Here is a 57,671-nt window from a genome sequence, read left to right on the forward strand (position 1 = left end):
TAATTTCTCATCCTGTGAATAAAAGGAGGCGCTATAAGGGCGAAAACTCTCTTTCTCGACCAGATAGACAATTTTGGGATAGGTTGCCGCGGGAGTTTTTCGCTCAAGGGAGAGTCGATAACAGAGGCTCTTTCCACAGGCCGCTTCGCCAGTGAGTTGAGCGTTATAGGCGTAATCGAAATTGGTAACAATGACATCGCTATTCGCGATCTGTCCGACTAAGCGCTGCTCAGGCGAAACAGGCATTGGACGACGTAACTCCGGGGAGTAGAACCATAAGTCATACCAATCCGAGAGCATAATTTTGCCTTTATCTCTGGCAGGATAGATAAAGCGCACAAGGGATCTTGCATCCGCAGGCTGGCCATTTTCGGGCTTCATAAAGCGCATCGAAACATCGAAAATCTGTGTATTGACCGCCTCACCAGTTTTTTCTTTATATTCACGAACTGTGACGGTATAGCGAAACGGTTGATTCGGAGAGCGTATTTCATCAGCGCGGCGGATAATATCCTGCGCTGGCGTCGCATTGCAGACCGCAGGAATCATCGCCAGCACGATACAATATCGAGAAAAAACATTCATAAGCTGTCCTGTTTTATGAAAATTTAAAAGCATCGGCCAGATTCAGTTTTGCTGCGCGTAATGAAGGACGCAGCGAAGCGAAAGCCGAGGTAATAATCGGTAAGAAAAAAGTAAACCAGACCGTATCTATATCCGTGGTTTTAATAAATGCGGTGTAACCCTGTGACTGTCCCGGCGAGGGCGGCATCGCAATGCCTTTAATATTAATAAGCCAGGCAAGAGCGAAACCTATTGCCAGACTGCCTGCCGCACCGATAATGCCAATAAAGATCCCTTCCAGAATAAATAGCTGTGTGACATGCCATGGCCGAAGTCCGATAGCGCGCAGGGTGGTAATTTCGCGGGTACGCTCAATGATATTCATGGTGAGCGAGTTACCGATCATGAAAATAACGATCACCGCGACAAGAAGTTTAATAAAGAAGTAAATTCCGGAGAGAAGATCTTCAACCTGCTGGTAAAAGGGCGAGACACTATTCCACTCTTTTACGATTAACGGTAAGTGATGTTGGGCAATAAAGTGTCGAAGTTTAGCCGCAAAGCCTGAGACGTTTTCCGTATTAAGCAGAATCAACACTTTGCTGACGCCCTCAGTTCCCATCAGACGCTGCGCTGTCGTTAACGGCATCTTCATTGCCGTATCATCGTAGTCTTTAATGCCGGAGGTAAAAATTCCGCGTACCTTTAACGAGATAGCGCCCTGACCTCCCTGGGCATTCACCACCATAATATCTAGCCAGTTTCCATACTCAGCGTTAAGGGTTTTGGCCAGCCCGCTTCCTGTGGTCACTTCCTCCGTTTTTACGCGTGATAAGTCGCTTCCAACAATCAGCTTATCGAATGAGCCAAGCTTCAATGCAGCTAAGGGTTCTACGCCGAGACCGGAGAAATAAGTGGTGGTTTCGTTTTCATAGTGTGAGGCCACGCCAGTAAACTCAAGCTGACCTGAAATCGTTGAAATATCAGACGATAAATCCGGCTGTGCAAGAATGGCCTGCTTCAACGCCGCATAATCTTCAATTAAGCTCTGATTTTTCTTTGCACTCTCAAAATAGGCCGGATTATAAATTTGCACATGGCCAATATTGGTGCGAATGGTTTGCTCTTTCAAAATCCAGAAGGAGTATTGAATAAAACCGCCATACAGAAAAATGGCGACACCGCCAAGCATTATTGCGGCCAGGGTGGATAAAGTGCGCCGCCGATGGCGAAAAATATTTAATAAAGCAAACTGCGCATCTCGGAATCGAAATAATAAACAGAAAAGAATAAAAAGCAGTATAGCGCTCATCGCCAGATTAACGAATAACATGGTGTATTCCCTTACTTCTCTTTTAATAGCGGCATAACTATCTGCGTCATCTCTTGCAGATCCCACTCTGGTGCGGTGCCAGGCGGCAGAAGAGTATATTTCTCCGCACGCGTTCCCGTTTGACTTAATTCGTTTAACTGTAGCCCGGCGTCGTGCGACAGTCCGCAATCAATGAGCGCGCGGTAGCGCATATAACGAATGGGGATGAGCATACTCTCATCGAACAAACCCGTTGCGTTTATCAGCCGTTCGGTATCATGCAGAGCGATGACGCACCGACCGCTTTTTGCAGGTAAGTAAGCATCGATACGCGCACGTAAATAGTGTAATCGCAGATTATCGTCGTTTGACTCCACCGCCTCATCAAGATAGAAAAAACCGGTTTTTGCATACTCTGCGGCGTGGATAAAGTCATTTATCGCCACATAATGTTTTGCCTGTTGTAACAGGCCGTAGGCATAAAAGATCAGCGAGGCGACATGATGTTCACGGCGATACTCATTCCATAATGCGGAGGTGGTTTCGATCAGCGCGTTTTGCTGCTCTGGAAAACCCTGCGCTATTATTTTCTCAACTTCAGAAGCTGGCGCGGCAAATGCCACATTGACCACCAGCGATAAACCAGTGATTACACTCCTAAGTCGATACCGTTTACCGGGCCGAATCATAAGTTAATTCTCCATCCGTGATTTCAATAACCCGCTTTGCCCGATCCTTGAGCTGGGTGGAATGCGTGGAAACGATAAAGGTGGTTTGTGTTTGCTGATTAATTTTTAACAGCAAATCCATGATCGCCTCGCCGGTGGCTAAATCCAGATTGCCCGTCGGTTCATCGGCGACAACAACGCCAGGCTGATGCGCAAGCGCGCGGGCAATCGCCACACGTTGCTGCTGACCACCGGATAATTGGCCCGGTTTTCGCCGCGCAAGCTGCGCGAGGCCGACGCTATCGAGCGCATATAAGGCACGCGTTTTCGCCTCCTTTTTATTGCAATAGCCGTTGAGAACCAGCGGATAAAAAATATTATCCAGCACGTTCAGCACCGGGATCAGATTGAAGAACTGGAAGATAAAGCCGAGATGTTGACCACGAATCGCGGCCATCTCCTTTTCGGGAAGAGCATTGAGCAGATGATTTAAAAAAATAACTTGTCCGGCGCTCGGCTGATCAATTCCGGAAAGGATATTAAGCAGCGTACTTTTGCCGCTGCCGGAGGGACCGCACAGCGCGATAAACTCCCCTTTCGCAATCTCAAGGTTCACGCCTTTTAATGCGCTAACCTGGCTTTCACCTGTGCCGAACTGTTTTGAGATATCGCTGAGAACAATGGCTGGTAGAGCGTTTACGCTGTTTTTCATGCGCTTTCCTTTTCCATGTTGATCCAGCTGTCGAACCAGGCGCTACCACCGAAACTGTCTTTTACGATAGTGCGTATTTTTGTCCCGCGAGGAACGTTCTGTTGCAGGTACTGCCAGCTCAAAGCGGGGGTTAAACAGCCGCTGGAACCAAAAATGGCGCTGAGATCGAGTATGTTTACCGCCTGTTCAGCCTTCATGGATTTTGCAGCCGGTCCGGTCTGCGCAAACAGGACGATATCGCTCGCATTCTCATAGAGTTCACGCTGAGTTTGCGCGCCATCCTGCCAGCTATGGTAATTTCCGCAGCGAACATTGATGCCACCTGCACGGCGGCTAAAAATAAAGCAGCCGGCACGTTCAACGCTTAAGTGAATACCGCTTACTTGCTGCGCCCTTCTGTTCCCGGCCTCGCCCGCTAATGCCGCTTCGGAGAAGAGCAGCAGCGGTATCGCGCGCCAGGCGGCGCACACCACCACAAAATCAAATGTATTCCAGCAAAGATAATCCTGAGCGCTGCGCATCGCGGCGATAAGTGATAATTTCTCGCCGCGCATTTTGCAGCTGACATCTTTGATGGCGAATTTCTTCAGGAGATTTTTCGGCAAAGTATCGATAGTTGAGGTGTGCAATGCGCTGCTGATATTTTCAAAAATGGCACTCTCGCCCCACGCATCAACGTAGATAAATGCGGTGCGCGATTTTAATAACAGCATCCGTTCTTTTGCGCCCAGGCTCTGTAATGCCCTTTCCGCTGCCTGCTCAAGCGCCTCGATATAGTGGATATAGTCCGGTTTACGCACCATCTCTCCCGCATAGACCGCTTTGCTGGTTCCGAAGCGCTTAAAGCCCCAGCCACGTTTAGCCGTTGCTTTCAGCGCCTGGTTATAGAGATGCGATTCCCAGACATTTAGCCATCCGGGGGAGTAAATATAAAAATCATCTTCCGGCTCAGTCATCGCAAAGGCATTAAGATACATTGCATCGTTCATCGACTGTTCTCCTCTTTCGCGAAGAGAGAGACGACGACGCCGATAATTGAGCCATCTACGCCGAGACCGGTTTTTAACAGGTGTAGCTTTTGATGGGGCATGACCGGCTGATTAACCAATAAGTGATGAGATAATTCATCACTTATTTCATCGTTCGCCACTGCCGGAATTAACTCTCCCTTTCGCAACGCCTCCGCACCAATAATGAGATCGATAATGCCGGAGCCGGTCGCGGTATAACCCATCATGCCTTTATAGGCCAGTACCGGTATCTTCTGCTCGCCCACCAGCATTGAAATCGCTTTTGCTTCCGATTTGTCGCTGGTTGAAGAGCCATTGCCGTGCGGAATAATGGCGCAGAGCTGTTCTGGCGTCACCGCGGCTTCACTCAGTACGCTGCGCATCACTTTTAAGAGATTAGCGCTGAGCCAGCCGGTATCGTGGCTACGCCCAGCACTGGTCTGGATGTAATTTGATTTCAGGCGGACAGCGTTGTTCCTCTCCTGAATGCCACGATATCCATGGCGCTCCAGTAACATCACCGAAAAACCTTCTGCAAATAAGACAGCCTGGCTGTTTTTACCAAACGGCTGTACCACCTTGCTTGCCAACATCGATTGATTTTCGAGGAACCAGATATCCTGAGTGTTAATTTTTGAACAATTAATAATACAAACCAGATCAAGGCCGCCGCGCTCAATTGCCTGGCAACCCAAATGGATGGCCGTCAACGCGGAATTACTGGTGCAATGCATCGCAGCAGGCAGGATTTGCAGGCGGTATTTTTCCGCCAGTTTAAAAGCCAGATAATCCTGGGACATATTTCTGACATGCAGATTTTTTATCGAGGCAGAGAGTGCAACATCTTCAATATCATTTTTGTCGTAAAAGGATTTGTAATCCATCGCATCGATGCGCGGTCCGAGACCGGTCAGATAGACCCGCACAGACTCCCCTGCCAACGCGGCAGAGGTCAAACCTGCCTGCGCCATTGCCTCTTCGATTAAGCGGTAGATCAGGTCAAGATCAGACTCCTTTGTCGCATTAAGCCTGGCCACGCTGACATTACGCTTAAACCCACATTTGATAGCTTCCTCTTCGCTGGCAAACCAGGGCGCGGTGTTAACGCACATACCCTGCCGCAGATTGCTCATCAACTGCTCAGGATGATTTGCATAAGGCAATGAAAAGCTGTAGCCGGAAATCAAAGCTGCATTTCCCACGGCGCTATCCTTTTATAACCATCGCGTAGTAGTTGCCGCCCTCTGTTGCGCCAACCAGCAGCGCATGGCGAACAACAAGCTTGAGCGGTTGGCGCACAAAATTCATTCGCTTATCAAAGAAGGAATCGGTGCCAGCAATCGCCGGTACAGTTTGCGTTTTCATACACTCGGTAAGCACCAGCAGGTTCAACAGACCGGCCGCCGATGCGACAAAACCGAAGTAAGCGTTGTAGTTAACAACCGGCACCTGCGGGTGCGACTGATGGAAAACCGCGTGTAAGGCGTCGATCTCAACCTGCGAATGCGCTGGCCCGCCATGGCTGCTGCCGCACACCAGATCGATCTCGTGGGCACCCAACCCGGCATCGGCAAGCGCACGTTGAATAGCCAGCACCATGGCAGCCGATTTATCGCCTGATTGGGTAGGATCAAACCAGCTGTTATCACAGGATTTGCCGTAGCCAATGATTTCGGCCAGAACCTCAACTCCGCGCTCGCGAGCAGCCTGCGGATCCTCAAGCAACAGCATGCAGGCGCCTTCGCCCGGTACATACCCTTTTGCCTTATCGCTATAAATTTGATAATCGGCCGCGTCGGCGATCATGGCGATTTTCTGCGTAACGGCATCCATATAGAGCGACATGGAGGGAAAATACTCATCTGCGCCGCCGACAATGACCTGCGGCTGCAGATTTTGCCGCACAAGTTCGTAACCATAGGTCAGTGCGCCGAGCGCGGCGTTTTCACCGGTTGCAAGCGTCGTGGTATAGCCTTTGATCCCTTCAGAGATGCCGCAAAAAGTGGCAATAGCGTTCATTAGCGAGCCGGGAAATTCCGAAGTGCGAACTTTGCGCGGATCGGGTTTCAGGCTTTGCAAATATTTATAAGTTGTCTCCTGCGGACCGCGTGACATGCCCATCACCATGCCAAGGTTTTCACCGTCGCGCTTAATTTTGCGCTTAGCGCTGTTTAACGCCTCTGAGAGCGCGACCAGTGCAAATGTTCCCCCGCGAGTGGCTTTACGTGAATCAAAGCGGCGCAGATATTTACGTGGTTCCAGATTTTTCACCTGGAAGGTTTTAAAATACGTCTCCTCTTCCGGTAGCCTTCCCGCCCGCACGGCGTGCTCACTGCCTAAGATGTCGCTCAGCTGGTTGGTTTTCTCCAGAACGGCTAACAGCTCACGCGCCTCGGTGAGGGTATCCTGCGGGAACTTCACTCCGCCCAGGGTTCCGGTAGCGCTGCGCTGCCAGATGTTATGCAGAATGTCGCCTACCGTATGACCAATAGCCGTTACGGCGCCAGCGCCGGTTATTGCAACGCGTTTCGGGGAATAGTGTGTTACAGGTACGGTTCCGGGTCGGGTGCTGATAACCATGCAGCAGTTATTACCGCCAAAGGCATAGTTGTTTTTCAAAAAGAGATTAACTTGTTTCTCTCTGAACTCATTTGCCACGTAATCCAGATCGCAATTGGGACGCGGGACAGAGAAGTTGAGCGTAGGCAAAACGATATTGTCAGGTAGCGTGACCAGACAGGCGATTAACTCAACGATGCCGGCTGCGCCGATGTTGTGACCAAAATAGGACTTTGTTGAGCTGACAAGCAAATCCTTGCGGTGGGCGAAGACTTTATTCATCGCCATGGTCTCTATCCGGTCGTTGGCTTCCGTTCCGGTGCCGTGCGCATTGACGTAGTCAATCTGGTCAGGGGTGACGCCCGCGTTCTCCATCGCCTTGAGCATCACCTGCACAGCCCCATTAGCACGCGGATCGGGTCCGGTCTCGTGGTAAGCGTCGCAGGATGTAGCGTAGGAGAGGATTTCGCCATAGATAGTGGCCCCGCGTGCTATGGCATGCTCATACTCCTCCAGTACCAGCGCCCCAGCACCTTCACCGATTGACATGCCGGGCTGGCCAGAGAAAGGGGTACAGGCATCGGGATGCATAACATTAAGGGCGTAGAAACCGGCGAAAGTCGGCAAATAGATCGGTTCCGTTCCCACGGCAAGCATGGTTTTGCTTTTGCCGTTTTGCAGATAGTCGTACGCCATGCCTATGGCATTTGGGCTGGCCGTACAGGCGGTCGCTACCAGTTCCACCCCGCCTTTCAGACCAAGCAGCGTTGATACACTTGAACAGCATGAGGCGAATCCGCCGGCATAAACAGCCTTACGCAGGGAAAAGTCTTCGATGTGCTGTTCAAAGAGTGGCAGAAAGGCTTCGGTACCCGCAGAGGAGACGCCAACAATTAACCCCGTCTCTTCCAGTACAGGCGAGTTTGTGAGGAGCCCCGCCTGGTTTAACGCATCCTTACCCACTTTATAGGCCCAGAGCGCAGCGTTATCCAATGACTGCACAATCTCATCTGCCAACTCAGGGAACTGAATGTCATGCAGTACCTCCGCGGCACGGGCATTTTCGAACCATTTAGCAAAACGTTGGCTATCCGTTACGCCACATCTCTTATTAAGAAGTGCGGATTTAAAATCCTGAAGATTTTCAGCCAGAGACGAGAGTATGCCCATCCCGGTTATAACGACTCTTTTTCTACTCTTCATTATTCTTCCCTGCAGCGGTAATGATAAACAGACCGCCCGGATTGAGGCGGATAACAACGCCAGTCGGCGCATTTGCGTAAGCTGGCGTTATGGATGATTACGCGTGTCGTGCCTTCATGGCGTCGATATAACTGTGCTCCGTCGGGCTGACTAACAAACTCAAGTTATAAAGGAAGGGAAGATTTTGTGTTTTTGCCGGGATCTTCGCGGACGCGGTTTCGATAGTGAAGCCTGAAATATCTGACCAGGCGTAATCATGATCGAGCAGCGCGAGGGCAATTGGTGCACCCAGCGCAGGAGACCAGACAGATTTAATGATGACGCCAACCTGCCGATCATCGACCAATACTTTGTCATTGGAAGCAATAACTGCGCTATCAGTCAGCGGAGAAATACCGATAATTTTACGTTTTGCAGGCGCGAGGGAGCGTTCAATAGCTGCGTCTTTACCGATAAATCCCTCTTTGTCGTATTGCACTGCCCATTGCATTTGCAGCTCAACCGGGTGACGGCTGAAATCGGCATAGATACTTTCATCCCAGCACATATTCTCGATGCGCACTGTGCGTTGGTAATCAAGACCGCCGGTTTTTAATTGATATTTTTCACCTTTCTCAACAAGCATTGACCATGTATCAACGAGCGTTGGCTGTGGGCCAATTAACAGATAAGCAAACTCCCCGTGTTTGCCGCAGCGAAAGAGGATAAGTTCTCCGTCCTGATTAATATATTCATGATAGGGTAAGCCGATAATATCGAAGCCATAAACTTCCGCGAGTAACTCCCAGGAGTAAGGGCCCTCAACCATAAGCGCCCCCCACGCCTCCTCCGTCATCGACTTAACAGCAGGTAGCTCAGCGATCTCCAGCTCTTCTGGATGCTGAAGAAGGTTATTGAGGGCATTGATTATATCGGACGCGGAAATGTTTTCTGACAAGATATAGTAACCGTCTGGCGTACATAAAATATAGGCATCACCTCTAATGGTGCCATCCTCATTAAGCACCAATGAATAAAGCCCCTGCTCATCGCGGATAATGGAAACATCAGCCGAAGCAAGATGATTGACTAGAGCCCATGCATCATCCCCCATAACGCTTACTATAGACATGTGAGAGTAATCGACCAGCAGGGCATTCTCTCTTACCGCTTTATATTCGATAGCAGGTTCGTGATAAGTAGCTGGAAGTAGATAATTATTGAAAATACCCATTTTAGCCTTGCCGGCCAGATGCAAGTCATGCAGCGATTTCATAGAAGTCCTTATTAAAATAGTTAAGCGAAATTAAGCCTGACGTTTCGTTATCACAAAAGAAGCAAGGCTGTTAATGCTGCGCATATAAGAAGGGTTATCGCTTTCACTTACTTCAATATCAAAAACCTTATCCAGCATTACGATAATTTCGGTGGCGTCAACGGAATCTAATTTCAGCCCATTGCCAAATAAGGGGGTATCGTCGTCAATTTGTGACGGCTCGCGAGAGATGTTTAAACGCTGGACGATCTCTGTTTTGATGGTAAACAGAACCTCTTTACGCTCTTCAATTTTACTCTGCATTATTGTCATGCTGTTCATCCCTGTTATTTAGTTTCACGAAAATTGATGATGGTTCCATCGCTTATCTTTTTCTTACCGACATTTGCCGTAACGGAGTAGTGTTTGAAACCAGCAGGGTCAGTAAAAGCAGGTCTGCTTATCACCTCGATGGTATCTCCCGGATAAGCAATATCCTTAAATTTCAAGTTCTGAGATGCCAGAACGCCACGGACTTGCGCCCGGCGCTCGCGGATAATTGCGATTAATTCCGGCCTGTGAATAACATTATGAATATCGCGTAAAGTGGTTAGCGACATACCAAAACGTTCGGCCCAGGCGTCGCAAATATCACTGATGAAAGAGAAATACTCACTCGCCTGACCAAATATCTCCGCAACAATCACACCCGGCATAATAGGATTTTCGGGAAAATGCCCGGTAAGATAAGGGTCGTTATAGGTAACATGTTTGATTACCCGGATATAACCATTTTCACCATATTTATACTCTTCTATACGATCGACCATTATAAGAGGCTGGCGCCAGGCGCCCATCTCAAGAAAGAGCTTTGGGGGAATAGCGTATTTTGACATAAATCACCGCATAACCAGCCCACCATCAATAACGATGGTCTGCCCGACGATATAGCTGGATGCTGAGGAAGATAACCAAACGATAGTATTCGCGACTTCATTACAGTCTCCTAGCCGCTTGAGGGGAATAGAGTTGGTTACATCACGAACGACGGTCCTTGAAACTTTTTTAACCATCTTTGAGGCAATCATACCCGGCGCCACGGCGTTGACACGGATTCCACGTGGAGCAAGTTCAGCAGCCAGAGTCCGGGTAAAACCGAGTAAAGCCCCCTTAGAAGCGCTGTAATTTGCTTGCCCAACACTGGAAATAATTCCAGCGATTGAGGCTACATTAATAATCGTCGCGCCTTCCGCGCTCCGTAAGAGTTTTAACACCTCTTTCGTAAGATGAAAGGTGCTTAACATGTTGGTTTCAATCACGGTATTGAAATCCTCGAAACTCATTGCGGAGAAAAGATTATCTTTAACGATACCCGCATTGTTGACGAGAACGTCGAGCCGCTCGATAGCGGAACTAAGATGGATAACCAGATCACTCACACTCGCGGGATTAGCAAGATCGCACTGCAAAGTTGTTAAATGGTGGCCATTGCCATGACGCTCGCTTAATAAACGAAGAGGTTCGGCATTGCTTTTGAATATTGCATAGACGTTACAGCCCTGATCCAGATATTTCTCACATATCGCTAATCCGATATCACCGCTTGCGCCAGAAACAAGCACGTTTTTCGTATTCAAATCCTTATATGTATACATTCTATTCCTTTATCCTTGCTCAGGAGATAATTGTCACTGCAATAGCGTGTGTTCGACAGTGGGATATGCTCAGAGAGATATGTTCGATCTCTCTCTCTTTGATTATCTGAGCTATCCGACCGGAAAGAGAAAAATAGGGACATCCGAAACAGTCATGCTGGACCTCCATATCCTGAAAAGTTATCCCTTCACGGAACCCCAAACCTAACGCTTTCACAAGAGACTCTTTTGCAGCCCAAAAACCTGATGCTCTCTCATAATCCAGACACTCAGCGATAAATTTATCTCTCTCCGAAAGAGTAAAGACACGATGGAGAAAACCATCCCCCCCATTATTTATTGCTCGTGTAATCTTGCTTACTTCAACAATGTCCGTACCAAGGTAAAAGCGCTTTTTAGCCATAGTTATTAAAGCTGATAACTGATGTTAAATTTCGCCGTAAAATCATCGACGATCATCTTTGAGGGAGAGAGCAAAGGAAGCGACAAAGATAGTTCATATCCTAAAGACTGGACATTCCCTTTGACTCCTCCCGTAACCCCCACGAGTTTGTCGCCACCATACATTTGCCGCGTAGACTTGCTCCCACCTACTTGCCCATAATCAGCCCCGAAGAAAGGGGTGACCCCGTTAAAGCCAGTGTTAACATTAAGAGTATTTTGTATGTAGAAACCATTTATTGCATCAACACCAGAACTGTTTTCAAACCCTCGAACACTCCAGCGATTACCAATATTAAACTGATCCTGAATCGTTAGTGCTGCGGGGCTGTATTGCGCACCGATGGACATCTCATACCAGGCAGGCAGAGATGACAACTCCAGTGCCTTTAAATATTTCACATTTAAATTAAAGATATGACTGGCGCCGTCCACGTCGCCAGATGACATATCTGGCGTTTCTTTTCCGGCTAGCCATTTAGCAAACCGCTGCCAACTTATTGTTGAATCTAATGAAGCACCATCAAACCCCTGAATATAATTGAAGGCCAGTTTTACGTTGCTCATATCGCGTTTCTGCATTGCCAGTTTGACACCGCCAAACTCATAAGCGGCTTTTCTCTTGAAAATTTCCATGCTTGCAGAAAATTTCTTTGACACATCGCGAAAAAGTAGGCGTGAAGTTTTAAAACTGTAATATTTATTCCTACCAATATAATCATAATCCCAGCCAGCAATGGGTATATTTTGATTTGAGACGCTGGTGCTATAGATAAATTCATAGTCCCAAAAACCATATGGGAAGGAGTACAGGGCGGTTATATTTTTGTAGCCTCCAGTTGTACTACTCGCTCCGGAAAGATAACCCACATCGCTTATTCCAGCGATATTGAAGAGATAAAATGCACCACTCGTAATATTTTGCCCAGTGCTTTTATCGCCCCAATTACTATAGTTTGCTTTTGCACTCCATCTTTTTGTACGGTGGGTATTTATAATGATATAGCTATAACCGTTTTGATTTCCGGGTGCGACATTTATCTTAACATCAACTGCGGGCGTTCTTTGCAAATTCTCAAGCCCTTGCTCTATATCCCTTAGATTAAGAATATCGCCCTCTTTAAAAGGCAGACTGTGAGTGTTAACGTCACCACTTTCAATTAAAATGCGCTCTATCCGACCCGGCGTTACCGTTATAACAAGCATGCCTGTAGTTAAATCTTGACTGGGAATGTCAATACGCGTTGTTACAAAGCCGGCATTAATAAAGTAGTCTTGAATAATTTTAGCCAGACTGCGAATGCCATTGACACCGAGACACTCCCCAGTGAATTTATTTTTAATATCTTTAATATTTTTATCGTTTATAAAATCATTACTAAGAGTAAACCGGGTTATGGGATAGCATACTTTCTCCTCAGGAATCTTGATATTATCAATAATCAACTCCCTTTTATCAGAGAAAACATCTTTCTTCTCAATTTTGTTCTCACGCAATAGATTTGCGTCGTTGCGCTGCTGTTCCCTCGCAAACTGGTCAAGATTGTCGGCTGCGGTTACATGAAAGCAAAAAAAACAAATAAGAAAATGAATTTTATAGAGTTGCACTATTAGGGTCACTCGGATTGAATTAAAAGCAGCAGCGGCGCTGCTGCTTTTATAATGTTTTTAAATCATAAACCAACGATAGTGCCTGTGCCGGTTAACTGTGCGGTGTTAAGTACAAGTCCCCTTTCACCACCTAAAACAGCATTAGCACCAGAGTTGTGGATTAATTTCGAAGTAATTACTGCGTTGCCTTCAGTATAGATATTTTTGTAATTATAAATCGTACGACCAGCGTTGACATCGAGATAATCCCAGGCAACCACATTACCATAGTTAGTCACATCGAGTGCCGATTTGATGAATGCTGAACTACCAACCAGGTTGCCCTTACTGCTATTAACAACATTACCCTCTGATTCAACATAAAGCACCGTACCTGCAGCAATATCCTTTTCATTAGTAAGAGTGCCAGTTGTATCAACTTCCAGTGTATTATCAGCCGAAATAGTATTGTAGTTATGCAATGCCCCCGCAACGCGTACTACTGAGTTCTGCTTACTACTAATCCACCCATAATTGTTAAAATCGCTGCCGACAACTAGCGAGAGATGACGGTCAGCTGAAATTATTCCAGTTGCGTCATTGTTTTCAATTGTTCCTGAACTGTAATTTGACAGAGAGTCAACATCAATATTTAGATCGCCAGCACTATGGAGAGTGGCATAATTGTTAACTAAACGTTTGGCCTTAATATTTGCATCACCTCCACTGACTAGCAAGCCGCGATAATTATCGAGCGTCTCTGCAACATTCAAAGTTAACGGGCCATGCTCAGCAATAATGCGACTGTGCGTATTATTAATAGACTTAGCGTTGATTGTTACACCATTAGTCCCAATCAGCCCGCCAATTTGACCAGGTATTCCGAAGTAATTACCATACCACGATCCAAAATCTTCGCCATAGGTGTTATTAACACTGGTTTTAGCATCAATCTTGAGTAGATTATTTGCCACCATCAATCCATGATAGTTATCAACATCTGCTTCTGTTTGGATTGAAATATCTTTGCCAAGAATCACCCCACCTACGTTCTTGACATTTTTAGCTTTAATATCAACATTACCAAACTGTGAACTTACTAAACCAATATGGTTGTTAAAATACCCTGTTAAATCTATGTTAACTCCACGATCCCCCATAATCTGACCGACATAAAGACTATTATCCATTGTGGAACCGATGACCGAAACGGTGTCTTTCGACAGAAGCCTTCCACTAGAGTTGTCGATATTGCCAATCGCAGAAAGTGACACGGCTTTATCAGCGGCTATCTTCCCATTACGATTGTTGATCGTACTACTACTTTCCAGAGAGATCGTACCTGATGAACTGATTCCACCAGTCGAATTATTAATCGTGCCAGCTTTTAACTTAATTCCATCGTCACCTGCAATCAATCCTAAGGAATCGTTACTGGTAGCATCAGCAGTGATATTATCTTTATTGATAAAATACTTCGCCGTCTCAATCTGAATGCCACCTGCTTGCGACCTAATAAGGCCTTTGGTGTTATCAATATTTCCGGAACTGATCATATCAATTTTTCCGGTAGATTGAACTTCACCTCCTACATTAGTTATCTCTGAAGTTTCAAAAGCAACATAACCTCCCCTGATCTGCCCAGTCCGGTTATCTAACTTACCTGTTTTCAGGGCGACAACAGCGGCTTCCAGACCTGCAGAACTACCTTTACCACTATTAATTAACGTTTTGCCATTAGTATTGACGCCTAAAATCCCGCCAGAAGCAATTTTCCCGTTTTTGTTATTAAACTCGCCGCTATCTATATAGATATCGGACTCTGAAGCGATACTACCAGCGCTAGTGTTATTTATTGAATTCTTTGTGGTATTAATAAATATTTGACCCTTACCGGATATATCTCCACCGATATTTTCCAGCGCACCATTAGTTGTGATATTGGTAGAGCCAACTGATTGAACCTCACCGCCAGTGTTAATAAATTTACCATTTACATTAATATGGATATCATCAGCTCCACCGGCAATAACCCCCATATTTCTGACGCCAACTCCACTTTCAGTACTGATTAAATTAATATGATTTGCGTACATCCCGCCAAGATCAGACACATCAACCGCGTATGTATTTCTGATACCGCTGGCTGTTACATGTCCTAAGACCTCAGCATTTTTATTGACATAATTATTACCTGCGATGACAGTAAGTTCATCCGTCACGATTTGCCCTTGTACTGCAACGGAGCGAGCAAGAATTTCTGTTGGCGAAGAGCTCATCAACCCTTTGACAGTAATAACACCACCTCCAACTGAATAACCTCTTAACACGCCGTTCTGAATGTCTGGTTTACCGGTCGTGATGGTGGCTTTACTGGCATTGATAAAACCACTGCCCAGGCTAGTGGAGATACCATTCGGGTTGGCAATGACCAGATGAGCTTTGTCTCCTGCAACCTCCATCAGGCCTTCAAGCATGCTGGTTTTATTCGAAGTGACTTCGTTAAGGATAACTTTGGCGCTACCAGAGGTAAGATTGCTGTTACCCGCTATGACTCCCCCAATTACGGTATTTGTGCCAGAAGAGCTGTTATTGAAAATAACCCCGTTCTTGCCAACATTGAAATCATCATAAACGTTGTGAGAGAGGCCATTATCATTGGGATTGGCAATATTGATTACGGGTACGCCATTTGAACTGGCAATGGTGCCATTTTTGATATTTAGATCGCCTGCTTGAGCAAGAACCGGTAGAGAGAGCAGAATAGAAGCCGCTACTGGATTGAACCTCATCAAACTCCCTGTTTTTCTTTTACCTTTCATTTATTTCCTACCTGTAATTTATGCAACTTATTAAGGTGAGTTTAGCCGCTTACAAAATCGACTTTTGAAGTACTTTATGTAGGCATCTAAACTCGTTATGCAGGTTGAAACCACGCTAACATTGGAGCTCCGCTATTTGTCTTAACCCTAATTTCGGCATACAGATTGGCAATACACTTACCAAAAACACATACCCTAAACTTAGTTAATATCAAACATGCTTTTATTTCACACCCTTCTAACCATGAAGAGCCAATAGGAATTTTTTAATTATTGCTAAAGAGCGCATTAAAACAAGTGAATTATCCTTAAAAAAAAGCCAAGTGATTACCACGTAAAATTAAGATGAATTCCCATTTTGCCCGCCAATTCAAGCTGTTATAAAAACAACTTATAACACCCATGAATTTAAGATTATTTCATATAATTACTGCCAATATCCAACATATTAAAATAACATCTACTTTTAAAACTTACATAGGTCGCATCAGCTAACACTTGCCTTTCTTCATCCAATACTCCCATCAAAGAATCAATGGGAGCACGAAAGTTTCCCTTACCAGCGATGCGAAAATATTCATATTATTAAGTGAGAAAAACAATTAAACATAAATCTTAGACAAAAATCGAATCACATCTCTCTTAAATAAAGAAATTACCATTTAAGCAATGCGTATGTTCTTATTAAAAGCGCATAAGAAACCTTATTAATACAACATAAATACGTTACTGACATGTTATCACAGGGCGGGAAACCGCGTTTTTCCATGTAAAAAGAGATCAATAATTTAACACATATTATTTATTAGCGAATTAACACTTTATTGCTATCCAAACATTTTACGTCAAGGTTATTATTTTAGTCGGAAGCAGTGGCTTTGCGTGAGATCGCGATTCATTCGAGTGAGATTATGTTCGCTATCGAACGTGAATTCGCAATATTGACTTGTTATTAGCACACTTAATCAAGTTATATCCTTTAGCTTCTCTCAATCGGATTAGCGAGTAATGAGGTCCGAGTTGAATAAAAGCCTTGTTAATACAAGGAACCTTCAAGGTTAAAACCATCAAGAATAAGGTGCATTTATGAAACGTAAAATTTTAGCGCTTGCATTATTGTCTTCTTTTAGCATGGGTGCAGTTCAGGCAGCAGATACTACAGCACAAGCTGTGGCGACATGGTCCGCAACAGCAAAAAAAGATACCACTAGTAAATTAGTGGTTACTCCTCTGGGAAGTCTTTCATTTCAGTACGCTGAGGGCGTTAAAGGGTTCAATACTCAAAAAGGTCTTTTTGACGTTGCAGTTGAAGGAGATTCAAGCGCAACGGCATTTAAACTAACCTCACGATTAGTAAGTAACACGCTAACACAGCTTGATGGATCAGGGTCAACGCTGAATGTTGGAGTTAATTACTTTGGTAATGCGGTCGACAAAACGTCAGATACAGTTCTTGTTGACACCCTTACAGGCAAAAGTGGTGGTCTGAGCAATATTGCTTCTAATTATAATCAAGCAGGTCGTTTTGCTGGTCAGGATGCATTTACATTCTCGATCGCAAGTGCAACTACTGATGGCACAACACCTGCAACAGATTTAAGTGTATTGCCAGAAGGTATTTGGAGTGGCGATGTTAGCGTCCAGTTTGATGCAACATGGACTAGCTAACTTTCATTAATTAAGGAGCGAGGGACCGCTCCTTTTTTTTAGGACAAGAAATTATGAATAAAAAAATTATTTTTGCGTTAAATTTTTCTTTAACTGTCATGATGCCCGCATATGCATTAGATATTGGAGATATATCTTCTTTTATGTATAGCGATAGTGCCGTTATCAGTAAGGAGATAAAGAACTCTACAAATACAGGTCGTCTTATCAATATCAGAGTTGAAAGAATAACAAACCCTCTAGAAGGCGGTAGAATCATTCCGATGGAGAGTAAAAACGAACTTCTTTTGACGCCAGGAAGTTTATTGCTACCCGCTAATAGTAATGAGACCATTCGTTTTTTTTACAAAGGACCGACTGACGAAAAGGAACGTTACTACCGAATTCTTTGGTCCGATCAATCATTAAGCGAAGGTAAAAGGAGCAACGCAAAGCGCCATGCTATGGCCACAGCATCAGCGCTTATTAGTTCAATATTGGTTGTTGCTCCTCGTAAAGCTAAGTATGAATACAAATATTCCTCAGGAAAAATCACCAACCCTGGAAATGCGACATTACGTATTATCGCCTATGGCCCATGTTTGAAACCGACTGATGGTGAGTCTTGCAAAGAAAATTACTATCTTATGCCTGGTAAGTCGCGAACATTCACTCGAGTCAATGTTGCAGATAAGAATGGCCGTGTAGCTTTCTGGCAAGAGAATCATTTCGTTTCAGTTAAATAGTTTTGGGAGATGTTGTCTGTGCGCATTGTCGAGAATAAAACCCTCCAAGCTTGCGTTACTTATACCGCCATTTTCTTTGCTGGCATGAGTGAAGTTTACTCCTCTCCTCTTCAGAGTTTACATGTCGCCGGCATCATGGTTCCTGATGCTTTTAGGAAAGCATTACAAGATGGTATGAGTATCCCTTTATTCATCCATCTAAATGGAGTTTCTGGTACGCAAGATGATCAGCGTATCGGCACAGCTTCCATTTGGCTCGATGATAATATGGTAAAAGTACGCTTAATTGAGCTTGAAGATCAGAATGGCAATGCGTCTTTGAATGATCACACACGGTCAAAAATTAATAGTCTAAAAGATATTCCGTTTAATGAAGAGTCTAAAATACCCATTACTGATAATGCCTGGTTATACCTAAACTTCCAACAACTTACATTGCAAGTGATCGTCACTCAGCAAGCACTTAAAACCCTTTTCCGCCCTAAAATCGAAGATATAGGTGAATCAAGTGCAGATGATCTTAGTAGTACAATTGGTTATAACTTTGGCATCTATAACAATAAAATGAAGGGGGGAGATAGTAGTACTTCAAATTACCTTTCATTTGATTCAGTTACAGCCCTAAAAGAGCACCATTTAATGATGAATGGCACTGTGTATGGCCTGGGATCGAACTCCCAACAGGCTCAGATCTACCGTGCCATGTACGAACGTGACTTTTCAGGCTTCAGGCTCGCCGGTGGCATGCTAGACTCCTGGAACTTACAATCTCTTGGGTCGGTCACTGCGCTTCCTTCTGGAAAAATTTATGGTTTCTCCTGGGGCAACCACGCGCAGTCAACGGTCTTCAATGATTCGCACTCCGTTATCCCCGTCATTGTTTTCCTGCCCTCTGCTGGCGAAGTTCACCTTTCTCGGGATGGTAAACTTCTCAGCGTACAGAACTTCAGCATGGGCAGTCATGAAGTTGACACCAGCGGACTCCCCTATGGCATTTACGATATCAAAGTCGATGTGATCGTTAATGGGCAACATATAAGCCAAAATATTCAGCGAGTTAACAAACTTTTTGCGCGGGGTAAATCAGCGGGAATGCCATTCCGTTGGCAATTTTGGGGAGGTAATATACATATGGATCGATGGGAGAGTGGCGAAAGGGAAATCCAGAAAGCTAAAAACAGTCTCCTTGTCGGATTGTCCACTTCCGGCGGGCTTAATGCGTTAGCCTGGATGGCTTCAGCATATAACTATGACTCTGTCACTGTCGGAGAACTTCAGCTGTCATGGCCTATTACCGAAGCCTTACAAATCAGCATGCAAAATATGTTAGCTACCGATGGATCATGGAGTTCCATTAGTAGTCTAAATGCAACTTTGCCCGGAAAGTTTAGTTCTGTCTGGTTAAGCCAGGAAAAAACGTCTATAGGCAATACTCTTCGGCGTAGCGATGCTACCAATATTGCAATTGGCGCATCATTAAATCTTAATACGCTTTGGGCCCGGCTAGGTTCCTTCAGCGTAAGCTATAACAAAGATCGCCAACATAACAGTCATTATTATACGGCTGATTATACGCAGACCCTCTACAACGGACAGTTCGGTTCCTTAGGTTTACGAGCAGGATTACAACGTTATCAGCACAGTAATAGTCGGCAAACAACCCGTATGCAAAAATATGTTGCTTTTGATTTTCTGCTCCCGCTTGGAAGCGCTTTTCGAGCCGGCATAACGCAGCAGAATGGCTATGCTATGGCAAACATATCAGCTCAGAAGCAGTTCGACGAGGGTGACACTATCCAAGCTATCGGTGCCGATATTTCCAGAGGCATTTCTGGTAAAAATAGTAATAATAAAAACTTAAGCGCCACGGCATGGACAAAATATGAGAATCGCTTTTCAACCGGGACATTAAGTGTCAATAGCGGCCTTGATGGATACTTAAGCACAAACTTTACGGCTAATGGTAGTCTCGGCTGGCAAGGAAGTGAGATAGGTATGAGCGGCAGCACAGAGGGTAACGCTGGCGTTATATTACGTACTGACATTGAACATGATGGCCAACTCACTGCAAGAGTCAATGGTCGCCTTTTCCCATTATTAGGAAAACGTAACTATCTTCCTCTGGATCCTTACTCGCGTTATGAAATTGAGATTCTTAATAGTAAAAAATCTATCGATAGCTATAACATCGCAAACGGCAGAAAAGGGCAATTTACACTCTATCCGGGCAACGTTGTAACCATGGTGCCCGAAATTAAACAGATGGTAACCGTTTCGGGCCGGATACGCGCTGAGGACGGAACATTACTTGCCAATGCTCACATCAATAACCATATTGGAAGAACACGCACGGATAGCAATGGCGAGTTCGTGATGGATATTGATAAGAAATTTCCTACCGTTGATTTCAATTACGATGATAATAAACTTTGCGAAGCAAATTTGGATATAAGTAATGCGCGTGGGGCTGTTTGGGTAGGTGATATTATTTGCCAGGGATTAAAAACGTTCGCCAGCACTATGGTTGATGGAGAGATAAATGAAGGTTAATTTATATTGGCTCCTAGCTTTTTTTTCGCTCCTCTTAACAGTTAATATTGTTGAAGCTGCCATGAACAAAACCGTCTTCTCTGATGCTCCTACTCGTGAATATGTTTTCGTAGAAAATAATAACAACGATAATTTTTTCGTTACTCCTACTGGTGCCCTCGATCCACGGATGACAGGCTCCAACCGTTGGACGGGCCTAAAATACAATGGTTCCGGAACCATTTACCAGCAGAGCCTTGGCTATATTGACAACGGCTATAATACGCTTTTATTGAGCAACCGTCGTTTCGATATGTGGCTTGAAAACGCGCCGACATCACATTTAATTACTGGGTTACGCTGCATTAATTGGTATAAAGGCTGCGATATGGCGACAAGCTTGATTCTGCCAGAAGCTACAGATGCAGCAGGATTTTATGGTGTCTCTGTCCCATCAGGTGGTGCTAAATGGATGCATGGAATGATGAGCGACCAATTCTATCATTATCTTAATAATGCCTCCGTAGGGAGTAACTTCACCATGACCATTAATACTTGTACGACTGCAGAAAGTTACAGCGCTCATTTTGGTCAACGCTGTCGCAATATGACCTCAGGTAACTGGTACGTTCGTAAAGTTTCTTATACAAAAGGTGCTCATCTCAAGTTTGAAAATACTAACGGAATTACGGAAGTTTTCATTAATAGCGATGGAGTGCCGACGCTCGGCGAAGGAAACTCAAGCTGTTACCCACTGGTTATCGGAAAAATCTCTGGTCTTGCCTGTAAAATGCTTACCTATTCCCTGCGTGATAATGGGATGAGTAACTCAACAATAAAAGTTTTTCCATCAATAAACAAACCGGCTCTTGAATCAGTGATAAATGCTGAAGATATGCAATTTAGTCTCGATAGCAACACCTGGAAAACAGTAAGCAAAACGAGTCATTACTTTACTTTTAATGAACTAAAAGGAAAAAGAAGTGTTTATATTTTTCTTTCACAAAATTTTTTCAAGCAAATGGTTAAGTTAGGAATCAGCGACAGCAATACAAACGACCTTTTTAATTTCAGAATGCATAATGCCCTTGCGCCTGAATCCGGTTGGTATGAATTTTCTACATCCAGCCAGCTTATTATTAAACCAAGGGATTTTAGTGTGAGCATAATTTCTAAAGATTATGTCCAAAATCCCTCTCGCACCGGAAAAATCGGTAGAAATAATCCTTCACTGGATTTTGATTATATCGTAACGACAAATGGCAAGACCTCGGCTGATGAAGTGCTAATCAGCGTAACAGGACCAACACAAAAAATTTACGGGCGCTCATGGTGTATATTTAAATCTTTAGATAACTTAACCCAGGTTCCTTTTCCAGCATCATTAACTTATAAAACCAGAAATGGGGTTAATAAAACCTACGACGTCGGCTGCGATGGGCTATGGCGTGATATGACAGATGCCTTTTGGTTAACAACACCCTGGTTTAGCTCAAATGGGGATATGGGATTGATGAACAAATCAAACGTCCGCTTCTCCATTCCTATGAACGATGAGCACTCTTTGTATACACTAAATCACTCAACATGGTTCGGGGATGTTAGCGCATCGGGGGAAATTAGAATTAAGGCGACCTGGCGGAATGTTAATTAAAAGAGTTATAAATTACGCTTGCTTACTTTTTTTGCTTGCTCCTTTTTTTGCGAATGCTATATATGTTGGCAATCAAACCTTTTCGATTGATGCTGAAAGCAATATGCTCGCAAAACTGGTGATAAATAATAATAAATCCGCTCGTCTCTATCGTATAACTATCAGGGCAATCGACAGCCCAGGTATATCCGAAGTTTATTCTCAACCTTCTGACGGGGAGCTATTGTTCGCACCTCGACAAATGATGCTGCAGTCAGGAGAGAGCGATTTTTTCAAGTTTTATTACCATGGCCCTGCAGATGATAAAGAACGTTACTACCGTGTTGCATTCGAAGAGATCCCGCCTCAAAACAGAGCATCAAAGAACGCTAATGACAGCATTATAAGTATGGTCCCGGTCATAGTGATGGACACCATTCTTGTAGTGAGGCCTCGTAAGATAAATTTCAAATGGTCTCTGGACCACTCCAAAGGAGAGGTTGCTAATAATGGAAATACATGGTTTAAGGCGCTATTAAAACCCGGGTGCGGAGCAAACGAAGATAACAGTACGACATGGTATCTTCGGCCTGGTGAATCACTTCACAGTGGCCATGTTAAAAAAGCAGGTGAGATATTCATACTTTATAACGATGCTTTTATAAAAATACATGATGAATGCACCTGACTCATTACTGATCTTTATATTTCATGTGGTCGTTATCTATACAACCATACCGATATAATCGGATTACTGGTAAGTTTAACTACTAATTCACTTCAACATTAGTCACGTTAAACTCTTATATAAGAAAATTGATGATTTGAGATCTTAAAGCCGCCTAATCAATATTCATTTAAGTCATAAAAAAATCATGGAAATTGCGCTCCCATCATGTTGAAATTACCGGATGGAGTAATGGCTGTCTTAAATATGGAATGTTGATAAGGAACTCAGCTCTCGCTGCGTTGATAGGCATATGCACTGGATTATAAACGAGTATATTGAATTCAGGCCCGTTTTAAAGAAATTGACCTCCCTTAAAAACCCTGAAGTAAGTGTGATTTTAACCACACCAGCAAGTCGGTGTCTTCTGTTATTACTTGAAGCCTCTCCCGATATCGTCTTACAGCAAGATTTTTTCAAGAAAGTATGGGAAGAGGAAGGTATGTTGGTTCCCGCTAATACTCTCTATCAGAACATTTCTATTGTCCGCCGCGGGTTGCGTGCAGTGGGCGATACGGATCAAAAACTCATCGCCACCATCCCCCGTAAAGGCTTTCAAATTGATGATGGCGTCAGGATCCTTAAACAAGAGGATATTGTAAAAGCGGATAACACGATTGAGCTTCCTGCTATTGACATCCCCAGCTCAGACCTGCCTGAAAAGAGCGCAGTTCCAGAGGATGAGGATTCCTCACCCGAGCCGGTATTAACACCGGCTTCCCAACCATTATCTGGAGAAGATGAGAATAGAATTAAGAAGTTACTTTTGCCTCTCCTGCTCATTCTTATCTCTTTTATCACTGGCTTTATTGTCACGAGCTTCATTTGGTACAGACAAGTTGAACCCGCCTTCTTCAACACTTATACGCTTACAGAAACTGACAACGGTTGTCATCTTCACACCAGGAATGACATTCATGATAACAATAATCCCTATTCAAAATATAAATCCTTAATTCTGAATACGGGCTTAAGTTGTAAAAGTTATCCCTGGGTCTACTTCCCTCTTTCCGTTACCTCCCCTACTTTGACTGCGTTAGCTTGTAAAAATAAATATACAACGGAATCTTCGCCAGGATGTATCTCTCTTCATATTACCGGAATCAACCGAGATGACTAAAAAGAGGGTTATTTTACTAATAATTTGTCTGTTAGCAGGTCTCGGATTCGGCTATTTGTTCCTCATGGTAACGACACACTTTCGCGCTGCGGAAACCTGCACGGCGGTTGTTGTTGTGTTTAACAAGGACGCGCAAGCTAATTTGACACTGGACTTTATGTACAACAGACGGACCCTGAGCGGTATCGTCTCTGTTAGCGGGCGTTACCGTGATCCCAACCATACGGAGGGTACAATAAGGAGGGATGTCGCTTATACGTGGGTTGAGAACAAAAATACTTTTCACCTTTTATCAACCAATATTAATAAGGTCGATAATGTTGAAAGTTTACCTGAGGATGTCATCGCTACTGTCCTGCCGGCATTCTACGTTTACCCTAACAGACGGGTGAATTATGCAATTCAACCGCAAGGTAGTAGCAGCTTTCTGTTCAGTGTTGGTAAACGCCCATTGTTTGTCTGTACCAGGTGATCAACGTACATGAAAGGCAGCAGAGACGTAAGTTGGCTATTTGATAGTTTTTAGCGGCGTATAAAAGGGGGGTTACTTGCTAAGCAAAAAAAACAAGGGGTTACCTTTCGGTAACCCCTTATCAGATATGGCGGAAGCGCAGAGATTCGAACTCTGGAACCCTTTCGGGTCGCCGGTTTTCAAGACCGGTGCCTTCAACCGCTCGGCCACACTTCCGGTGTGAGGCGCACTATAAACATCCCTGCCCCTCATGTAAAGCGTGACAATGTTCGTTTGCGTGAAAAACAACCAAAAACAGGTTAATCGCTTTAAACATCAACACAGTGCTCAATAAAGAAGCGGATAAGGACAGCGTTTTAATGTTTTTTGATGTACATATCTTGCGTGAGATAGTAACCAAGCGGATCGGGATTGAAACCGCCCACCCATGGTTTCACCAAATGCGTACGTACATAGTGATAAACAGGGATTGCCGGTACATCACGCGCCAGAAGATCTTCTGCTTGCTGATAATATTTTCCTCGCTCAGCAACATCTTTCGCCTTCGCTGCATTATCCAGCGCCTCGTCATAGGCTGAATTGCTGTACTTACTGGTATTCTCACTACTTCCGGTACGGAAGTTGTTCAGGAAGGTCGCCGCATCATCGTAATCCGCAATCCATGCATAGCGCACTGCGTCAAAATTGCCGGTATGCATCGTATCCAGCATTGTTTTCCACTCCTGATTCTGCAGCTTTGCCTCTACACCAAGATTTTTTTTCCACATTGAACTCGCAGCAATGGCAATCCGTTGATGCGTCTCCATCGTGTTGTAGAGAAGGTTAAAACTTAGAGGGTGCGCTTCATTGAAGCCCGCCTCGTTTAACAATTTCTTCGCCTCTGCAAGGCGTTTTTCACGCGGCCATGTGGAATAATCAGGCGGAGATAACTTCACTCCGCCGATTTCTGGCTGGCTGATGACCCATGCCGGCCTTTGCCCCTGCGCCATCACTTTGTCAGCAATAATATCTTTATCTAACCCCATATTGAGCGCGCGGCGCAGGCGTGGATCGTTGAAGGGGGGTTTAGTGGTATTGAACTCGTAATAGTAGGTCGCCAGTTGAGGCTCAACGCTGACCTGCTCGCCAAATGTTTTACGTAGCTGGGCAAACTGATTTACAGGAATTGTGTAAGTAATATCAATTTCCCCGGCCTTAAAGCGGTTTACATCTGCAGTTTCCGCGCTAATAGGTAGATAGGTGACTTTATTGATCACTGTCGCCTTATTGTTCCAGTAGCGCGTGTTACGTTCCGCCACGATGCGCTCGTTGACCACCCAATCAGTCACTTTATACGCTCCGCTGGTGACGATATGTTCCGGTTTTGTCCATTTATCACCGAAGCGGTTAACCAGCACTGGATCGATTGGAACCATTGAGGGGTGAGCCAACATAGATAAAAAAGAGGCTGTCGGTTGAGTCAGGGTAACCTCAAGAGTCGAGTCATCCACTGCTTTTACACCCAGCGAATCAATTGGTTTTTTACCTTGTGCGATATCTTCTGCATTGAGGATATGCATATTGCCCGGATAGCTGGCGTAAGGAGAGGCCGTTTTCGGATCAACAAGACGCTGCCAACTCCAGACCACATCTTTAGCTGTAATTGCCGTACCATCCGACCAGGTGATCCCCGGGCGTAAATGAAACGTCCAGACAGTATTATTTTTGTTTTCCCATTTTTCCGCTAAAAGCGGCTCAATAGAACCATCCTTTTTGACTGCCAGCAACCCATCGAACATATCGCGAATAATATTGAACTCGATGTCACTCTCAACTTTATGCGGGTCCAACGATGCCGGCTCGCTGCCGTTGTTACGCACTAATTCCTGTTTTGCCGCCAGTTCAACCCCCGCGGGTACGCTTGCCGCATAAGCCTGGGTCGTTGCACACATCATCCCGACTGCCAATAAAACGTGAGTTATGTTGTTTAGTGTTTGTGGTTTCATATCCATTCGCCTTTGAAATTTGTTATATACCGACGCCTTTACACTCTTAACGTGCTAAAGATTAGACGGCAAAACATTTCGAGCGATATAAGAGATAAATATGGCTCTGCATCACATTTGTTCCCAGAATCTTCTAACCAAATTTTTTATCGATAAAACAGGCATCGGCAGCCGCTGCGATGAGTAAAGATGGGTAAAACGTCTTTTACGGCAAGCAAGACTTTCCTAGACTCCACTTTTAATTACATCTGTCATAAGAGAGTGGCTTATGGATCGTCTAATTACTTCTTCGCGTGACCGCAGCTCCCTGCTGAGCACGCACAAAGTTCTTCGTAATACCTATTTTCTGCTCAGTCTGACACTGGCTTTTTCTGCGATCACAGCAACTGCAAGTACCATACTGATGCTCCCTTCGCCGGGGCTTATCCTTACGCTGGTTGGGATGTATGGTTTGATGTTCTTAACCTACAAACTGGCGAATAAGCCGAGCGGTATTATTGCTGCGTTTGCTTTTACCGGCTTCCTTGGGTACATCCTTGGCCCAATGCTGAACGCGTATTTGTCTGCCGGGATGGGTGACGTCATTGCGCTGGCGCTCGGCGGTACCGCACTGGTCTTTTTTTGCTGCTCAGCCTATGTGCTGACTACCCGTAAGGATATGTCCTTCCTGGGCGGTATGCTGATGGCCGGCATCGTGGTTGTGCTAATCGGTATGGTTGCGAATATTTTCCTTCAGCTTCCTGCCCTGCACCTGGCAATCAGCGCAGTATTTATTCTGATCTCTACCGGCGCGATTTTGTATGAAACCAGCAATATCATTCATGGTGGCGAAACGAACTATATCCGTGCGACCGTGAGTCTCTATGTATCGCTCTACAACATCTTTGTCAGCCTGCTGAGCATTCTGGGCTTCGCCAGCAGAGACTAAAACCAACCCCTTCTCCATCAGGCCCCGCTTATGCGGGGCTTTGTTTTTTGTTACACTCCCGCCGTCATAAACAGCCGTTGTGGAAACTATGTTGATCTTTGAAGGTAAAGAAATCGAAACAGATAGCGAAGGTTATTTAAAAGAAACTTCGCTGTGGAGCGAGGCTCTGGCAGAGGCGATTGCAGAGAAAGAGAGCATTTCTCTCTCCCCTGAACATTGGGAAGTGGTGCGTTTCGTGCGCGGCTTTTATCTGGAGTTCAATACTTCACCTGCTATTCGCATGCTGGTAAAGGCAATGGCCAATAAATATGGCGAAGAGAAAGGCAACAGCCGCTATCTCTATCGCCTCTTTCCAAAAGGCCCGGCTAAACAGGCCACGAAAATTGCAGGCCTGCCTAAACCGGTTAAGTGCATCTAGTAGCGGATCCCAAAATCGCTCCACGCTTTGTCGGGTTGATGAGGCTCGGTCAAAACCTTATCGACCCGCGCGCTACGCGGCCCACCCGCTTTTAACCACTCAATCAGTTTGTTGACATTCTCCGCCTCACCGCAGGCAACCACCTCAACACTGCCATCATCCAGATTTCGCGCATATCCGACTAATCCCAGACGCTGCGCTTCGTGTTGTGTGGTGTAGCGAAATCCAACACCTTGTACGCTGCCGTGTACCCAGGCGATTGTGCAAACTTGAGCCATATCTTATCTCCATCAATGCGGGCGCGTTGCATTTACCCGGCGAACCCGTGACAATAGCGCCCATTTTCTTCAGCCGACAGAATAGCCAAATATGAGTGTACGTTTAGTGTTAGCCAAAGGACGCGAGAAGTCATTATTGCGTCGTCATCCCTGGGTGTTTTCCGGCGCCGTAGCGCGAATGGAAGGCAAAGCCAGCCTCGGAGAAACCGTGGATATCGTCGATCATCAGGGTAAATGGCTGGCCCGCGGAGCGCTCTCTCCCGCTTCACAAATCCGCGCGCGCGTCTGGACCTTTGATAAAGACGAAAGCGTTGATATCGACTTCTTTACCCGCCGTTTACAGCAAGCGCAGCAGTGGCGTAACTGGCTCGCCGGGCGTGATGGTCTGGACAGCTATCGTCTGATTGCGGGCGAATCTGACGGCTTACCCGGTGTAACTATTGACCGTTTCGGCAATTTTTTGGTGCTGCAACTTCTGAGCGCCGGAGCGGAATATCAGCGTCCGGCACTCCTTTCTGCACTACAAACGCTCTATCCGGAATGCGCTATTTACGATCGCAGTGATGTCGCGGTGCGAAAAAAAGAGGGACTGGAGTTAACACAAGGTCCGGTGTCAGGCGAGCTTCCTCCGCCGCTGTTACCTATCGAAGAGAACGGCATGAAGCTGTTTGTTGATATTCAGGGCGGCCATAAGACAGGTTATTACCTCGACCAACGCGACAGCCGCCTGGCGACACGTCGCTATGTGGCTGACAAACGCGTACTTAACTGCTTCTCTTACACCGGCGGCTTTGCCGTCTCCGCACTGATGGGCGGCTGTCGCGAGGTCGTTAGCGTCGATACCTCACAGGAAGCGCTGGACGTTGCGAAGCAGAACGTTACCCTGAATAAGCTTGATCTGAGCAAAGCGGAGTTTGTACGCGATGATGTGTTCAAACTGCTGCGTAAATATCGCGATCAGGGCGAAACCTTCGATGTGATTGTGATGGATCCGCCGAAATTCGTTGAAAACAAAAGCCAGCTAATGGGTGCCTGCCGCGGCTACAAAGATATCAACATGCTGGCTATTCAGTTGCTCAATCCCGGCGGCGTGCTGCTGACCTTCTCCTGCTCAGGTTTGATGACCACCGATCTATTTCAGAAAATCATCGCTGATGCCGCCTTAGATGCCGGGCGTGATATACAATTTATAGACCAGTTCCGTCAGGCCGCCGATCACCCGGTGATCGCAACCTACCCGGAAGGGCTTTATCTGAAAGGGTTTGCCTGTCGCGTCATGTAAGTTGAAATCTGGAGCCGCGTCCCCATATTTGGGGTTATCAAAGGTTCCCGGGAGGTGACAATGATAGCCAGCAAATTCGGTATCGGTCAGCAGGTTCGCCACTCACTGCTGGGGTATCTTGGCGTAGTGGTCGATATCGACCCAGAGTACTCGCTTGATGAGCCGTCAGCAGACGAGCTGGCAGTCAATGACGAGTTACGCATACTGCCCTGGTACCATGTAGTGATGGAGGATGACGACGGTCAACCCGTTCACACTTATCTGGCCGAAGCGCAGCTCACCAGCGAAATAACGGATGAGCACCCCGAACAGCCCTCAATGGATGAGCTGGCGCGGACCATTCGGCGCCAGCTGCAGGCTCCAAGATTGCGAAACTGATCGTACCCCGCAACCAGCGGGGTATTTTTTATTTCGCCAAACCCAGGCGCGGAATTTCAATCGCCGGGCAGCGATCCATCACTACGTTCAACCCCGCTTCCTGCGCCAGCACAGCAGCCTGTTCGTTAATCACGCCCAATTGCATCCATAACGTTTTCGCCCCTACGGCAATCGCCTCTTGCGCGACGTCCCATGCGGCCTCGGAGTTGCGGAACACATCCACCATATCAATTTTCTCTGGCACATCTGCCAGCGTGGCATACCCCTGCTGACCCAACAGCGTCGTTCCGGCCACTTTTGGTGAGACTGGGATCACATGATAGCCCTGATCTAACAGGTACTTCATGACGCGGTAACTGGGACGATCGGGTTTGTCGCTTGCGCCAACCAGAGCGATGGTATGCGTAGCGCGTAAAATCTCGGCAATATCGTTCTCTTTCATCATTTCCTCCGCTTGATTTCACAAAGTGTAAATCAATCGGGGTAACTCAACCATTTTCTGTTTTTTTTATTCGCTTCTCTTGCAGCATCAAGTGCTTCCAGTAATCTGTAGCAAACATCACTGACGGAAATAGATCATGGAATCAACCACTCGCACGCTACCCGTACGCAAGAATATCGCCCTTGTCGCGCACGATCACTGCAAGCAGTTGTTAATGAAATGGGTTGAGCGGCACCAGCCCGTGCTGGCAGCACATCAACTCTATGCAACCGGCACTACCGGTAATTTGATTCAACGCGCAACTGGGCTGGAAGTGAATGCAATGCTGAGCGGCCCGATGGGTGGCGATCAGCAGGTCGGCGCGCTCATCTCGGAAGGTAAAATCGACGTACTCATTTTCTTCTGGGATCCGCTTAATGCCGTCCCTCACGATCCTGATGTAAAAGCCCTGCTTCGCCTGGCGACGGTATGGAATATTCCTGTGGCAACCAACCTTTCAACCGCCGATTTTATTATCGAATCCCCGCAATTTAATCACAGCGTTGATATTTTGATTCCAGATTATCAGCGCTATCTGGCTGAACGGTTGAAGTAACGTCAGGCGGCACCCGCCGCCTGAGTTCAGGGCTTTCTGGCAACGGGCACATCCAGCGATTTGAGTATTTCAACAAAGCGTGAAGGTTCCTCTTTGTTGAACAGCAACCAAACGCGATTACGTGCTCGCGTCAGTGCAACATAGAGCAGACGACGCTCCTCTGCGTCAGGAAACTCCTCTTCCGCAGGCAAAAGCGCCAGTTCCATAATCGATTCCCGCGCTGGCGCAGGAAACCCATCTTGCCCCTCTTTTAGGCCAACAATAATCACATAGTCGGCCTGCTGCCCTTTACTGGCATGAACCGTCATAAAATCCAGCTGCAGTTTCGGCCATCGCGTAGCCGCTTTGTCCAGGCTTTTTGGCCTGGCGTGATGATAACGGGCCAATACCAGGATGCGCTCCTCCGGCTTCGCGAAACCGCTTAGCTTATCGAGCAGCGCATCGAGTTGATCTTCTGCCAGCAGCGTTACGGATTTTTTATCACCTGTCAGCAAGCTGTTAAGCGGCTTGGCTAGCTGCGAGGGGTTTTGCTGAATAAAGCGGTTCGCCACTTCACCGATGCGGGAATTAAAGCGATAGGTTGTATCAAGGGCGCAGAGATCGCCTTCACCAAAATAGTGGTGGAAAGCGGTGGTCAGGGAAAGTTGCGCGCCGCTGAAGCGGTATATAGCTTGCCAGTCATCGCCGACTGCAAAAAGTGTTGTTTGCGTATTTTGTTTGCGTAACGCCGCCAGTAGCGCAGCGCGCTGGGGTGAAATGTCCTGGAACTCATCCACCAGAATATGCTTCCACGGGCTGATAAAGCGCCCTTTTTCCAGCACATTGATGGCCTGATGAATAAGCCCCGAAAAGTCGACGGCGTTCTCTTCCTTAAGCGCGCTCTTCCATGCTTTCAGCAATGGCGCCATCAATTTGATGCGTTTGGCAAAGAGATCGCGTATCTCATCCGGTGCGCTGGCAATCATTTCCGCCTGAGCACCGCCATGCATGCGCATCAAACTTATCCAGCGATCCAAACGTGGTGCAACGCGCCGCTGCAACGCCTCGTCATCCCAATAATTCCCTTCAGGAATCTGCCAGCTCAGCTCCTCTTCCAGCCACTGACGCCACCCTTTTGCCTGCGCTTTTTTCTCGCTGCACTGCTGCACCCAGGTTTGGGTTAACAACGTCAGTCGTGCGGCAGTATTGTTTTCCAGCTCGCTCAATGCAGGCACTTTCTTGCTGCCTTGCTGAATGATGTACAGAGCCAGTGCATGAAAAGTCCGCGCAGTGATCTCATCGGTATGCAGCCGCTCGCGAATACGCTCATCCATCTCCTGCGCTGCTTTACGGCCAAAGGCGAGCAGAAGAATTTGATCGGCAGAGGCCTCACCACGTGCCAGTAGCCAACCGGCACGCGCCACCAGCACGGAAGTTTTACCGCTGCCAGCGCCAGCCAATACCAGAAGAGAGTGCTCACCATTGACCACTGCCCTCGCTTGCGCCGGATTTAGAGGCGAGCTTTCAACCTGTTCAAAAAAGGTCGCATACTGCTTCAGCATCGTTTCGGTAAAGGCTTGATTATGTTCTGCCCGACGCCCTTCAACATCCTGTAGCCATGCCTGGCACTGTTGCCAGAGCGTGCGACAATTATCAAACTCCGAAAGACGACTGGTGGGTATCGGCAGCGCAGCGAAAGCCTCCTGCAACTGACGCTGTACGCCGGTCAACTGGTTACGCGTCAACCATCTGGATGGATCAATACGTTCAGAGATAAGCGCCAACTGGCCCGACAGGAGTTCAGCTGCCACCTCGCTCATCTCCGCGCTCCAGCTGCACCAGCGCTCATTCAGAAGGTGGTAAAAACGCTGCGTGTCACTCCACTCAGTGCCATGCAAGCGCACCACTTTGTTATCAGCCAACTGAAACTCCATCTCTCCCCAAACCATGCCCCGCTTACACTCAATCGCCAATAATTGATTAAAGGGAATGAGGTATTCATGGCGGTCGCCCGCTACTTTTATACCTGCATGCAGGATGGTCGCGCGATCGTACGGGTGCTGTGCCAGGCGTTTTCCCAGGGAAGTCGCTTTCAGTTCCATCTCTTGGTGATCTCAGCTTGTGACAATTATTGCCAGTTTACCTGTCAGAGAATTGGTGCTCCAGTCCAAAAAATCGTTACAATTGCCGGAACGATCAATACCCGGAACTCAACTGAGGTTTTATGCGTACCATTTTGAATATCCTGAATTTTGTCCTCGGTGGTTTTGCCACAACATTGGGCTGGCTGGTGGCAACCATTGTTAGCGTGTTGTTAATCGTGACCCTTCCGCTCACGCGCTCATGCTGGGAGATCACTAAGTTATCCCTTATTCCGTGGGGAAATGAGGCGGTCCACGTCGATGAACTCTCTCCAGACGGCAGAAATGGTCTGCTAAACGCAGGGGGAACCTTACTGAATGTTGTCTGGTTTATCCTATTCGGCTGGTGGCTTTGCGTGATGCATATTATTGCCGGCGTGGCTCAATGCCTGACAATTATTGGTATCCCGGTTGGCGTGGCGAATTTTAAAATCGCCGCTATCGCATTGTGGCCGGTGGGGCGTCGTGTTGTTTCCGTTGAAACGGCACGAGCTGCACGTGAAGCCAACGCGCGTCGTCGTTTTCAGTAATCGGATCCCCTGCCCTATGTTGAGCCCCTTGCTTCGTCGTTACACCTGGAACAGCGCCTGGCTGTATAACGTCAGGATCTTTATCGCCCTTTGCGGCACCGCCGCGTTACCGTGGCACCTTGGCGAAGTTAAACTGACCATTCCATTAACCCTCGGCGTGGTTGCTGCGGCGCTGGCCGACCTCGATGACCGTCTTACCGGGCGGTTAAAAAACCTGGTCATTACGCTGGTCTCCTTTTTTATCGCCTCGGCATCAGTGGAGTTGCTATTTCCCTGGCCATGGCTCTTCGCACTTGGCCTGGTCAGCTCCACTATCGGCTTTATTTTGCTGGGAGGGTTAGGTCAACGATATGCCACTATTGCCTTTGGTGCGCTGCTGATTGCCGTTTACACCATGCTGGGCGTGTCGCTTTTCGAGCACTGGTACCAGCAACCTCTGCTGTTGCTGGCTGGTGCCGTGTGGTTCAACCTCCTGACTCTGGTCGGGCATCTTGTTTTCCCTATTCGCGCGCTGCAGGACAACCTGGCGCGCTGCTATGAGCAGCTAGCGCACTACCTGGAACTGAAATCACGCCTTTTCGATCCTGATATTGAGGAAGCCAGCCAGGCACCTTTATATGAACTCGCCTTATCTAATAGCCAGCTGGTTACCACGCTTAATCAGACAAAGGGCACAATGCTCACCCGTTTACGGGGCGATCGTGGGCAGCGAAGCACGCGTCAGGCGCTGCATTACTACTTTGCGGCGCAAGATATCCATGAACGCGCGAGCTCATCGCACATTCAGTATCAAACCCTGCGCGAGCATTTTCGCTATAGCGACGTGATGTTCCGCTTTCAACGTCTTCTTTCGATGCAATCTCAGGCCTGCGCGCAGCTCTCCCGCGCGATTTTGCTGCGTGAGCCCTATCAGCATGACAGCCGGTTTGAACGGGTATTCCTTCACCTTGACGCCGCGCTGGCGCGGATAAAAAACAGCGGGGAAACGACTCCCGAACATGTCAAAGCGCTCGGTTTTTTACTCGACAATCTACGCGCGATCGACGCGCAACTGGCAGCAATTGAATCAGGACAGCCTCATCCTCAGGCTCATGGCGAGACGGAAAATCAGCTCGCCGACGACAGCCTGAACGGCTTTCACGACGTCTGGTTACGCCTGCGCCAAAATCTGACACCCGAATCTGCCCTGTTTCGCCATGCGGTGCGTATGTCGGTGGTGCTCTGTATCGGCTACGCCTTTATCCATCTCACCGGTTTACAACATGGCTACTGGATCCTGTTAACCAGCCTGTTCGTTTGCCAGCCGAACTATAATGCCACGCGCCATCGTCTGAGCTTGCGCGTCATCGGCACGCTGGTAGGTGTCGCTATCGGTTTGCCGGTACTCTATTTTGTTCCTTCGCAAGAGGGACAGTTGCTGCTGATTGTTATTACTGGCGTGCTCTTTTTCTCATTCCGCACGGTGCAATACGCTCATGCCACGATGTTCATCACGCTGCTGGTTTTGCTCTGTTTCAACCTGCTCGGGGAAGGGTTTGAAGTCGCTATTCCACGCATTATCGATACGTTGATTGGCTGCGCTATCGCCTGGGCGGCAGTAAGCTTTATCTGGCCGGACTGGCGCTTCAGGAACCTGGCGAGCGTCACGGAGAAAGCATTTAACGCCAACTGCCGCTATCTTGACGCGATCCTCGAGCAGTATCATCAAGGGCGTGATAATCGCCTTGCCTATCGCATCGCCAGGCGTAACGCTTACAACCGCGATGCCGAACTGGCTTCGGTAGTATCGAATATGTCTTCGGAACCGGGTACTTCACCTGAGCTCCGTGAAGTGGCGTTCAGATTGCTGTGCCTTAATCAGACTTTTATAAGCTACATTTCTGCGCTGGGTGCGCATCGCGAGCAATTAACCCAACCTGAAGTGTTGCGTCTACTGGATGACGCGGTGTGTTACGTGGATGATGCCCTCCACCATTCGCCTGCCGATCAGGGGCGGGTGCAGGATGCGCTTGCTGATTTATCGCAGCGCATCAAGCAACTGGATCCGCGCCCCGACAGCAAAGAGCCGCTTGTATTACAACAGGTTGGCCTGTTGATAGCGTTATTGCCGGAAGTTTCTCGTTTAAAAAGCCAAATAGTCTAGAGAGGGTTAGCTCCTTTATTGATCACATCATTAGACCACTCAAGCAGCGCCTGCCGACGACTTGCCGGAAGCGCTGCTTCATGAATGCCGACGATGGCCCCTTCCAGTGCAAATAACACTTTTACACTGAGTTGTTTATTCATTTTCCGAAGTCTGAGCCAGCAAACTTTCGCACCAAGTAGCCGCAGGATTTGCGCATCTTTGATGCCGGCCTGCTGCAATTGAAACTCGAGTTGACTGGAAAGATTGGGTAGATCGCGCAGGCGAAAAAGTCTTTCGCGCTGTGTTTTCTCCCGCCGTGCTGCATCAAGCGCAAGTGTAGAAAGCTTCAGCAGCAAGCCGCGGTCACCCCATACATTGTCGCTGACATAGAAATAATTTAACGATATCTGACGCCCCCGCTTGTTGAGACTTAAAAGCGGTGCACGCCGGACGACGTCATACTGCGCGCTTTCATCACAGGCGCGTAAGTAGAGTTTCCCCTCGGCTATCATCGCAAAAACGATGTTATCCACTGCAAGGCTATAACCACCAAAGTGGGCGCGATGGCTAATTTGTCCGAGTGAAGTGAGATATTCGCGCGATTGATATATCCGTTGATAAGATAGGTCTTCCATGATTTTTCCTTTATAAATCACCTGGTAATGCGTTTTTCCGTAAGCGGATCCAGTAATCAGGAACATAGGCAACTGCGCGCGCGACGGCAAGCAAATTTTGTATTGAGCCGCATTCACAAAACAAAAATGCGAGTTGCTTTCAGAAATTGAGGTTGATCTTTAAACACTCAACGGGTACTGTATGTTTATACAGTAACTCAGAGGGCTGGATTGCTTATGCACACTTCAGGCTATGCAAATCGTTCTAAAACATCCGCTTCCGCGATTAACACATTGAACCAGAGCGATTCGAATACTCTCGCTACCGGGCTGATTAGCGAAATGGTTTACCATGAAGACCAGCCCATGATCACTCAGTTATTATTGCTGCCATTGCTACAGCAGCTTGGTCAACAGTCACGCTGGCAGCTGTGGTTAACACCGCAACAGAAATTAAGCCGTGAATGGGTTCAGTCTGCTGGCTTGCCGCTGACCAAAGTAATGCAGATTAACCAACTCTCTCCCGGGGTTACGCTGGACTCTATGATCCGGGCGTTACGTACCGGTAATTTCAGCGTTGTCATTGGCTGGCATACTGAGGAGTTGACGGAAGATGAACATCGCCGCCTGGCGTCGGCAGCCGAAGAAGGCAATGCGATTGGCTTTGTTATGCGTCCAATTCGTCGCAATCCCCTCGCTGCGAGACAGCTTTCCGGAATAAAAATTCACTCAAATTTGTATCATTGAGTAAATTTAGGAGTTTTCCTGGGATTATTTTTCGCCGTTTCCAGTATCCCCTATTTATTAGCTAAATAGAGCCGCAAAGCTTGTGCGGCGTGGTTTGCCATACATCAATGATGAACGATATCTGAGCACAAATGTTAAATTTTGTGTACACAAAGCCTTTTTTTTCATATGCCTGACGGACTTCACACTTGTAAGTTTCCAACTACGTTGTAGACTTTACATCGCCAGGGGTGCTCGGCATAAGCCAAAGATATCGGTAAAGATATCTGCAGAGTTGTCAGTGAGCAATGCCCCCGGTGAAGGATTTAACCGTGACTTCTCGACGAGATTTCCATGGCGATTTTTGGATGATAACGAGGCGCAAAAAATGAAAAAGACAGCTATCGCGATTGCAGTGGCACTGGCTGGCTTCGCTACCGTAGCGCAGGCCGCTCCGAAAGATAACACCTGGTATACCGGTGCTAAACTGGGCTGGTCTCAGTTCCACGATGTTGGTAACAACCAGATCCCTAACAATGGCCCGACTCACGAGAGCCAGTTAGGCGCTGGTGCGTTCGGTGGTTATCAGGTTAACCCGTACGTTGGCTTTGAAATGGGCTATGACTGGCTGGGTCGCATGCCGTACAAAGGCAGCGATGTAAACGGCGCATTCAAAGCTCAGGGCGTTCAGCTGACCGCTAAACTGGGTTACCCGATTGCTGATGACGTTGATCTGTACACCCGTCTGGGTGGTATGGTTTGGCGTGCAGACGCTAAAAACAACCAGGGCTTCAAAGATCACGATACCGGCGTTTCTCCGGTCTTCGCTGGTGGTGTTGAGTGGGCAGTTACCCGTGATATCGCTACCCGTCTGGAATACCAGTGGACTAACAACATTGGTGACGCGAACACCGTTGGTGGTCGTCCGGACAACGGTCTGCTGAGCTTAGGTGTTTCTTACCGTTTCGGTCAGCAGGAAGATTCCGCACCGGTAGTTGCTCCGACTCCGGCACCGGCTCCGGAAGTACAGACCAAGCACTTCACTCTGAAGTCTGACGTTCTGTTCACCTTCAACAAAGCTACCCTGAAACCGGAAGGTCAGCAGGCGCTGGATCAGCTGTACAGCCAGCTGAGCAACCTGGATCCGAAAGACGGTTCCGTAGTGGTTCTGGGCTTCACCGACCGCATCGGTTCTGACTCTTACAACCAGGGTCTGTCTGAGAAACGTGCTCAGTCCGTTGTTGATTACCTGGTTTCTAAAGGTATCCCGGCTAACAAAATCTCCGCACGTGGCATGGGTGAATCTAACCCAGTTACCGGCAACACCTGTGACAACGTGAAAGCACGCGCTGCTCTGATCGATTGCCTGGGTCCGGATCGTCGCGTTGAGATCGAAGTTAAAGGTATCAAAGACGTTGTAACTCAGCCGCAGGCTTAAGTTCTCCGTCAGAAAAAAACCCCGCCATTGCGCGGGGTTTTTTATTATGTAGCGATTGAAAATGGGAGGAATAAGGAAGCTGGTTGACTACTCTTTTCCGAGCAGCGCCTGCAGGTCGTGCTTAATGGTCGACATTTTCGACGCATACTTCTCTTTATGCTCAGCATCCTCAATCAATTGCACAATCGTTTCGGAAAGGGTCTTTCCGCGGCGTTGCGCCAGCCCTGCCAGTCGTTGCCAAACAACAAACTCCAGGTCGATTGATTTCTTACGCGTATGCTGATGCTCGGCATTAAAGTGCCGCTTACGACGCGCACGAATAGTCTGTTTCATCCGGTTGATCAACGCCGGATTAATATGCTGCTCAATCCAGGCGTTAACACGCACGGGCTCATTTTCGAGGGTCAATAAATTATCGACGGCCTCTTTCGCCGCGCTGGCTTCCACATAGCGGGTGATCAACTCCCCTTCACGGTGCTTTTTAACCAGATACTTCCATTTCCAGCCGCTTTCGAGATTTTCCAGTTGTTGATATTTCATTTCTCTCTCAACGTAACCGCGTAACTGAGTCCAGAATATCAGTTTTTTAAGACTCTGCTCAGAAGAAATCACCAGGAACAGTCGATCTGCCGGGTGAGGCTGGCTGAAAGTTGTAATCATTGTGTGATGCGCCAGCGTTTACGGTATAATCCCGCCCTTTACAGCTGACTAAAATAACGACTTTGACCACTACAAAACTTGAATGGAACGACCTGGTTCCTGATGCAGACAGCTATCAGGACGTGTTTGAATCGTCCGCATTAGCGAGCGAAACGGACTTCTCACTGGCCGATACTCAGCCCCGATTGCACTATGCGCTCGAGCAACTGCTCTACCCGCGCGCAACCTCGCGCTTTTTACTGACAAAAGCGCCAGAAGAAGCCGAATATCTCACGCTTATTGGTGAAACGCTCACCTCGCTACTGCCTGCTACTCATACTCCTGCAGGCGGCCAGTACGATATTACCGGCTCAATCGTGCGTTTCGAACCCAGCACCGATCACGAGAGTAATTTCGTCGGTAAGCAGCCGGTTGTGATTGCAGACTGGGTTGAAGCCGAGCAGCTTTTCGGTTGCCTGCGTCAGTTTAATCAAGAGATTACCCTTCAGCCAGGCCTGGTTCATCAGGCAAACGGCGGCGTATTACTGATTTCGTTGCGAGCTCTTTTAGCCCAGCCATTACTCTGGATGCGTCTGAAAACCATGGTGACGCAGCGCCGTTTCGACTGGGTATCGTTTGACGAGTCGCGCCCGCTTCCGGTGTCGGTACCATCTATGCCGCTGGATCTGAAAGTTGTTCTGGTCGGCGAGCGTGAGTCGCTGGCAGATTTCCAGGAGATGGAGCCGGAACTCGCTGCACAGGCGATTTATAGCGAATACGAAGAGACCCTGCAGGTTACAGATAGCGACACACTGCGCGTATGGCGTCAGTGGGTAGAACAAACGGCCAGCGCCGCACAATTACCGACGCCGGCGACAGATGCCTGGGCCACGCTAATTCGTGAAGCCGTGCGTTATACCGGCGATCAAGAAACACTACCGCTCTGCCCTTTGTGGCTCTCGCGCCAACTGCGCGAAGTTGCGGCATTAACGGCCGACGACACTTTTGATAACGATGCCCTGACCTCCATGCTTGCTCAGCGTGAGTGGCGAGAAGGGTTCCTTGCGGAGCGGATGCAGGATGAGATCCTGCTTGAGCAGATCCTCATCGAAACCGAAGGTGAACGTATCGGCCAGGTTAATGCCCTTTCCGTGATTGAATTCCCGGGCCACCCGCGAGCGTTTGGCGAACCCTCGCGCATCAGCTGTGTTGTGCATATCGGTGACGGTGAATTCAATGACGTTGAGCGCAAAGCGGAACTCGGTGGCAACATCCATGCAAAAGGCATGATGATCATGCAGGCGTTTCTGATGTCCGAGCTGGATCTTGAACAACAAATTCCCTTCTCTGCCTCACTCACCTTTGAACAGTCTTACAGTGAAGTGGATGGCGATAGCGCTTCAATGGCTGAACTTTGCGCGCTGATCAGTGCGCTGGCAGAGGTGCCGGTTAATCAACGGCTTGCTATTACCGGTTCAGTCGATCAATTTGGTCGTTGCCAACCGGTCGGTGGTTTAAACGAAAAAATTGAAGGCTTTTTCGCCATCTGCCAGCAACGTGAGCTGACCGGTGAGCAAGGGGTCATCATTCCTGCGGCGAATGTTCGGCATTTGTGTTTACGCCAGGAGTTGCTGGATGCCATTGAGGCGAAGCAATTTTCCATCTGGGCAGTGGATGATGTGACAGATGCGCTACCCTTATTGATGGGTCTGGCATGGGACGCTGAAGGGCAAACTAACCTCAAGCAAATCATTCTCGAACGTATCGCGCAGGCAACCCAACAAGAGGCTCGCCATCGCTTTCCCTGGCCGTTACGCTGGCTAAACTAGTTCACTGTTAACTGATCGGACTTGTTCAGCGTACACGTGTTAGCTATCCTGCGTGCGAAATTACAAATAAGGCTTATTAAGAACATGGTAGATAAACGCGAATCCTATACAAAAGAAGATCTTCTTGCCTCTGGTCGCGGCGAACTGTTTGGCGAAAAAGGCCCGCAATTACCGGCTCCGAATATGCTGATGATGGACCGTGTGGTCAAAATGTCCGAGACCGGCGGTAACTTCGATAAAGGCTACGTTGAAGCTGAACTGGATATCAATCCCGACCTGTGGTTCTTCGGTTGCCACTTCATCGGCGATCCGGTTATGCCGGGCTGCCTCGGTCTTGATGCCATGTGGCAGCTGGTTGGTTTCTACCTCGGCTGGCTGGGCGGCGAAGGCAAAGGCCGTGCGCTTGGCGTAGGTGAAGTGAAATTTACCGGTCAGGTTCTGCCAACAGCGAAAAAAGTCACCTACCGCATTCATTTCAAACGCATCGTTAACCGTCGTTTGATCATGGGTCTGGCTGATGGTGAAGTGCTGGTTGACGATCGTCTTATCTACACAGCATCCGATCTGAAGGTCGGTCTGTTCCAGGACACCTCGGCTTTCTGATAGCAGCGTAGCCCTGCCAAAACGCGAAACCTCCGCAATGCGGAGGTTTCTTTTTCTAAAGAGACAGAATCAGGCAGTCACTGCCCTGTCCTCCATGGCCTGTCGCCAGCCTCCAAGCCACTCGGACCTTTGATTCAGGGTTTGGTACGGACACATCTCTTTCGAGCGCCCCGTAATACCAGCCTGATAACCACGTTGATGTGCCCGTTCCAGGCGATCGCGTTTTTGTCTCTTCATGCCTCGTTTCCCTCATTCTTTTATCTGGTGGAAAAGAAAACAGTGGTCACTTAATGTGCAACCACAGGTCACAAATACCTTGAATAGACCGCGTCGTCAATGCGCAAAATTCACGCCAGTGTCATAAATGTGACCTGGACAAAACTTCATTTGTACAATAAACGCACGTTTATCGGACTAAGTTTCTGAGCTCAAAAATAAAAAAAGCCGCAGCAGGCACAGACCCGTTGCGGCTCGTTTGATCATTAAATCTACTTATGGCAGACGGTTTAACTCCGCAGCGATACTGGCGGCTTCCTGCTGCCAGCCCTGCGCCAGGGTTTTGACCATCGCATCGTAACCATCTTCTTGCTGCTTCAGCTCGATATGGAAAGGCCGCTTAATTAAGCTGCCCTGATGCTTAAGCAGCCATTCGCCGCTGACAATAACGCGCCCGTCATAGCGACCATGAAAACCGGTTACCGTCACATTCAGCGTGTCCTGCTCGCTACCCAGCGGCTGCGATGCCACAACCCAGCCGGGTAAGGCATTGCCCAGGTTCGCCACCAGCGTATTACGCAACTGCTGATCGAGCGGGCTGGCCCAGAGGTTGTTATTGGCAATAACGTATTGCACATCGCTGGTTTGATACACCACGCCATTCCCCGCCAGATAGTCCGGCACAGAGACCTGCTCAACCCAGAGCTGGCGGTTGCCCTGGGTTTGTCCGGTCATCGACTGCGTCGCGGTTACCGACGGCGAAGGTAGCTGGTAGTAACTTTTGTTATCACCGCCGCTGCTGCAGGCGGCTAATAACAGGACAAGCATCGCCAGTGCGCTCTTTCTCATTGTTTCGCCCTCTTCGGCTGCGGATCGTCTTTCCCTTTCGCTTCGAATACCAGCGCATTGCTCTTATCGTTCAGCGTCTTCAGCACCGGCTGCAGTTCCCGTAACACCTGATCCAGACGCTGCATATCCGCCACCATCTTGTTGTAGGCGGCCGACCCCGGCTGGAACCCTTGCATACTGCGATTAAGCTCGCGCAGCGTAGACTGCATATCTGCCGGAAGCTGCTGCATTGACTGGCTGGCAGTCAATTTATTCAGGTTATCCAGCGTCGTTTGCAGACGTTTAAGGGTTTGCTGGCTCTCCGACAGCGTATTTGTCGCCTGCTGAATCATTGGATTGAGCGGCAGGTTGTTAATCTTATCCAGCGTATCCATCAGTCGCTGCTGGATTTGCGCCAGGCCGCCGCTCATCGTCGGGATAATCGGATAGCCCTCAAACTCAGTGAACTCTTTCATCGGCGGCGCATTGTTGTAGAAGTCGAGATCGACATACAACGCGCCGGTGACGATATTCCCGGTCTTCAGCGACGCGCGCAGGCCACGGTTAAGCAGCTCTTTCATATGCGCGGTCATATCGGCATCCTGTCCCAGCTGATTCGCCAGCCGCTCAGGCTCAATGCGGATCAGAACCGGAATACGGTAATCATCGTTCAGCGCCTGGCGCATGCCCGGGTTAAAGAACGGCACCTTGCTCACGGTTCCAAGGCGAATACCGCGGAACTCCACCGGCGCACCCGGCTGCAGGCCGCGAATCGAATCCTTAAAGAACATCAGGTAGTCGACATGATCGGTATAGAGCGAGTCCTGAATACTGCGCTGATCGTCATACAGTTTAAAGGCGCTCTTCTCCGCCACCGGCTGCCCTAAATCCAGCCCATCCGGGATATCAAAACTGACGCCACCGCCAAACAGCGTTGCAAGCGATCCCATCTCGACACGCATACCGGCGGAAGTGAGATCGACGGCGATACCGCTATCTTTCCAGAAACGGACATTGCTGGTCACCAGCCGATCGTTCGGCGCATTGATGAAGAGCTGATAGGTCATGGTCCGTTTTTGCGTATCAAAGTTACTGGTTTCAACCGAGCCCACACGATAGCCACGGAACAGCACCGGATCGCCAGGTGAGAGTTGACCCGCCTTGCTGCTGTCGAGGATCACGCGGATACCTTTGGCATCCGGCGGTGCCAGCGGAGGGGCATCCAGCAGGGTATATTGATCGGGCACGCTGCCTTTGGCACCCGGCTGAAGTTCAATATAGGCACCCGAGAGTAGCGTTCCGAGGCCGCTGACCCCTTCACGACCGACCTGCGGTTTTACTACCCAGAATACCGAGTCGTTGTGCAGCAGTTTTTCCATGCCGGAGTTGAGCCGCGCTTTGATCTCCACGTGGGTTAAATCATCGGTCAGCGTTGTACTCTCCACGACGCCGACATCCACGCTGCGGCTTTTAATCGGCGTTTTCCCGCCGACAATGCCCTCAGCATTTGTGGTGATCAACGTCACTTCCGGCCCCTGATGGCTGTAGTGATAAAAGAGGATCCAGGCGCCAATCAGCGCGGTCACGATCGGGAAAATCCAGACCGGTGACCAGTTCCTAACTTTTTGCACCTGGGCTTCGCCCTGTTTATTCTCCATGCTCTGACAACTCCTCATGGTGCGTTTGTGGCTCCCGATCCCAACTGAGACGCGGGTCGAAAGTCATCGCCGCAAACATCGTGATAATAACGACCAGCGCAAACATTAGCGCACCCATTGCAGGATAGATATTCATCAGCCCGCCAATGCGAACTAACGCAGATAGCACCGCAATAACAAAGACATCGATCATTGACCAGCGGCCAACAAACTCGACCACCTCATAAATAAAATGCATCCGTTCACTGTCACGTCTGCCATAGCCTTTCGCATCAATACAGAGCCAGGCAATACCGATCATTTTCAGCGTCGGCACCATAATGCTGGCAATAAAAATCACCAGCGCTACGGGATAGGAGCCCTCGCTCCATAACAGCACCACCCCCGCCAGTATGGTCGATGGCGTCGGATCGCCCAGCAGATCCGTTATCATGATCGGCAAAATATTAGCCGGCAGATAGAGCATGATCGCCGTGACGAGCAGTGCCAGCGTCCACTGTATGCTATGGCGTCGCCGGACATAACCGCGCGTATGGCACCGCGGACAAACCGGATTATCCATCGGAACGATTGCCGTGCAGCAGGGGCAAGAGCGCAGCCCCTGACGGATGCCGGTGATGCCCGCATGCAGAGGTTGCTCAAGTACAGGCGCAGGTGCGATGTCATCCCATAGCCAGTGGCGATCGACGCACTGAAACGCGCGCAGCTGCAGCAGGCAAAAGAGGCACCACGGAATAAAACTGCTGCCGATGCCGATATCGCCATAGGCCATCAGTTTAACGAAGCTCACCAGCACGCCAGCAAGAAAAATCTCCGCCATGCCCCAGCTTTTCAGCTGAAACAGCACCCGCGCCAGCGCGATTTTAAGGCGAAAATCCATCCGCACCCGGTTTACCAGCAGCAGGATAGTGATAAGGCAGAAGGCAGGCACCAGCTGGACAAAAAGCAGGAAGAGCGTGCCAAGGCTGGCGTAATCTTCCGAGAACATGACGCTTGGGATCTCAAGCAGCGTCACTTCGCTGCCGATGCCCGCCACCTGCATATTGACGAAGGGGAAGAGATTAGAGAGCAGCAGCATAAACAGGGCGACGAGGGCGTACGCCGTCGGACGCTGCCGCGGCTCCTGCCATTCGGTCGTCAGGGTTGTGCCGCAGCGCGGGCACGCCGCCCGGTGTCCATGTTGCAGCGACGGTAACGCCACCAGCATGTCACATTGCGAGCAGAGAATGTGGCGCGTGCCATGATGGTGGTGTTCACACATACCGCTTTCCTCTATGCGCCGTTTTTCAGCGCCTCCAGATACTCCCAGCGTTCAAACGCCGCTTCCAGTGCCTGCTCGGCTGACGCCATATCAGCGAGGACTTTTTGCGTATGATCGTGCGGCTGGCTGAAGAAACTTGCATCCGCTACCTGCGCCTGCAAGGTTTCCAGCTCTGCTTCCAGCTGTTCCAGCTTTTGCGGCAGCTGTTCCAGCTCACGCTGCAGGTTATAGCTTAGTTTGCTGGCGCTGCGTTTAACAGTTTCTGCTTTGGCGGCAGGCGCCTCGGCACTTTTCTGCACCGCAGCGTGTTTAAACGCCTGCGAAGCCGCCTGCTGACCGCGCGCATCGTGATAACCACCAACATACTGCCCGATGCGCCCTTCGCCTTCGAAGATCCAGCATTCGGTCACGGTGTTATCAACAAACTGACGGTCGTGGCTCACCAGCAGAACCGTGCCCTGGTAGCTATCAATCAGCTCTTCCAGCAGTTCGAGGGTTTCCACATCCAGGTCGTTGGTCGGTTCATCGAGAATCAGCAAGTTGCTGGGTTTCAGGAACAACCGCGCCAGCAACAGGCGGTTACGCTCCCCGCCTGACAGCGCGCGTACCGGCGTCATTGCCCGCTTCGGATGGAACAGGAAGTCCTGCAGGTAGCCGAGAATATGGCGCGGCTTGCCGTTGACCATCACTTCCTGCTTACCTTCCGCCAGGTTGTCCATTACGGTTCTGTCGGGATCAAGCTCAGCACGATGCTGGTCGAAGTAAGCCACTTCAAGCTTGGTACCAATGTGAACGCGGCCGCTATCGGCTTTCAACTGTTCAAGCATCAGCTTCAGCAGAGTCGTTTTACCGCAGCCGTTCGGGCCAATCAGCGCAATTTTATCGCCGCGCTGCACCTGAGTTGAGAAGTCACGCACCAGCGCTTTACCGTCGACGCCGTAGTTAACATGCTCCAGCTCGAAGACGATCTTGCCAGAGCGGGATGCCTCCTCGACCTGCATTTTTGCGCTGCCCATCACCTCACGGCGTTCGCTGCGCTCGCGACGCATCGCTTTCAGTGCGCGCACGCGCCCTTCGTTACGGGTACGACGCGCCTTAATGCCCTGGCGGATCCACACCTCTTCCTGCGCCAGCTTGCGATCGAATTCGGCGTTTTGCAGATCCTCTACGCGCAGCGCTTCCTCTTTCTCCAGCAGATACTGGTCGTAATTGCCCGGATAGGAGACCAGCTTGCCGCGATCGAGATCGACAATCCGCGTCGCCATATTGCGGATAAACGAACGGTCGTGCGAAATAAAGATAATGGTGCCGCCGAAAGACTTCAGGAACCCTTCCAGCCAGTCGATGGTTTCAATATCGAGGTGGTTGGTTGGCTCATCCAGCAGCAGCACGCGCGGCCCGCTGACCAGCGCACGCCCCAGCGCCGCTTTACGCAGCCAGCCGCCGGAGAGCGCCGAGAGCGACATATCGGCCGTCAGGCCGAGCTGCGCCAGCACTTCATTGATGCGGTTCTCCAGCTGCCACAGGCCGTGGTGATCCAGCATCTCCTGCACACGTGCCAGTTCCGCGAGATTTCTGTCGCTCGGATCGGTCATCACCAGGTGAGAGACCTCGTGATAACGCTTGAGATACTCTGCCTGCTCTTCGATACCTTCGGCAACGAAATCGTAGACGCTGCCGCTGACATTGCGCGGCGGATCCTGCTGCAGACGCGCAACAACTAAATCCTGCTCATAAACAATGCGACCATCATCGAGATTCACTTCCCGGTTGAGGATCTTCATCAGCGTCGATTTGCCTGCGCCGTTACGGCCAACCAGACAGACGCGCTCATTCTCTTCGATATGCAGTTCCGCATTATCGAGAAGGGGGGCGTCGCTGAATGAGAGCCACGCGCCGTGCATACTAATTAATGACATCTATTTATCCTTTCAGGCTGCGGTAATCAGCCAGCAGTTGTGGATTTGACGGTTGCGGGCAAAATCCTGCGACTGCGTTTTTTGGGTAATTTCTTGTGCTTTAAGCCCCAGCTTCGCCAGCCCGTCGAGATCCATACGGAAACCGCGTTTGTTATTGGAGAACATAATGGTGCCCCCTTTGCGCATCAGTCGCTTCAGGTCTTCCATCAGGCGCATATGGTCGCGCTGCACATCAAAAGACTCTTCCATGCGCTTGGAGTTAGAGAAGGTGGGCGGATCGATAAAGATGAGATCGAACTGCTCATCGGTCTCCTGCAGCCAGCCGAGGCAATCCGCCTGGATCAGACGATGCGCGCGGCCGCTTAAGCCATTAAGGCGCAGGTTACGCTCAGCCCACTCTAAATAGGTGCGGGACATATCCACAGTGGTGGTGGAGCGTGCGCCGCCGAGGCCCGCATGAACGCTGGCGCTGCCGGTGTAGGCGAAGAGGTTAAGGAAATCTTTGCCTTTGCTCATCTGGCCCAGCATGCGGCGGGCAATACGGTGATCGAGGAACAGGCCGGTATCCAGATAATCGGTCAGGTTGACCCACAGGCGCGCGTTATATTCGCTCACCTCGATAAAGTCGCCCTTCTCATTCATCTTCTGATATTGATTATTGCCCTTCTGGCGCTCACGGGTTTTCAGCACCAGCTTGTTAGGCGCAATACCGAGCACGTGAATGGTGGCGGCAATAATATCGAACAGGCGTTGACGCGCTTTTTGCGCATCAATGGTTTTCGGCGCGGCGTACTCCTGCACCACCACCCAGTCGGCATAGCGATCGACGGCAACGTTGTAGTCCGGCAGATCGGCATCATACAGGCGATAACACTCAATCCCCTCCTGACGCGCCCACTTCTCCAGCTTCTTAACGTTTTTACGCAGGCGGTTAGCGAAATCTTCCGCCATCGCTGGCGCTTTTGCTTCGCCGGTGTTTTCCGCCAGATGGTAGTTTTTCTGCACGCAGTCGAGCGGGCCGTTTTTGGCTTTGAATTGACGATCGGCGCGCAGCTGCAGGCAGTTGAGCAGATCGACCGAGGCGCTAAACAGCGACAGGTTCCAGCCGCCAAACTGCGCTTTCAACAGACGACCCAGCAGGCTATGCAGCGCAATCAGCGCCGGTTCACTCTCAAGACGCTCGCCGTAAGGCGGGTTACTGATAACCGTGCCGTACGGGCCTTGCGGCAATGGGTTGCTGAGCTGCGCGACATCTTTGGCTTCAAAGGTAATCAGCTCGCCAATTCCGGCGCGACGGGCGTTTTTACGGGCATTCTCAATGACGCGGGCATCGCTGTCAGAGCCATAAAAACGGGACTCATAGGCCGCCAGACCCTGGCGCGCGCGGTTTTGCGCATCGGCTTTCACTTCACCCCAGATGACATCGTCATGCTGCGCCCAGCCGCTAAAGCCCCAGTGACCACGGTGCAGGCCAGGTGCGCGATCGGTAGCCGCCATGGCAGCTTCAATCAGCAGCGTGCCGGAGCCGCACATCGGATCGAGCAGCGGCGTGCCCGGCTGCCAGCCGGAGCGCATCACAATTGCTGCGGCCAGGTTCTCTTTGATCGGCGCGATGCCGGTACGATCGCGGTAGCCGCGCAGGTGCAGACCTTCGCCGCTCAGATCGAGCGAGATATGCGCCGTTTCCTGGTTTAGCCAAACGTTAATGCGCAGATCCGGCATTTCACGCTCGACGTTCGGGCGCGGCAGGTTTTTGCGCGTAAAGCTGTCGACAATCGCATCTTTCACTTTCAGCGCGCCGTACTGGCTGTTGCGGATCTCATCGTTCAGCCCGCTGAAGTGCACGGCAAAGGTTGCGCCCGGGTTGAAAATCTCTGTCCAGTTGATCGCCTGCACGCCGAGATAGAGATCAAGGTCGCTATAAACCTTGCACTCTCCCAGCGGCATCATAATGCGCGAGGCCAGGCGGCTCCACATCAGGCTTTGGTACAGGAGCCGCGTGTCGCCTTCAAAATGGACACCACCCTGAACGACGCGGCACTCCACGGCGCCGAGTTTTTCAAGTTCAGTTTTTAACAGCTCTTCCAGCCCACGGGCCGTACTGGCAAACAGAGAAATCATAATGTCACTTACACTCTACGAAAATTGTTGCGCATTATAGCTAATCTCGCCCTCATGTCATAAAGTTGAGGGCTTATTTTCGTCTAACAGGGAGGAAGACGTGCCTACCCTTTCACGTCTTTATATCCATCCGGTGAAATCCATGCGCGGTATTGGCCTGACGCATGCCCTCGCCGATGCCAGCGGCCTCGCGTTTGACCGGGTTTTTATGGTCACGCAATCTGATGGCACCTTTATTACCGCGCGTCAGTTTCCGCAGATGGTGCGTTTTCTGCCCTCGCCTTTAACGGATGGCCTGCATCTGACCGCGCCCGACGGCAGTAGTGCGGTGATCCGCTTTGCCGATTTTGCCCCCGACGCCGCACCTACCGAGGTGTGGGGCAACCACTTTACGGCGCTGATTGCCCCTGCGGCCATCAACCAGTGGCTGAGCGGATTTTTCGACCGCGAGGTGCAGCTACGCTGGGTGGGCACAAAGCCGACCCGCCGCGTTAAGCGCCACGAAGAGGTTCCCCTCTCCTTTGCCGATGGCTTTCCCTATCTGTTAACCAATGAAGCCTCGCTGCGCGATCTGCAACAACGGTGCCCTGCAAGCGTGCAGATGGAGCAGTTTCGACCCAACCTGGTGGTGACCGGCGCGCAGGCGTGGGAGGAGGATAGCTGGAAAGTGGTGCGCATTGGCGACGTGGTGTTTGACGTGGTTAAACCGTGCAGCCGCTGCATCTTTACCACCGTCAGCCCCGAGCGCGGCCAGAAACACCCTGCCGGTGAGCCGCTCGCCACGCTGCAAAAGTTCCGCACGGCGCAGGATAATGGCGACGTCGACTTCGGTCAGAATTTAATTGCCCGCAACAGCGGCGTCATTCGCTCCGGCGATGAGGTTGCGGTACTGGCCACCGGCCCGGCGAAGGTTTACGGCGCGGGTGCGGTCGTTGAATCACTTGAACCGGAGGCGCAGCCCGCAGGCACGGTGGATATTGAGTGGCAGGGGCAGACCTTTCGCGGTAATAACCAGCAGGTGCTGCTGGAGCAGCTGGAAAACCAGGGGATCCGCGTGCCCTACTCATGTCGCGCAGGCATCTGCGGCTGCTGCCGGATACGTTTAGTCGAAGGGGAAGTGAGTGCGCTGAAACAGTCAGCGCTGGGTGAGGATGGCACTATCCTCAGTTGCAGCTGCGTACCGAAAACGTCGCTGCGGCTGGAGTCTTAAACCGCCTGTTCGAAAGCGAGGCTCGCGGCATTAAGCTGCGGCTTCAGGCGATCGTTCATAATTTTTATCGCATCGCCCAGTTGCATCGTGCGCCCGGCAATCACCACGCCGGGCTGCGCCAGCAGGCAGAGCGTCGCGTTCTCTCCTGGCTCTACCACCAGCAAATTCACGCACTCTTGCGTATCGCTTAACCAGACGCAGGCACCGTCGCCAGTGGCGGGCGTCCACGGGGAGTTGTGGCTCAAAAAGTGCCAGCTTTTCGGCATTTGCGGTTTAAGAAAGCGGATTGCCACCAGCGCATTGAGCACCAGCTCGGCGCGTTGCTCATTAGATAATTCTAAATCGCGGCATTTTTCATCGAAGGAGAAATAAAGCGCAGCGTCATCAACACAAAAACCAGACGGGGAAAAAGCATCAGGCGTCAGCATTTTACGGGCGAATCGGGAGCGAAATAACATACCATTGGCTAAATCGAGCATCATACGATCGTGCTCATCATCAAAATACCAGCGCCAATTATCGTCAGGTTTAATTCGCATTGTTTCCCCCTTTCCCCCTAAACATCCTGTTGTTTTTTCATCCGTTGTGCCGCCTCGCTTATTAACTTAATAATTGAAGACTGAAATGTTTAAATTAGCAACAGTGACGGAATATAAAACAACCAGGGCCGGAAATAAAGCCCTGGTTGCGCAGGAGGGGAAAAAGATCAGAGGTGAGTGACGATCTCTTTTACCAGCGGTGGGCCTTTAAAAATAAAACCAGAATAAATTTGCACCAGCGAAGCGCCCGCTTCCATCTTCTCGCGCGCGGCGATCACCGAGTCGATTCCACCGACGCCAATAATCGGTAAACGCCCGGATAATTCTTGTGACAGACGTCGGATAATTTGCGTACTTTTTAATTGCAGAGGGCGTCCACTTAAACCACCGGTTTCATCACAGTGCTTCATTCCCTGAACCAATGCCCGGTCAAGGGTGGTATTGGTGGCAATAACGCCATCAATATTGTGGCGAACTAAACTGTCAGCGACCTGGATTAGCTCTTCTTCAGAAAGATCGGGCGCAATTTTCACCGCCACCGGAACATATTTATGGTGGCGAGCTTGCAGATCATTCTGCTTAATTTTAATGGCGCTGAGTAAATCATCCAGCGCTTCGCCATATTGCAAGGTGCGCAAACCTGGAGTGTTTGGTGAAGAGATATTGATGGCGATATAACCGGCATAGGGGTAAATTTTCTCCATGCAGATCAAGTAGTCATCTTTACCCTGTTCCACCGGCGTATCTTTATTTTTGCCAATATTAATGCCGAGCACGCCGTCAAAATGCGCCTTTTTAACATTCTCGACCAGGTTGTCGACGCCAAGATTGTTAAAGCCCATGCGGTTAATCAGCCCTTCAGCCTCCACCAGGCGGAAGATCCTCGGCTTATCATTTCCCGGCTGCGGGCGGGGCGTCACGGTGCCAATCTCAATTGAGCCAAACCCCATCGCGCCCAGCGCATCGATGCACTCACCGTTTTTATCCAGACCAGCGGCAAGACCGAGCGGGTTTTTAAAGGTCAGTCCCATGCACTGCACCGGTTTTGCCGGTACACGCTGGCGGACAAGCGCTTCCAGCGGCGTGCCGGTAATACGGCGCAGCTGCTGGAACGTTAATTCATGAGCGCGTTCTGGATCGAACTGGAAAAGGGCTTTACGAACGAAGGGGTAGTACATGAACTCTCCTGGATTCCCGGTGTGCAAACCGGGGGCGTATTATCAGTGAAAGCGCAGCGAAAGGGAATTGACCTGTGGCAAAAAAAGCCTATTCCGCGCAATCGTTTTCCTCTCAGCCCCTCTCTTTATGCAAATTTCAGCAACTTTTCCCCAAATAAATCATTTAGGGGAATAAACCGCCTCTGTCACACTGCCTGAAATTGTTATCAATGTTATCTAAAAGCAAACATTTGGTTATAAGGAGTAAGCATGCGCGTTGTCACTCTGGCCGGCAGTCCCCGCTTTCCCTCGCGCTCCAGCGCACTTCTGGAGTATGCCCGCGATCGCCTTACCGCGCAGGGCGTTGAGGTTAACCACTGGCATCTGCACAATTTTGATCCTGAAGACCTGCTTTATGCCCGCTTCGACAGCCCGGCACTGCAAACCTTTATCGAGCAACTCAGAACGGCCGAGGGGCTGATTGTCGCCACCCCGGTCTATAAAGCAGCCTATTCCGGCGCCTTAAAAACCCTGCTCGACCTGCTACCCGAACGCGCACTGGCAGACAAAGTGGTCTTGCCGCTGGCAACGGGCGGCACGGTAGCGCATCTGCTGGCGGTGGATTACGCCCTGAAACCGGTGCTGAGCGCCCTCAAGGCACAGGAGATCCTCCACGGCGTCTTCGCTGACGACAGCCAGGTGCTCGATTATCAACATAAAGCGAGCCTGACGCCCAATCTGCAAGGCCGACTGGATAGCGCGCTTGAGACCTTCTGGCAGGCGCTGCACCGCCGCGATATTAAAGCCCCGGATTTCCACGCCCCGCAAGGAGTTGCTCATGTTTAACCGCCTCTCATTTTCCGCCACCGGGCTGCTACTTGGCGGGCTGCTCACCCTCTCCGCCTGGGCGCAGGACGCCGAGCCGGCACCGGAGGCTTTGCGCATTGGCTATCAAAAAGGAAGCGTCAGCATGGTGCTGGCGAAAAGCCACGGCCTGCTGGAGAAACGCTATCCGCATACCAAAATTTCCTGGATTGAGTTCCCGGCCGGGCCGCAAATGCTTGAAGCGCTGAATGTCGGCAGTATCGATCTTGGCAGCACCGGCGATATCCCGCCGATTTTCGCCCAGGCTGCGGGCGCAGATCTGGTCTATGTCGGCGTCGAGCCGCCAAAACCAAAAGCGGAAGTGATCCTCGTGGCTGAAGATAGCCCAATCAAAAGCGTAGCGGATTTGAAGGGCCATAAAGTCGCGTTCCAGAAGGGCTCCAGCTCCCATAACTTGCTGTTGCGGGCGCTGCAACAGGCCGGACTTAAATTCAGCGATATCCAGCCGGTGTTCCTCAGCCCGGCAGACGCGCGTGCCGCGTTCCAGCAACATAATGTCGACGCCTGGGCTATCTGGGATCCCTACTACTCTGCCGCCCTGTTACAAGGCGGTGTGCGGGTGCTGAAAGATGGCACCACCCTCAAACAGACCGGCTCGTTTTACTTAGCCGCGCGCCCGTATGCCGAGAAGAACGGCGCCTTTATTCAGGGCGTACTGGATACCTTCAGCGCAGCGGATGCGTTAACGATTAGTCAGCGCGACGAGAGTGTTGCCCTGTTTGCCAAAACCATGGGGCTGCCGCAGCCGGTGATCGCCACCTATTTCGATCACCGTCCGCCAACCAAAATCACCCCGGTAAACGAGGCTACGGCCGCACTGCAGCAGCAGACCGCCGATCTTTTCTATGAAAACCATCTGGTACCGAAAAAAGTCGATATCCGTAGCCGCATCTGGCAGCCGACCCAAGAAGGAGCGAAATCATGAGTCTGAATCTGTTCTGGTTTTTACCGACCCACGGTGATGGTCACTATCTTGGCACCGACCACGGCGCGCGGCCGGTTGATTATGGCTATTTGCAGCAGATCGCCCAGGCAACCGACAGGCTCGGCTTTAGCGGCGTGCTGATCCCGACCGGGCGATCCTGTGAAGATGCATGGCTGGTGGCCGCCTCGTTGATTCCGGTCACCCAGCGCCTGAAGTTTCTGGTTGCCCTGCGCCCGAGCGTGATCTCACCGACGGTCGCCGCGCGCCAGGCGGCGACGCTCGACAGGCTCTCCAATGGACGGGCGCTGTTTAACCTGGTGACCGGCAGCGATCCGCAGGAGCTGGCAGCCGACGGTGTGTTCCTCGATCACAGCGAACGCTATGAGGTGTCGTCGGAATTTACCCATATCTGGCGTCGTTTGCTGGAGGGCGACACCGTCGATTTCACCGGTAAGCATTTACAGGTACGCGGCGCGAAGCTGCTCTTCCCGCCGGTACAACAGCCGCGCCCGCCCCTCTACTTTGGCGGATCCTCCGATGTGGCCCAGGATCTGGCGGCAGAGCAGGTCGATCTCTATCTCACCTGGGGCGAGCCGCCGGAGCAGGTAAAAGAGAAGATTGAGCAGGTGCGCGCGAAGGCCGCTGCTCACGGGCGAAAAGTGCGCTTCGGTATCCGTCTGCATGTGATTGTGCGCGAAACCAATGCCGAGGCGTGGCAGGCAGCGGACCGCCTGATCTCACACCTTGATGATGCAACGATTGAAAAAGCGCAGGCAGCCTTTGCCCGTCAGGACTCGATTGGTCAGCAGCGTATGGCCGCCTTACACAACGGTCGTCGCGATAAGCTCGAAATCAGCCCTAATTTGTGGGCCGGGGTCGGTCTGGTGCGTGGCGGCGCGGGCACGGCGTTAGTGGGCGATGGCCCGACGGTTGCGGCGCGAATCAATGAATATGCCGCCCTCGGTATCGATAGCTTTATTCTCTCAGGCTATCCGCATCTGGAAGAGGCGTATCGCGTCGGCGAACTGCTTTTCCCGCATCTGGATGTCGCTATCCCCGAGATCCCGCAACCGCAGCCGTTACAGCCGCAAGGTGAAACGGTGGCGAACGAGTTTATTCCGCGTAACGTGGCGCAAAGCTGAGGTTGTGATGGCGAAAGAGAATAAGTGGTTGTTGCGCCTGGCTCCCTGGCTGCTGCCAGCGCTGATAGTCGCGGTCTGGCAACTCGCCTCGACCTTCGGCTGGCTCTCAAGCCGTATCTTTCCGTCGCCGGAAGGGGTGGTGGAAGCGTTCTGGACGCTCAGCGCCAGCGGTGAGCTGTGGCAGCATCTGGCGATCAGCGCCTGGCGCGCGGCGATTGGTTTCTCCATCGGCGGCAGCATTGGCCTGACGCTTGGGCTGATTAGCGGTCTCTCGCGCTGGGGAGAGCGCCTGCTGGATACCTCGATTCAGATGCTGCGTAACGTGCCGCATCTGGCGCTGATCCCGCTGGTGATCTTGTGGTTTGGTATTGATGAGACGGCGAAGATTTTTCTCGTTGCGCTCGGGACGCTGTTTCCGATCTATATCAACACCTGGCACGGGATCCGTAATATCGACCGCGGACTGGTGGAGATGGCGCGCAGCTATGGCCTCTCAGGCTTTGCGCTCTTCGCCCATGTGATCCTGCCCGGTGCCCTGCCGTCGATTATGGTTGGCGTGCGCTTTGCGCTCGGCCTGATGTGGCTGACGCTGATTGTCGCCGAAACCATCTCAGCGAATGCCGGTATCGGTTATCTGGCGATGAACGCGCGCGAGTTTCTGCAAACCGATGTGGTGGTGGTGGCCATCATTCTCTACGCCCTGCTCGGCAAGCTGGCCGATATCAGCGCACTGGCGCTGGAGCGTCTGTGGCTGCGCTGGCACCCCGCATACCATACGAAGGAGGCAACAGCATGAATACTGCCCGACTGAATCAAGGCATCCCGCTGCTGTTAAATGGCGTCACCAAACGTTATGGCGCCAACACGGTGTTAAATGGGCTCGATCTGCATATTGCCGCCGGGCAGTTTATCGCGGTGGTGGGCCGCAGCGGCGGTGGTAAAAGCACGCTGCTGCGTCTGTTAGCGGGGCTGGAGACGCCTAACAGCGGTGAGCTGCTGGCAGGCACCACGCCCCTTGCCAGCATTCAACACGATACGCGCATGATGTTTCAGGACTCACGTCTGCTGCCGTGGAAATCGGTAATTGATAATGTCGGCCTCGGGCTGAAAGGCCGCTGGCGAGAGGCAGCAGAAAGCGCGTTACGCTCGGTGGGGCTGGAGCAGCGCGCGGCAGAGTGGCCGGCGGCGCTCTCGGGCGGGCAAAAGCAGCGTGTTGCGCTGGCGCGCGCGCTGGTGCATAAACCGGGTTTGCTGCTGCTTGATGAACCGTTAGGCGCGCTGGATGCCCTCACCCGGCTGGAGATGCAGGCGCTGATCACACAGTTGTGGCAGGAGCAGGGATTTACGGTGGTGTTGGTGACGCACGATGTCAGTGAAGCGGTAGCGATGGCAGACCGCGTATTGCTGATTGAGGAGGGGAAAATTGGCCTCGATGTGAGTGTCGATTTGCCGCGCCCGCGCCGCCTTGGATCGGTCAGGCTTGCCGAGCTCGAAGAGCAGGTGTTGAACCGCGTAATGCAGCGCGGCGAGTCCGAAAACAGCGTTGTGCCCCGAACCCGCCACGCATGATGTTAGTAACGAACAGTACCAGCCCGTAGGCCCGATAAGCGCAGCGCCATCGGGCATTATTACCGGATGGCGGCTTTCGCCTTATCCGGCCTACAGTTAAACCCATGCACGCTTTCCGTAGGCCCGATAAGCGAAGCGCCATCGGGCATTATTGCCGGATGGCGGCTTTCGCCTTATCCGGCCTACAGCCGAACCCATGCACACTTTCCTTAGGCCCGATAAGCATAGCGCCATCGGGCATTACTGCCGCATGGCGGCTGACGCCTTATACGGCCTACAACCGAACCCATGCACGCTTTCCGTAGGCCCGATAAGCGTAGCGCCATCGGGCATTGCTGCCGGATAGCGGCTGATGCCTTATCCGGCCTACAACTGACCCCATGCACGCTTTCCGTAGGCCCGATAAGCGTAGCGCCATCGGGCATTGCTGCCGGATGGCGGCTTTCGCCTTACCCGGCCTACAACGCGCGCAGGTCGGATAAGGTATGCCGTACGATTACGCCAGCGCTTTGCTGACTTTCTCGTAGAGATCGCCGGAGAGATTCGGCAACGCTTTCAGCTGTTCAAGGGCTTTACGCATCAACGCCTGACGACCTTCATCGTAACGCTTGAAGCGGATCAGCGGCTCAATCAGACGCGACGCAACCTGCGGGTTACGGCTGTTAAG

The 57,671-nt window shown here is 50.0% G+C and carries 52 protein-coding genes, 1 tRNA gene and 1 pseudogene (2 of these 54 running past the window's edge); 23 read left to right on the forward strand and 31 right to left on the reverse strand.

What is annotated here, in order from left to right; genetic code table 11:
* From ABIC80_RS08575 to ABIC80_RS08645, 15 genes and pseudogenes are all read right to left on the reverse strand, one after another.
* Window positions 1–585, reverse strand: partial view of an outer membrane lipoprotein-sorting protein gene (locus tag ABIC80_RS08575; RefSeq protein WP_411201167.1) — the 5' portion only. Its footprint begins 183 nt before the window's first position; 585 of the gene's 768 nt are visible here — the first part of the coding sequence; the start codon lies at window positions 583–585; its stop codon lies beyond the left edge, outside the window.
* A 13-nt stretch (window positions 586–598) separates the two neighbouring features.
* Window positions 599–1,897, reverse strand: a complete 1,299-nt coding sequence (locus ABIC80_RS08580) for an ABC transporter permease (RefSeq protein WP_429176618.1) — start codon at window positions 1,895–1,897, stop codon at window positions 599–601.
* 11 nt (window positions 1,898–1,908) lie between these two features.
* Window positions 1,909–2,499: a hypothetical protein gene (locus tag ABIC80_RS08585; RefSeq protein WP_429176621.1), complete on the reverse strand. Its 591-nt coding sequence runs from the start codon at window positions 2,497–2,499 to the stop codon at window positions 1,909–1,911.
* 49 nt (window positions 2,500–2,548) lie between these two features.
* On the reverse strand, window positions 2,549–3,256 hold the full coding sequence (locus ABIC80_RS08590; protein WP_429176623.1) for an ABC transporter ATP-binding protein: 708 nt from the start codon (window positions 3,254–3,256) through the stop codon (window positions 2,549–2,551).
* Complete coding sequence (locus tag ABIC80_RS08595; RefSeq protein WP_429176626.1) at window positions 3,253–4,245, reverse strand: ATP-binding protein; 993 nt, start codon at window positions 4,243–4,245, stop codon at window positions 3,253–3,255. Before ABIC80_RS08595 ends, ABIC80_RS08590 begins: the two co-directional genes overlap by 4 nt.
* On the reverse strand, window positions 4,242–5,468 hold the full coding sequence (locus tag ABIC80_RS08600; protein ID WP_429176629.1) for a beta-ketoacyl synthase N-terminal-like domain-containing protein: 1,227 nt from the start codon (window positions 5,466–5,468) through the stop codon (window positions 4,242–4,244). Before ABIC80_RS08600 ends, ABIC80_RS08595 begins: the two co-directional genes overlap by 4 nt.
* Window positions 5,469–5,472: 4 nt before the next feature.
* A complete protein-coding gene (locus tag ABIC80_RS08605; RefSeq protein ID WP_429177012.1) occupies window positions 5,473–8,031 on the reverse strand; it encodes a beta-ketoacyl synthase N-terminal-like domain-containing protein in 2,559 nt (852 codons plus the stop codon).
* 94 nt (window positions 8,032–8,125) lie between these two features.
* On the reverse strand, window positions 8,126–9,283 hold the full coding sequence (locus ABIC80_RS08610) for an aminomethyltransferase family protein (protein WP_429176631.1): 1,158 nt from the start codon (window positions 9,281–9,283) through the stop codon (window positions 8,126–8,128).
* Between the two features lie 30 nt (window positions 9,284–9,313).
* Window positions 9,314–9,595 (reverse strand): acyl carrier protein, encoded by a 282-nt coding sequence (locus ABIC80_RS08615; RefSeq protein WP_042713487.1) that lies wholly within the window; start codon window positions 9,593–9,595, stop codon window positions 9,314–9,316.
* A 14-nt stretch (window positions 9,596–9,609) separates the two neighbouring features.
* On the reverse strand, window positions 9,610–10,158 hold the full coding sequence (locus ABIC80_RS08620) for a 3-hydroxyacyl-ACP dehydratase FabZ family protein (RefSeq protein WP_312605542.1): 549 nt from the start codon (window positions 10,156–10,158) through the stop codon (window positions 9,610–9,612).
* A gap of 3 nt (window positions 10,159–10,161) precedes the next feature.
* Window positions 10,162–10,917, reverse strand: a complete 756-nt coding sequence (locus ABIC80_RS08625) for an SDR family oxidoreductase (protein WP_429176633.1) — start codon at window positions 10,915–10,917, stop codon at window positions 10,162–10,164.
* 19 nt (window positions 10,918–10,936) lie between these two features.
* Window positions 10,937–11,320, reverse strand: coding sequence for a holo-ACP synthase (gene acpS / locus ABIC80_RS08630; protein WP_429176635.1), 384 nt, complete (start codon window positions 11,318–11,320; stop codon window positions 10,937–10,939).
* A gap of 5 nt (window positions 11,321–11,325) precedes the next feature.
* Window positions 11,326–12,966: a ShlB/FhaC/HecB family hemolysin secretion/activation protein gene (locus ABIC80_RS08635; protein WP_429176638.1), complete on the reverse strand. Its 1,641-nt coding sequence runs from the start codon at window positions 12,964–12,966 to the stop codon at window positions 11,326–11,328.
* A gap of 65 nt (window positions 12,967–13,031) precedes the next feature.
* Window positions 13,032–14,504 (reverse strand): hypothetical protein, encoded by a 1,473-nt coding sequence (locus ABIC80_RS08640; protein ID WP_429177014.1) that lies wholly within the window; start codon window positions 14,502–14,504, stop codon window positions 13,032–13,034.
* Window positions 14,505–14,843: 339 nt separating this feature from the next.
* Window positions 14,844–15,770: pseudogene (locus ABIC80_RS08645) on the reverse strand (filamentous hemagglutinin N-terminal domain-containing protein); the annotation flags it as partial.
* Between the two features lie 1,086 nt (window positions 15,771–16,856).
* Between ABIC80_RS08645 and ecpA the strand changes: the two are divergent.
* The 6 genes from ecpA to ABIC80_RS08675 all read left to right on the forward strand — a co-directional run bounded on the left by ecpA (window position 16,857) and on the right by ABIC80_RS08675 (window position 24,172).
* Window positions 16,857–17,438 (forward strand): common pilus major fimbrillin subunit EcpA, encoded by a 582-nt coding sequence (ecpA, locus tag ABIC80_RS08650; RefSeq protein ID WP_076769653.1) that lies wholly within the window; start codon window positions 16,857–16,859, stop codon window positions 17,436–17,438.
* Between the two features lie 53 nt (window positions 17,439–17,491).
* Window positions 17,492–18,163: a hypothetical protein gene (locus tag ABIC80_RS08655; RefSeq protein ID WP_429176641.1), complete on the forward strand. Its 672-nt coding sequence runs from the start codon at window positions 17,492–17,494 to the stop codon at window positions 18,161–18,163.
* Window positions 18,164–18,181: 18 nt separating this feature from the next.
* Window positions 18,182–20,713 (forward strand): CS1-pili formation C-terminal domain-containing protein, encoded by a 2,532-nt coding sequence (locus ABIC80_RS08660; RefSeq protein WP_429176643.1) that lies wholly within the window; start codon window positions 18,182–18,184, stop codon window positions 20,711–20,713.
* The gene (ecpD, locus tag ABIC80_RS08665) at window positions 20,703–22,346 is read left to right on the forward strand and encodes a fimbrial adhesin EcpD (RefSeq protein WP_429176645.1); all 1,644 of its coding nucleotides are present in this window, start codon (window positions 20,703–20,705) and stop codon (window positions 22,344–22,346) included. The genes ABIC80_RS08660 and ecpD overlap by 11 nt, the downstream gene beginning before the upstream one ends.
* The gene (locus ABIC80_RS08670) at window positions 22,336–23,013 is read left to right on the forward strand and encodes a fimbria/pilus periplasmic chaperone (RefSeq protein WP_429176648.1); all 678 of its coding nucleotides are present in this window, start codon (window positions 22,336–22,338) and stop codon (window positions 23,011–23,013) included. The genes ecpD and ABIC80_RS08670 overlap by 11 nt, the downstream gene beginning before the upstream one ends.
* Before the next feature lie 292 nt (window positions 23,014–23,305).
* Window positions 23,306–24,172, forward strand: coding sequence for a winged helix-turn-helix domain-containing protein (locus tag ABIC80_RS08675; protein ID WP_429176651.1), 867 nt, complete (start codon window positions 23,306–23,308; stop codon window positions 24,170–24,172).
* A gap of 600 nt (window positions 24,173–24,772) precedes the next feature.
* On the opposite strand, the gene ABIC80_RS08680 is transcribed toward ABIC80_RS08675, so the two are convergent.
* Together ABIC80_RS08680 and ABIC80_RS08685 are read right to left on the reverse strand one after the other, a co-directional pair.
* Window positions 24,773–24,860: transfer RNA gene (locus tag ABIC80_RS08680), tRNA-Ser, on the reverse strand.
* Window positions 24,861–25,000: 140 nt separating this feature from the next.
* Entirely contained in the window at window positions 25,001–26,629 is a 1,629-nt protein-coding gene (locus ABIC80_RS08685; protein ID WP_429176653.1) for an ABC transporter substrate-binding protein, read from the reverse strand.
* Between the two features lie 268 nt (window positions 26,630–26,897).
* Between ABIC80_RS08685 and yccA the strand changes: the two genes are divergently transcribed.
* Window positions 26,898–27,557 carry an FtsH protease modulator YccA gene (gene yccA, locus ABIC80_RS08690; protein ID WP_312605553.1) on the forward strand — a complete coding sequence of 220 codons (660 nt, stop codon included), beginning with the start codon at window positions 26,898–26,900 and terminating at the stop codon, window positions 27,555–27,557.
* 88 nt (window positions 27,558–27,645) lie between these two features.
* A complete protein-coding gene (gene tusE, locus ABIC80_RS08695) occupies window positions 27,646–27,975 on the forward strand; it encodes a sulfurtransferase TusE (protein WP_054803116.1) in 330 nt (109 codons plus the stop codon).
* Here tusE and yccX read toward each other — a convergent pair.
* Window positions 27,972–28,253: an acylphosphatase gene (yccX, locus tag ABIC80_RS08700; RefSeq protein ID WP_076769648.1), complete on the reverse strand. Its 282-nt coding sequence runs from the start codon at window positions 28,251–28,253 to the stop codon at window positions 27,972–27,974. The two genes, tusE and yccX, sit on opposite strands and share 4 nt — an antisense overlap.
* Before the next feature lie 91 nt (window positions 28,254–28,344).
* On the opposite strand from yccX, the gene rlmI reads away from it, so the two are divergent.
* Both rlmI and hspQ read left to right on the forward strand, forming a co-directional pair.
* Complete coding sequence (gene rlmI / locus ABIC80_RS08705) at window positions 28,345–29,535, forward strand: 23S rRNA (cytosine(1962)-C(5))-methyltransferase RlmI (protein ID WP_263752769.1); 1,191 nt, start codon at window positions 28,345–28,347, stop codon at window positions 29,533–29,535.
* A gap of 60 nt (window positions 29,536–29,595) precedes the next feature.
* Window positions 29,596–29,913, forward strand: coding sequence for a heat shock protein HspQ (gene hspQ / locus ABIC80_RS08710; protein ID WP_023481608.1), 318 nt, complete (start codon window positions 29,596–29,598; stop codon window positions 29,911–29,913).
* Window positions 29,914–29,941: 28 nt separating this feature from the next.
* Here hspQ and ABIC80_RS08715 read toward each other — a convergent pair whose 3' ends face one another.
* Complete coding sequence (locus ABIC80_RS08715; RefSeq protein WP_200134056.1) at window positions 29,942–30,355, reverse strand: CoA-binding protein; 414 nt, start codon at window positions 30,353–30,355, stop codon at window positions 29,942–29,944.
* Between the two features lie 136 nt (window positions 30,356–30,491).
* Here ABIC80_RS08715 and mgsA point away from each other — a divergent pair, with 136 nt between their 5' ends.
* Window positions 30,492–30,950, forward strand: coding sequence for a methylglyoxal synthase (mgsA, locus tag ABIC80_RS08720; RefSeq protein ID WP_023481788.1), 459 nt, complete (start codon window positions 30,492–30,494; stop codon window positions 30,948–30,950).
* 26 nt (window positions 30,951–30,976) lie between these two features.
* Here mgsA and helD read toward each other — a convergent pair whose 3' ends face one another.
* A complete protein-coding gene (gene helD, locus ABIC80_RS08725) occupies window positions 30,977–33,031 on the reverse strand; it encodes a DNA helicase IV (RefSeq protein ID WP_429176656.1) in 2,055 nt (684 codons plus the stop codon).
* 122 nt (window positions 33,032–33,153) lie between these two features.
* Here helD and ABIC80_RS08730 point away from each other — a divergent pair, with 122 nt between their 5' ends.
* Together ABIC80_RS08730 and yccS are read left to right on the forward strand one after the other, a co-directional pair.
* Window positions 33,154–33,600 (forward strand): YccF domain-containing protein, encoded by a 447-nt coding sequence (locus tag ABIC80_RS08730; RefSeq protein ID WP_094420311.1) that lies wholly within the window; start codon window positions 33,154–33,156, stop codon window positions 33,598–33,600.
* Window positions 33,601–33,616: 16 nt separating this feature from the next.
* The gene (gene yccS, locus ABIC80_RS08735; protein WP_429176659.1) at window positions 33,617–35,743 is read left to right on the forward strand and encodes a YccS family putative transporter; all 2,127 of its coding nucleotides are present in this window, start codon (window positions 33,617–33,619) and stop codon (window positions 35,741–35,743) included.
* Here yccS and ABIC80_RS08740 read toward each other — a convergent pair.
* Window positions 35,740–36,360, reverse strand: coding sequence for a TfoX/Sxy family DNA transformation protein (locus ABIC80_RS08740; RefSeq protein WP_139965098.1), 621 nt, complete (start codon window positions 36,358–36,360; stop codon window positions 35,740–35,742). The two genes, yccS and ABIC80_RS08740, sit on opposite strands and share 4 nt — an antisense overlap.
* A 216-nt stretch (window positions 36,361–36,576) precedes the next feature.
* On the opposite strand from ABIC80_RS08740, the gene sulA reads away from it, so the two are divergent.
* Together sulA and ompA are read left to right on the forward strand one after the other, a co-directional pair.
* Complete coding sequence (gene sulA / locus ABIC80_RS08745) at window positions 36,577–37,086, forward strand: SOS-induced cell division inhibitor SulA (RefSeq protein WP_429176661.1); 510 nt, start codon at window positions 36,577–36,579, stop codon at window positions 37,084–37,086.
* Window positions 37,087–37,453: 367 nt separating this feature from the next.
* On the forward strand, window positions 37,454–38,503 hold the full coding sequence (gene ompA / locus ABIC80_RS08750; RefSeq protein ID WP_023481315.1) for a porin OmpA: 1,050 nt from the start codon (window positions 37,454–37,456) through the stop codon (window positions 38,501–38,503).
* Window positions 38,504–38,590: 87 nt separating this feature from the next.
* On the opposite strand, the gene matP is transcribed toward ompA, so the two are convergent.
* The gene (matP, locus tag ABIC80_RS08755; protein ID WP_023481810.1) at window positions 38,591–39,043 is read right to left on the reverse strand and encodes a macrodomain Ter protein MatP; all 453 of its coding nucleotides are present in this window, start codon (window positions 39,041–39,043) and stop codon (window positions 38,591–38,593) included.
* Between the two features lie 182 nt (window positions 39,044–39,225).
* On the opposite strand from matP, the gene ABIC80_RS08760 reads away from it, so the two are divergent.
* Both ABIC80_RS08760 and fabA read left to right on the forward strand, forming a co-directional pair.
* Window positions 39,226–40,971 carry an AAA family ATPase gene (locus tag ABIC80_RS08760; RefSeq protein WP_429176663.1) on the forward strand — a complete coding sequence of 582 codons (1,746 nt, stop codon included), beginning with the start codon at window positions 39,226–39,228 and terminating at the stop codon, window positions 40,969–40,971.
* Between the two features lie 84 nt (window positions 40,972–41,055).
* Complete coding sequence (gene fabA, locus ABIC80_RS08765; protein ID WP_023481591.1) at window positions 41,056–41,574, forward strand: bifunctional 3-hydroxydecanoyl-ACP dehydratase/trans-2-decenoyl-ACP isomerase; 519 nt, start codon at window positions 41,056–41,058, stop codon at window positions 41,572–41,574.
* 69 nt (window positions 41,575–41,643) lie between these two features.
* Here the strand turns inward: fabA and rmf are convergent, their stop codons facing one another.
* The 6 genes from rmf to rlmKL form a co-directional block, all read right to left on the reverse strand.
* The gene (gene rmf / locus ABIC80_RS08770; protein ID WP_023481470.1) at window positions 41,644–41,811 is read right to left on the reverse strand and encodes a ribosome modulation factor; all 168 of its coding nucleotides are present in this window, start codon (window positions 41,809–41,811) and stop codon (window positions 41,644–41,646) included.
* 255 nt (window positions 41,812–42,066) lie between these two features.
* Window positions 42,067–42,639 carry a membrane integrity-associated transporter subunit PqiC gene (pqiC, locus tag ABIC80_RS08775; protein ID WP_312277345.1) on the reverse strand — a complete coding sequence of 191 codons (573 nt, stop codon included), beginning with the start codon at window positions 42,637–42,639 and terminating at the stop codon, window positions 42,067–42,069.
* The gene (pqiB, locus tag ABIC80_RS08780) at window positions 42,636–44,276 is read right to left on the reverse strand and encodes an intermembrane transport protein PqiB (protein WP_288881307.1); all 1,641 of its coding nucleotides are present in this window, start codon (window positions 44,274–44,276) and stop codon (window positions 42,636–42,638) included. Before pqiB ends, pqiC begins: the two co-directional genes overlap by 4 nt.
* Window positions 44,266–45,537, reverse strand: a complete 1,272-nt coding sequence (gene pqiA, locus ABIC80_RS08785; protein ID WP_319551739.1) for a membrane integrity-associated transporter subunit PqiA — start codon at window positions 45,535–45,537, stop codon at window positions 44,266–44,268. Before pqiA ends, pqiB begins: the two co-directional genes overlap by 11 nt.
* Window positions 45,538–45,548: 11 nt before the next feature.
* A complete protein-coding gene (locus ABIC80_RS08790) occupies window positions 45,549–47,456 on the reverse strand; it encodes an ABC transporter ATP-binding protein (RefSeq protein WP_094420319.1) in 1,908 nt (635 codons plus the stop codon).
* 12 nt (window positions 47,457–47,468) lie between these two features.
* Window positions 47,469–49,577: a bifunctional 23S rRNA (guanine(2069)-N(7))-methyltransferase RlmK/23S rRNA (guanine(2445)-N(2))-methyltransferase RlmL gene (rlmKL, locus tag ABIC80_RS08795; protein WP_429176666.1), complete on the reverse strand. Its 2,109-nt coding sequence runs from the start codon at window positions 49,575–49,577 to the stop codon at window positions 47,469–47,471.
* Window positions 49,578–49,677: 100 nt separating this feature from the next.
* Here rlmKL and ABIC80_RS08800 point away from each other — a divergent pair, with 100 nt between their 5' ends.
* Window positions 49,678–50,787: a YcbX family protein gene (locus tag ABIC80_RS08800; protein ID WP_429176668.1), complete on the forward strand. Its 1,110-nt coding sequence runs from the start codon at window positions 49,678–49,680 to the stop codon at window positions 50,785–50,787.
* Here the strand turns inward: ABIC80_RS08800 and zapC are convergent.
* Together zapC and pyrD are read right to left on the reverse strand one after the other, a co-directional pair.
* A complete protein-coding gene (zapC, locus tag ABIC80_RS08805) occupies window positions 50,784–51,326 on the reverse strand; it encodes a cell division protein ZapC (RefSeq protein WP_094420322.1) in 543 nt (180 codons plus the stop codon). The genes ABIC80_RS08800 and zapC overlap by 4 nt on opposite strands.
* 167 nt (window positions 51,327–51,493) lie before the next feature.
* Entirely contained in the window at window positions 51,494–52,504 is a 1,011-nt protein-coding gene (pyrD, locus tag ABIC80_RS08810) for a quinone-dependent dihydroorotate dehydrogenase (RefSeq protein ID WP_023481354.1), read from the reverse strand.
* Between the two features lie 249 nt (window positions 52,505–52,753).
* On the opposite strand from pyrD, the gene ssuE reads away from it, so the two are divergent.
* From ssuE to ssuB, 5 genes are read left to right on the forward strand one after another with little or no spacing between them, the layout of a single operon-like run.
* Window positions 52,754–53,329: an NADPH-dependent FMN reductase gene (ssuE, locus tag ABIC80_RS08815; protein WP_429176670.1), complete on the forward strand. Its 576-nt coding sequence runs from the start codon at window positions 52,754–52,756 to the stop codon at window positions 53,327–53,329.
* A complete protein-coding gene (locus ABIC80_RS08820) occupies window positions 53,322–54,293 on the forward strand; it encodes a sulfonate ABC transporter substrate-binding protein (protein ID WP_429176673.1) in 972 nt (323 codons plus the stop codon). The genes ssuE and ABIC80_RS08820 overlap by 8 nt, the downstream gene beginning before the upstream one ends.
* Complete coding sequence (gene ssuD, locus ABIC80_RS08825) at window positions 54,290–55,435, forward strand: FMNH2-dependent alkanesulfonate monooxygenase (RefSeq protein WP_042716666.1); 1,146 nt, start codon at window positions 54,290–54,292, stop codon at window positions 55,433–55,435. The genes ABIC80_RS08820 and ssuD overlap by 4 nt, the downstream gene beginning before the upstream one ends.
* 7 nt (window positions 55,436–55,442) lie before the next feature.
* A complete protein-coding gene (ssuC, locus tag ABIC80_RS08830) occupies window positions 55,443–56,231 on the forward strand; it encodes an aliphatic sulfonate ABC transporter permease SsuC (RefSeq protein WP_042716665.1) in 789 nt (262 codons plus the stop codon).
* Window positions 56,228–57,004, forward strand: a complete 777-nt coding sequence (gene ssuB, locus ABIC80_RS08835; RefSeq protein ID WP_312605013.1) for an aliphatic sulfonates ABC transporter ATP-binding protein — start codon at window positions 56,228–56,230, stop codon at window positions 57,002–57,004. The genes ssuC and ssuB overlap by 4 nt, the downstream gene beginning before the upstream one ends.
* 496 nt (window positions 57,005–57,500) lie before the next feature.
* Here the strand turns inward: ssuB and pepN are convergent, their stop codons facing one another.
* Window positions 57,501–57,671, reverse strand: partial view of an aminopeptidase N gene (gene pepN, locus ABIC80_RS08840; protein ID WP_429176675.1) — the end only. It continues 2,442 nt past the right edge of the window; 171 of the gene's 2,613 nt are visible here — the last part of the coding sequence; its start codon lies off the right edge, out of view; its stop codon occupies window positions 57,501–57,503.

Source organism: Kosakonia sp. 1610, assembly GCF_050435845.1.
GTDB lineage: Bacteria > Pseudomonadota > Gammaproteobacteria > Enterobacterales > Enterobacteriaceae > Kosakonia > Kosakonia cowanii.

What these genes read in the sequence shown, in the direction of transcription:
- ABIC80_RS08580 (WP_429176618.1), bottom strand. Translation starts at nt 1,897, where the DNA reads ATGTTATTCGTTAATCTGGCGATGAGCGCTATACTGCTTTTTATTCTT.
- ABIC80_RS08590 (WP_429176623.1), bottom strand. Translation starts at nt 3,256, where the DNA reads ATGAAAAACAGCGTAAACGCTCTACCAGCCATTGTTCTCAGCGATATC.
- ABIC80_RS08595 (WP_429176626.1), bottom strand. Translation starts at nt 4,245, where the DNA reads ATGAACGATGCAATGTATCTTAATGCCTTTGCGATGACTGAGCCGGAA.
- ABIC80_RS08610 (WP_429176631.1), bottom strand. Translation starts at nt 9,283, where the DNA reads ATGAAATCGCTGCATGACTTGCATCTGGCCGGCAAGGCTAAAATGGGT.
- ABIC80_RS08615 (WP_042713487.1), bottom strand. Translation starts at nt 9,595, where the DNA reads ATGACAATAATGCAGAGTAAAATTGAAGAGCGTAAAGAGGTTCTGTTT.
- ABIC80_RS08620 (WP_312605542.1), bottom strand. Translation starts at nt 10,158, where the DNA reads ATGTCAAAATACGCTATTCCCCCAAAGCTCTTTCTTGAGATGGGCGCC.
- ABIC80_RS08625 (WP_429176633.1), bottom strand. Translation starts at nt 10,917, where the DNA reads ATGTATACATATAAGGATTTGAATACGAAAAACGTGCTTGTTTCTGGC.
- acpS (WP_429176635.1), bottom strand. Translation starts at nt 11,320, where the DNA reads ATGGCTAAAAAGCGCTTTTACCTTGGTACGGACATTGTTGAAGTAAGC.
- ABIC80_RS08640 (WP_429177014.1), bottom strand. Translation starts at nt 14,504, where the DNA reads ATGATCAGTTCCGGAAATATTGATAACACCAAAGGCCTTATTAGGTCG.
- ecpA (WP_076769653.1), top strand. Translation starts at nt 16,857, where the DNA reads ATGAAACGTAAAATTTTAGCGCTTGCATTATTGTCTTCTTTTAGCATG.
- ABIC80_RS08655 (WP_429176641.1), top strand. Translation starts at nt 17,492, where the DNA reads ATGAATAAAAAAATTATTTTTGCGTTAAATTTTTCTTTAACTGTCATG.
- ecpD (WP_429176645.1), top strand. Translation starts at nt 20,703, where the DNA reads ATGAAGGTTAATTTATATTGGCTCCTAGCTTTTTTTTCGCTCCTCTTA.
- ABIC80_RS08670 (WP_429176648.1), top strand. Translation starts at nt 22,336, where the DNA reads ATGTTAATTAAAAGAGTTATAAATTACGCTTGCTTACTTTTTTTGCTT.
- ABIC80_RS08675 (WP_429176651.1), top strand. Translation starts at nt 23,306, where the DNA reads ATGCACTGGATTATAAACGAGTATATTGAATTCAGGCCCGTTTTAAAG.
- ABIC80_RS08685 (WP_429176653.1), bottom strand. Translation starts at nt 26,629, where the DNA reads ATGAAACCACAAACACTAAACAACATAACTCACGTTTTATTGGCAGTC.
- yccA (WP_312605553.1), top strand. Translation starts at nt 26,898, where the DNA reads ATGGATCGTCTAATTACTTCTTCGCGTGACCGCAGCTCCCTGCTGAGC.
- tusE (WP_054803116.1), top strand. Translation starts at nt 27,646, where the DNA reads ATGTTGATCTTTGAAGGTAAAGAAATCGAAACAGATAGCGAAGGTTAT.
- yccX (WP_076769648.1), bottom strand. Translation starts at nt 28,253, where the DNA reads ATGGCTCAAGTTTGCACAATCGCCTGGGTACACGGCAGCGTACAAGGT.
- rlmI (WP_263752769.1), top strand. Translation starts at nt 28,345, where the DNA reads ATGAGTGTACGTTTAGTGTTAGCCAAAGGACGCGAGAAGTCATTATTG.
- hspQ (WP_023481608.1), top strand. Translation starts at nt 29,596, where the DNA reads ATGATAGCCAGCAAATTCGGTATCGGTCAGCAGGTTCGCCACTCACTG.
- ABIC80_RS08715 (WP_200134056.1), bottom strand. Translation starts at nt 30,355, where the DNA reads ATGAAAGAGAACGATATTGCCGAGATTTTACGCGCTACGCATACCATC.
- mgsA (WP_023481788.1), top strand. Translation starts at nt 30,492, where the DNA reads ATGGAATCAACCACTCGCACGCTACCCGTACGCAAGAATATCGCCCTT.
- helD (WP_429176656.1), bottom strand. Translation starts at nt 33,031, where the DNA reads ATGGAACTGAAAGCGACTTCCCTGGGAAAACGCCTGGCACAGCACCCG.
- ABIC80_RS08730 (WP_094420311.1), top strand. Translation starts at nt 33,154, where the DNA reads ATGCGTACCATTTTGAATATCCTGAATTTTGTCCTCGGTGGTTTTGCC.
- yccS (WP_429176659.1), top strand. Translation starts at nt 33,617, where the DNA reads ATGTTGAGCCCCTTGCTTCGTCGTTACACCTGGAACAGCGCCTGGCTG.
- ABIC80_RS08740 (WP_139965098.1), bottom strand. Translation starts at nt 36,360, where the DNA reads ATGGAAGACCTATCTTATCAACGGATATATCAATCGCGCGAATATCTC.
- sulA (WP_429176661.1), top strand. Translation starts at nt 36,577, where the DNA reads ATGCACACTTCAGGCTATGCAAATCGTTCTAAAACATCCGCTTCCGCG.
- ompA (WP_023481315.1), top strand. Translation starts at nt 37,454, where the DNA reads ATGAAAAAGACAGCTATCGCGATTGCAGTGGCACTGGCTGGCTTCGCT.
- matP (WP_023481810.1), bottom strand. Translation starts at nt 39,043, where the DNA reads ATGAAATATCAACAACTGGAAAATCTCGAAAGCGGCTGGAAATGGAAG.
- fabA (WP_023481591.1), top strand. Translation starts at nt 41,056, where the DNA reads ATGGTAGATAAACGCGAATCCTATACAAAAGAAGATCTTCTTGCCTCT.
- rmf (WP_023481470.1), bottom strand. Translation starts at nt 41,811, where the DNA reads ATGAAGAGACAAAAACGCGATCGCCTGGAACGGGCACATCAACGTGGT.
- pqiC (WP_312277345.1), bottom strand. Translation starts at nt 42,639, where the DNA reads ATGAGAAAGAGCGCACTGGCGATGCTTGTCCTGTTATTAGCCGCCTGC.
- pqiB (WP_288881307.1), bottom strand. Translation starts at nt 44,276, where the DNA reads ATGGAGAATAAACAGGGCGAAGCCCAGGTGCAAAAAGTTAGGAACTGG.
- pqiA (WP_319551739.1), bottom strand. Translation starts at nt 45,537, where the DNA reads ATGTGTGAACACCACCATCATGGCACGCGCCACATTCTCTGCTCGCAA.
- ABIC80_RS08790 (WP_094420319.1), bottom strand. Translation starts at nt 47,456, where the DNA reads ATGTCATTAATTAGTATGCACGGCGCGTGGCTCTCATTCAGCGACGCC.
- rlmKL (WP_429176666.1), bottom strand. Translation starts at nt 49,577, where the DNA reads ATGATTTCTCTGTTTGCCAGTACGGCCCGTGGGCTGGAAGAGCTGTTA.
- zapC (WP_094420322.1), bottom strand. Translation starts at nt 51,326, where the DNA reads ATGCGAATTAAACCTGACGATAATTGGCGCTGGTATTTTGATGATGAG.
- pyrD (WP_023481354.1), bottom strand. Translation starts at nt 52,504, where the DNA reads ATGTACTACCCCTTCGTTCGTAAAGCCCTTTTCCAGTTCGATCCAGAA.
- ssuE (WP_429176670.1), top strand. Translation starts at nt 52,754, where the DNA reads ATGCGCGTTGTCACTCTGGCCGGCAGTCCCCGCTTTCCCTCGCGCTCC.
- ABIC80_RS08820 (WP_429176673.1), top strand. Translation starts at nt 53,322, where the DNA reads ATGTTTAACCGCCTCTCATTTTCCGCCACCGGGCTGCTACTTGGCGGG.
- ssuD (WP_042716666.1), top strand. Translation starts at nt 54,290, where the DNA reads ATGAGTCTGAATCTGTTCTGGTTTTTACCGACCCACGGTGATGGTCAC.
- ssuC (WP_042716665.1), top strand. Translation starts at nt 55,443, where the DNA reads ATGGCGAAAGAGAATAAGTGGTTGTTGCGCCTGGCTCCCTGGCTGCTG.
- ssuB (WP_312605013.1), top strand. Translation starts at nt 56,228, where the DNA reads ATGAATACTGCCCGACTGAATCAAGGCATCCCGCTGCTGTTAAATGGC.